49 protein-coding genes and 2 tRNA genes (2 of these 51 cut by a window edge) are annotated in these 57671 nt (G+C 52.5%); 27 read left to right on the top strand and 24 right to left on the bottom strand.

Annotated features, from left to right (window positions below):
* From KWG64_RS06460 to KWG64_RS06475, 4 genes are all read right to left on the bottom strand, one after another.
* Positions 1-160, bottom strand: the beginning of a protein-coding gene (locus KWG64_RS06460) for an ABC transporter ATP-binding protein (RefSeq protein ID WP_218521312.1). 932 nt of this gene lie to the left of the window's left edge; only the first 160 of its 1092 coding nucleotides appear in the window; the start codon lies at positions 158-160; its stop codon lies beyond the left edge, outside the window.
* Positions 153-1922 carry an iron ABC transporter permease gene (locus KWG64_RS06465; protein WP_218521313.1) on the bottom strand — a complete coding sequence of 590 codons (1770 nt, stop codon included), beginning with the start codon at positions 1920-1922 and terminating at the stop codon, positions 153-155. Before KWG64_RS06465 ends, KWG64_RS06460 begins: the two co-directional genes overlap by 8 nt.
* 77 nt (positions 1923-1999) lie before the next feature.
* Positions 2000-3088, bottom strand: a complete 1089-nt coding sequence (locus KWG64_RS06470; protein WP_218521314.1) for an ABC transporter substrate-binding protein — start codon at positions 3086-3088, stop codon at positions 2000-2002.
* Positions 3089-3277: 189 nt separating this feature from the next.
* Positions 3278-4168, bottom strand: coding sequence for an SDR family oxidoreductase (locus tag KWG64_RS06475; protein WP_218521315.1), 891 nt, complete (start codon positions 4166-4168; stop codon positions 3278-3280).
* Positions 4169-4287: 119 nt separating this feature from the next.
* On the opposite strand from KWG64_RS06475, the gene KWG64_RS06480 reads away from it, so the two are divergent.
* The 4 genes from KWG64_RS06480 (at position 4288) to KWG64_RS06495 (ending at position 9083) form a co-directional block, all read left to right on the top strand.
* The gene (locus tag KWG64_RS06480; RefSeq protein WP_218521316.1) at positions 4288-5229 is read left to right on the top strand and encodes an AraC family transcriptional regulator; all 942 of its coding nucleotides are present in this window, start codon (positions 4288-4290) and stop codon (positions 5227-5229) included.
* A 179-nt stretch (positions 5230-5408) separates the two neighbouring features.
* Complete coding sequence (locus KWG64_RS06485) at positions 5409-6419, top strand: iron ABC transporter substrate-binding protein (RefSeq protein ID WP_218521317.1); 1011 nt, start codon at positions 5409-5411, stop codon at positions 6417-6419.
* A gap of 37 nt (positions 6420-6456) precedes the next feature.
* A complete protein-coding gene (locus KWG64_RS06490) occupies positions 6457-8040 on the top strand; it encodes an iron ABC transporter permease (protein WP_218521318.1) in 1584 nt (527 codons plus the stop codon).
* Entirely contained in the window at positions 8037-9083 is a 1047-nt protein-coding gene (locus KWG64_RS06495; RefSeq protein ID WP_218521319.1) for an ABC transporter ATP-binding protein, read from the top strand. The genes KWG64_RS06490 and KWG64_RS06495 overlap by 4 nt, the downstream gene beginning before the upstream one ends.
* A 128-nt stretch (positions 9084-9211) precedes the next feature.
* Here KWG64_RS06495 and KWG64_RS06500 read toward each other — a convergent pair.
* Both KWG64_RS06500 and KWG64_RS06505 read right to left on the bottom strand, forming a co-directional pair.
* A tRNA-Ser gene (locus tag KWG64_RS06500) sits at positions 9212-9299 on the bottom strand.
* Between the two features lie 183 nt (positions 9300-9482).
* Positions 9483-9570, bottom strand: a tRNA-Ser gene (locus KWG64_RS06505).
* A 260-nt stretch (positions 9571-9830) separates the two neighbouring features.
* Here KWG64_RS06505 and yccA point away from each other — a divergent pair.
* Positions 9831-10493 (top strand): FtsH protease modulator YccA, encoded by a 663-nt coding sequence (yccA, locus tag KWG64_RS06510; protein ID WP_152324118.1) that lies wholly within the window; start codon positions 9831-9833, stop codon positions 10491-10493.
* Positions 10494-10600: 107 nt separating this feature from the next.
* Positions 10601-10930, top strand: a complete 330-nt coding sequence (gene tusE, locus KWG64_RS06515; protein ID WP_195824419.1) for a sulfurtransferase TusE — start codon at positions 10601-10603, stop codon at positions 10928-10930.
* 3 nt (positions 10931-10933) lie between these two features.
* Here tusE and yccX read toward each other — a convergent pair whose 3' ends face one another.
* A complete protein-coding gene (gene yccX / locus KWG64_RS06520) occupies positions 10934-11212 on the bottom strand; it encodes an acylphosphatase (protein WP_101075882.1) in 279 nt (92 codons plus the stop codon).
* Positions 11213-11311: 99 nt separating this feature from the next.
* Here yccX and rlmI point away from each other — a divergent pair, with 99 nt between their 5' ends.
* Together rlmI and hspQ are read left to right on the top strand one after the other, a co-directional pair.
* Positions 11312-12505, top strand: coding sequence for a 23S rRNA (cytosine(1962)-C(5))-methyltransferase RlmI (gene rlmI / locus KWG64_RS06525; protein WP_218521320.1), 1194 nt, complete (start codon positions 11312-11314; stop codon positions 12503-12505).
* Positions 12506-12630: 125 nt separating this feature from the next.
* Positions 12631-12948 carry a heat shock protein HspQ gene (gene hspQ / locus KWG64_RS06530; protein WP_104921500.1) on the top strand — a complete coding sequence of 106 codons (318 nt, stop codon included), beginning with the start codon at positions 12631-12633 and terminating at the stop codon, positions 12946-12948.
* A gap of 74 nt (positions 12949-13022) precedes the next feature.
* Here hspQ and KWG64_RS06535 read toward each other — a convergent pair whose 3' ends face one another.
* Positions 13023-13436, bottom strand: a complete 414-nt coding sequence (locus KWG64_RS06535; protein WP_152324122.1) for a CoA-binding protein — start codon at positions 13434-13436, stop codon at positions 13023-13025.
* 190 nt (positions 13437-13626) lie between these two features.
* Here KWG64_RS06535 and KWG64_RS06540 point away from each other — a divergent pair, with 190 nt between their 5' ends.
* Positions 13627-14286: a DUF2057 family protein gene (locus tag KWG64_RS06540; RefSeq protein ID WP_195812764.1), complete on the top strand. Its 660-nt coding sequence runs from the start codon at positions 13627-13629 to the stop codon at positions 14284-14286.
* A gap of 118 nt (positions 14287-14404) precedes the next feature.
* Complete coding sequence (locus tag KWG64_RS06545; protein ID WP_152324124.1) at positions 14405-14866, top strand: methylglyoxal synthase; 462 nt, start codon at positions 14405-14407, stop codon at positions 14864-14866.
* A gap of 68 nt (positions 14867-14934) precedes the next feature.
* Here the strand turns inward: KWG64_RS06545 and helD are convergent, their stop codons facing one another.
* Positions 14935-16989 (bottom strand): DNA helicase IV, encoded by a 2055-nt coding sequence (helD, locus tag KWG64_RS06550; protein ID WP_218521321.1) that lies wholly within the window; start codon positions 16987-16989, stop codon positions 14935-14937.
* Between the two features lie 194 nt (positions 16990-17183).
* Here helD and KWG64_RS06555 point away from each other — a divergent pair, with 194 nt between their 5' ends.
* Together KWG64_RS06555 and yccS are read left to right on the top strand one after the other, a co-directional pair.
* A complete protein-coding gene (locus KWG64_RS06555; RefSeq protein ID WP_165058060.1) occupies positions 17184-17645 on the top strand; it encodes a YccF domain-containing protein in 462 nt (153 codons plus the stop codon).
* A gap of 35 nt (positions 17646-17680) precedes the next feature.
* Positions 17681-19822, top strand: coding sequence for a YccS family putative transporter (gene yccS, locus KWG64_RS06560; protein WP_218521322.1), 2142 nt, complete (start codon positions 17681-17683; stop codon positions 19820-19822).
* Positions 19823-19846: 24 nt separating this feature from the next.
* Here yccS and KWG64_RS06565 read toward each other — a convergent pair whose 3' ends face one another.
* Positions 19847-20479: a TfoX/Sxy family DNA transformation protein gene (locus KWG64_RS06565; RefSeq protein WP_218521323.1), complete on the bottom strand. Its 633-nt coding sequence runs from the start codon at positions 20477-20479 to the stop codon at positions 19847-19849.
* Positions 20480-20696: 217 nt separating this feature from the next.
* On the opposite strand from KWG64_RS06565, the gene sulA reads away from it, so the two are divergent.
* Together sulA and ompA are read left to right on the top strand one after the other, a co-directional pair.
* On the top strand, positions 20697-21203 hold the full coding sequence (sulA, locus tag KWG64_RS06570; RefSeq protein ID WP_218521324.1) for an SOS-induced cell division inhibitor SulA: 507 nt from the start codon (positions 20697-20699) through the stop codon (positions 21201-21203).
* Positions 21204-21558: 355 nt separating this feature from the next.
* On the top strand, positions 21559-22632 hold the full coding sequence (gene ompA, locus KWG64_RS06575) for a porin OmpA (protein WP_152324706.1): 1074 nt from the start codon (positions 21559-21561) through the stop codon (positions 22630-22632).
* Between the two features lie 121 nt (positions 22633-22753).
* Here ompA and matP read toward each other — a convergent pair whose 3' ends face one another.
* Positions 22754-23212, bottom strand: coding sequence for a macrodomain Ter protein MatP (gene matP / locus KWG64_RS06580; RefSeq protein ID WP_195812770.1), 459 nt, complete (start codon positions 23210-23212; stop codon positions 22754-22756).
* 210 nt (positions 23213-23422) lie between these two features.
* On the opposite strand from matP, the gene KWG64_RS06585 reads away from it, so the two are divergent.
* Both KWG64_RS06585 and fabA read left to right on the top strand, forming a co-directional pair.
* The gene (locus tag KWG64_RS06585) at positions 23423-25189 is read left to right on the top strand and encodes a Lon protease family protein (RefSeq protein ID WP_218521325.1); all 1767 of its coding nucleotides are present in this window, start codon (positions 23423-23425) and stop codon (positions 25187-25189) included.
* Between the two features lie 68 nt (positions 25190-25257).
* Positions 25258-25776 (top strand): bifunctional 3-hydroxydecanoyl-ACP dehydratase/trans-2-decenoyl-ACP isomerase, encoded by a 519-nt coding sequence (fabA, locus tag KWG64_RS06590; protein WP_013574872.1) that lies wholly within the window; start codon positions 25258-25260, stop codon positions 25774-25776.
* Between the two features lie 144 nt (positions 25777-25920).
* Here the strand turns inward: fabA and rmf are convergent, their stop codons facing one another.
* The 6 genes from rmf to rlmKL form a co-directional block, all read right to left on the bottom strand.
* Positions 25921-26088, bottom strand: a complete 168-nt coding sequence (rmf, locus tag KWG64_RS06595) for a ribosome modulation factor (protein WP_013574871.1) — start codon at positions 26086-26088, stop codon at positions 25921-25923.
* A 274-nt stretch (positions 26089-26362) separates the two neighbouring features.
* The gene (pqiC, locus tag KWG64_RS06600; protein ID WP_195812772.1) at positions 26363-26932 is read right to left on the bottom strand and encodes a membrane integrity-associated transporter subunit PqiC; all 570 of its coding nucleotides are present in this window, start codon (positions 26930-26932) and stop codon (positions 26363-26365) included.
* On the bottom strand, positions 26932-28584 hold the full coding sequence (pqiB, locus tag KWG64_RS06605) for an intermembrane transport protein PqiB (RefSeq protein ID WP_370530231.1): 1653 nt from the start codon (positions 28582-28584) through the stop codon (positions 26932-26934). Before pqiB ends, pqiC begins: the two co-directional genes overlap by 1 nt.
* Complete coding sequence (gene pqiA / locus KWG64_RS06610) at positions 28571-29845, bottom strand: membrane integrity-associated transporter subunit PqiA (protein ID WP_370628610.1); 1275 nt, start codon at positions 29843-29845, stop codon at positions 28571-28573. The genes pqiB and pqiA overlap by 14 nt, the downstream gene beginning before the upstream one ends.
* A 78-nt stretch (positions 29846-29923) precedes the next feature.
* The gene (locus KWG64_RS06615) at positions 29924-31828 is read right to left on the bottom strand and encodes an ABC transporter ATP-binding protein (RefSeq protein WP_218521327.1); all 1905 of its coding nucleotides are present in this window, start codon (positions 31826-31828) and stop codon (positions 29924-29926) included.
* A 5-nt stretch (positions 31829-31833) separates the two neighbouring features.
* A complete protein-coding gene (gene rlmKL / locus KWG64_RS06620) occupies positions 31834-33954 on the bottom strand; it encodes a bifunctional 23S rRNA (guanine(2069)-N(7))-methyltransferase RlmK/23S rRNA (guanine(2445)-N(2))-methyltransferase RlmL (RefSeq protein WP_195824407.1) in 2121 nt (706 codons plus the stop codon).
* A 110-nt stretch (positions 33955-34064) separates the two neighbouring features.
* Here rlmKL and KWG64_RS06625 point away from each other — a divergent pair, with 110 nt between their 5' ends.
* Positions 34065-35168 (top strand): YcbX family protein, encoded by a 1104-nt coding sequence (locus KWG64_RS06625; RefSeq protein ID WP_195812775.1) that lies wholly within the window; start codon positions 34065-34067, stop codon positions 35166-35168.
* A gap of 48 nt (positions 35169-35216) precedes the next feature.
* Here KWG64_RS06625 and KWG64_RS06630 read toward each other — a convergent pair whose 3' ends face one another.
* A complete protein-coding gene (locus KWG64_RS06630) occupies positions 35217-35762 on the bottom strand; it encodes a cell division protein ZapC (protein ID WP_152324138.1) in 546 nt (181 codons plus the stop codon).
* A 196-nt stretch (positions 35763-35958) separates the two neighbouring features.
* On the bottom strand, positions 35959-36969 hold the full coding sequence (gene pyrD, locus KWG64_RS06635) for a quinone-dependent dihydroorotate dehydrogenase (RefSeq protein ID WP_195812776.1): 1011 nt from the start codon (positions 36967-36969) through the stop codon (positions 35959-35961).
* Between the two features lie 297 nt (positions 36970-37266).
* On the opposite strand from pyrD, the gene ssuE reads away from it, so the two are divergent.
* Genes ssuE through ssuB form a run of 5 tightly spaced genes read left to right on the top strand, consistent with a single transcriptional unit; the run spans position 37267 to position 41635 of the window.
* A complete protein-coding gene (ssuE, locus tag KWG64_RS06640) occupies positions 37267-37848 on the top strand; it encodes an NADPH-dependent FMN reductase (protein ID WP_218521328.1) in 582 nt (193 codons plus the stop codon).
* Positions 37849-37866: 18 nt separating this feature from the next.
* Entirely contained in the window at positions 37867-38841 is a 975-nt protein-coding gene (locus tag KWG64_RS06645) for a sulfonate ABC transporter substrate-binding protein (RefSeq protein ID WP_218521329.1), read from the top strand.
* 57 nt (positions 38842-38898) lie between these two features.
* The gene (gene ssuD, locus KWG64_RS06650) at positions 38899-40053 is read left to right on the top strand and encodes an FMNH2-dependent alkanesulfonate monooxygenase (RefSeq protein WP_101075904.1); all 1155 of its coding nucleotides are present in this window, start codon (positions 38899-38901) and stop codon (positions 40051-40053) included.
* 11 nt (positions 40054-40064) lie between these two features.
* Complete coding sequence (ssuC, locus tag KWG64_RS06655; RefSeq protein WP_195824404.1) at positions 40065-40856, top strand: aliphatic sulfonate ABC transporter permease SsuC; 792 nt, start codon at positions 40065-40067, stop codon at positions 40854-40856.
* Complete coding sequence (gene ssuB / locus KWG64_RS06660) at positions 40853-41635, top strand: aliphatic sulfonates ABC transporter ATP-binding protein (protein WP_218521330.1); 783 nt, start codon at positions 40853-40855, stop codon at positions 41633-41635. Before ssuC ends, ssuB begins: the two co-directional genes overlap by 4 nt.
* 79 nt (positions 41636-41714) lie before the next feature.
* Here ssuB and pepN read toward each other — a convergent pair whose 3' ends face one another.
* Positions 41715-44330, bottom strand: a complete 2616-nt coding sequence (gene pepN / locus KWG64_RS06665; RefSeq protein WP_218521331.1) for an aminopeptidase N — start codon at positions 44328-44330, stop codon at positions 41715-41717.
* Between the two features lie 439 nt (positions 44331-44769).
* On the opposite strand from pepN, the gene KWG64_RS06670 reads away from it, so the two are divergent.
* From KWG64_RS06670 to KWG64_RS06690, 5 genes are all read left to right on the top strand, one after another.
* Complete coding sequence (locus KWG64_RS06670) at positions 44770-46152, top strand: MFS transporter (RefSeq protein WP_195824401.1); 1383 nt, start codon at positions 44770-44772, stop codon at positions 46150-46152.
* 336 nt (positions 46153-46488) lie between these two features.
* Positions 46489-47694 (top strand): nicotinate phosphoribosyltransferase, encoded by a 1206-nt coding sequence (gene pncB / locus KWG64_RS06675; RefSeq protein ID WP_218521332.1) that lies wholly within the window; start codon positions 46489-46491, stop codon positions 47692-47694.
* A 287-nt stretch (positions 47695-47981) separates the two neighbouring features.
* Positions 47982-49382 (top strand): asparagine--tRNA ligase, encoded by a 1401-nt coding sequence (asnS, locus tag KWG64_RS06680; protein WP_195812783.1) that lies wholly within the window; start codon positions 47982-47984, stop codon positions 49380-49382.
* Between the two features lie 300 nt (positions 49383-49682).
* Complete coding sequence (gene ompC / locus KWG64_RS06685; RefSeq protein ID WP_305079890.1) at positions 49683-50834, top strand: porin OmpC; 1152 nt, start codon at positions 49683-49685, stop codon at positions 50832-50834.
* Between the two features lie 243 nt (positions 50835-51077).
* The gene (locus KWG64_RS06690) at positions 51078-52268 is read left to right on the top strand and encodes an amino acid aminotransferase (protein WP_218521333.1); all 1191 of its coding nucleotides are present in this window, start codon (positions 51078-51080) and stop codon (positions 52266-52268) included.
* 79 nt (positions 52269-52347) lie between these two features.
* Here the strand turns inward: KWG64_RS06690 and KWG64_RS06695 are convergent, their stop codons facing one another.
* The 4 genes from KWG64_RS06695 to mukB form a co-directional block, all read right to left on the bottom strand.
* A complete protein-coding gene (locus KWG64_RS06695) occupies positions 52348-52995 on the bottom strand; it encodes an MBL fold metallo-hydrolase (RefSeq protein WP_218521334.1) in 648 nt (215 codons plus the stop codon).
* A gap of 51 nt (positions 52996-53046) precedes the next feature.
* Positions 53047-53598, bottom strand: coding sequence for a YcbK family protein (locus tag KWG64_RS06700; protein WP_195824981.1), 552 nt, complete (start codon positions 53596-53598; stop codon positions 53047-53049).
* 178 nt (positions 53599-53776) lie between these two features.
* Complete coding sequence (gene ldtD / locus KWG64_RS06705; protein ID WP_218521335.1) at positions 53777-55627, bottom strand: L,D-transpeptidase; 1851 nt, start codon at positions 55625-55627, stop codon at positions 53777-53779.
* 407 nt (positions 55628-56034) lie between these two features.
* Positions 56035-57671, bottom strand: partial view of a chromosome partition protein MukB gene (gene mukB, locus KWG64_RS06710; protein WP_218521336.1) — the end only. 2812 nt of this gene lie beyond the right edge of the window; 1637 of the gene's 4449 nt are visible here — the last part of the coding sequence; the start codon falls outside the window, past its right edge; its stop codon occupies positions 56035-56037.

Raw genomic sequence — 57671 nt, forward strand, 5'->3', positions numbered from 1 at the left:
TTTCCAGCCCGGCGACGGCGCGCAATAACGTGGTTTTGCCACTGCCGGAAGGCCCGAGCAACGACACCACTTCCCCGCGCTTGAGATCCATCGACACGCCTTTAAGCACCGGGTTGTCGCCGTAGGTTAAGTGCAGATTCTCGACCGATAATTCAATCATGTAATTTGACTCCAAAACGAAGGGCAATACCCAGACCTAACACCACCAGCAGGATATTAATAAAGGAGAGCGCGGCAACGATGTCGATCGCACCCGCCGCCCACAGGGAAACCAGCATTGAGCCGATGGTTTCCGTCCCCGGCGATAACAGGTACACACCGGTGGAATATTCGCGCTCGAAAATCAGGAACATCAGCAACCACGAGCCAATCAGGCCGTAGCGCGACAACGGAATGGTGACGTGGCGGGTAATCTGCCCGCGCGTTGCGCCGGTGCTGCGCGCCGCTTCTTCCAGCTCAGGGCCGACCTGCAACAGCGTGGAAGAAATCAGCCGCAGACCGTACGCCATCCACACCACGGTGTACGCCAGCCAGACGCTGAAAATGGTGCTACGCAGGGAACGCAGCCAGACCACCAGGTTGTCACGTAACCATTGCGACCACGGCATCCCGGAAAGCCAGCCGGATTTGAGTGCGTTATCCAGCCACATCGGCAGGAACAGAAATACCCACAAAAATGCCAGACCGGCCAGCAAGCCCGGCACCGCACGCGGCACCAGTACGCTGTAATCGAGGAAACGCGTGACGCCGTCCGGTTTGCGGTGCATCGCAATGCCGATAAACAGATAACAGGCCACCGCCAGCGCGCCACCGATGACACCAATTGCCATCGAGTTGACGATCGCGCGCAGCAGGTTCGGCTGTTCCCAGATCGTGCGGAAGGTGTTGAACGACAGCCCATCCCACAGGGAAACACCGACGCCCCAGTTAGAAATAAACGCACGCAGCATTACGCCAAGCAGCGGCACGCCAATCGTGACGGTCAGCCAGAACGCCACCACCGCACCGGCCACCCAGCGCCATTTCCCGAGCGGCAACGCCCGTGCCTGCGAGGCTTTGCCTTTGACGGTCACGAAGCGGTTCGCCGTGCGCATCAGGCGGCGCTGCAACATCACCAGCGGAATGGTGATGCAAATCAGCACCACCGCAACGGCGGCCATCAGATGATAAGACGGCGTCCCGAGTTTGTTGGTCAGCTGATACAGGTAAGTTGCCAGCACCATGTTGCCTTCCGGGTCGCCGAGAACCAGCATCAGCCCGAAGACTTCCAGCCCGAGGAAAAACAGCAACACGGTGGCGTATAAAATGGAAGGACGCACCATCGGCAAACTGACGGCGGTCATGACCTGAAGCGGCGAGGCACCGGCGGTTCGCGCGGCTTCTTCCACATCCGAACCCACGCTGCGCAGCGCCGAGGAGATGTACAGATAAGCGTGCGGAACGTGCGTCAACCCGGCAATCACCACGATGCTCGACATGTCGTAGATGTTCCACGGCACAAACCCGATCAGCGACTGCGCCCACAGCGAGAAGAACCCGACCGGCCCGGCGGCGACGACGTAACCGAAACCTAACACCATCGGCGAGACGAAAATCGGCACCAGGATCAGCGGTTCAATCACGCGGCGGCCCGGCAAATCGGTGCGCACCATCAGGAACGCCAGAATACCGCCCAGCGGAATGGCGATCACCACCAGCCCAAAGGCCAGAATAAAGCCGCTTCTCAACGCCTTATAAAAATCCGGATCGGTGAAAATAAATCCGAAAGACTCGAGGCTCCACTCTTTTGACGGGGAGAAGAACGGAGCGGAGAGAAAACTTTGTATCACGATGAACGACAACGGAATGTAGATAACCAGCGCGGTTATCAGCACCACAATGCCACGCGGCAAGCTTTGCCACTTTCTGCGCAATGCATTCATGTTACTTCCCTTCGGTTAGGAACCCTGAACAACGAAATCAGGCAAGAGAACAGGAGGCGCGGACGCCTCCGTGAGTCTTATTTTTGTGCTGCGGCGCGCCACTCTTTGATGTAATCCAGACGCTTTTTCTGTTGCAGATATTCGAGCAGGGTTTCATCGACCGGGATTGGCTTGAGCGCATTACCTAGCAGTTTGGTCAGACCGTCGATGTCGTTTTTACCTTCGATATCGTTGCGGATTGACGGAATGTCGGCCTGATTTGCCAGAATGGTTTGCCCTTTTTCAGACAGCACGTAGTCCAGCCACAGTTTGGCGGCGTTCCCGTGTTGGGCTTGCTGGCTGATGAAGGAAACGCGCGAAAGCACCAGGGTGTAATCCTTCGGATAGGAAATGCCGAGCGACGGATCAGTTTTGGCGCGGGCTTCGGCGTAGGAACCGAGAATGTTAAAACCAATCAGGTTTTCACCGGAGGACACCCTTTCCATCATGGTGCCGGTGGAAGACTGCACGGCTAAACCGCCTTTGGCGACGTCAGCCAGCGTTTTGAAATAGTTCGGATCGGCTTTGAAATCCTGCACGGAAAGCATGAAGCCGAGGCCGGATTTCTCGATATCGTATGTGGTGACTTTTTTGTTGAATTTCTCAGTCTGGCTGGCGATGAGTTTTGCCAGTGCGGCGTGGGAATCCGGTACATCACCGGCCGGGATCAGACGTTTGTTATAAATAAACACCACCGGTTCGTAGGTCGTGCCGTAGGCTTTGTCTTTCCACACCGCCCATTTCGGCAACTGGCCCTGTTCAGGCGATTTGTATTCCTGCGCGTAATCGGTCGCCAGCTTCAGCGCGGTATCCATGGAAGAGCTCCAGACCACGTCGCCGCTGGTGCCGCCTGCCGCCTGTTCGCTGATATAACGGTTGTACAGCTCGGTGCTGTTCATGTCGTTATATTCCACTTTAATGCCCGGATAAGTGGCCTCAAATCCCTGAATCAGCGGGCCGGCGGCTTTGGTGTCGGTGGTGGAATACACGACCACTTTGCCTTCTTTGGTCGCGGCATCGACGACTTTTTGGTAATCCGCAGGATAGCCCTGCGGCAGGGCAGACATTGCGGAGGAAGATATCAGTACAGAAGCAGCAATCAGAGACAGACGTAATTTTTTAGACATTATTGTTAACCTCTAGTTACATTTGGGAAACTAAAAATCAACATAACGCATAACGTCAGACAGGCAATGAGGGATTGTTTTTATCTTCCCGATTTGTGAGTCGGGGCGTTTTTTAGGCAATTAACACCATTAAAACCACGGCGAGACGTTAAAATCAGGCCACAAACGCAGCCTGATTTGCGTGAGGAATTAATCAAAGTATCCGGCGGTATCGATATCCTTCAGTAAGCCCTGATGCTCAGGTTTCCAGCCCAAAACCTTGCGGGTCAGCTCGCTGGACGTCGGATTATTCAGCCCCGCGAAGTGGGTAAACCAGCCAAAATGCGCCGCGGCGGCTTCTGCCGTTTTGCTTTCAACCGGGATCTTCAGGTGTCTGCCGATCATCTGCGCGATCTCGCGGAACGGCACGCCTTCCTCGGCATTCGCGTGATAAACCGCGTTATGCGCGCCCTTTTCCAGCGCCAGCCGGAACACTTTCGCCGCATCCAGCCGGTGAACCGCAGGCCAGAGATTTTCGCCTTCGCCAATGTACGCCGACACGCCTTTCTCCCGCGCCATCGCAATGATCATCGGCACGAAACCGTGGTCACCCGCGCCATGCACGGACGGCGGCAGGCGCACCAGCGAAACCCGCACGCCCTGCTCTGCCAGCGCGGCGACGGCCAGATCGGACGCCACGCGCGGATTTCCGCCCTGCGGATCCGGCAAATCCTTTTCCGTCACCCGCTGGCCGTTATTCACCAGCGCCGTGCCGGACGTCACGATCAGCGGTTTTTCCGTTCCCGCCAGCGCCTCGCCCAGCGCGCCTATCGCCAGCCGGTCTTTTTCGCAGTTCTCCTTAAATTTAGAAAAATCATGAATGAACGCGGTGTGGATCACGCCATCGGCCTGCGCCGCGCCTGCTTTCAGGCTGTGCAGATCTTCAATACTGCCGCGAAGCACACCGGCTCCGGCTGCTTTCAGCGCCTGCGCTGACGCATCGGAACGGGCCAGCCCGAGCACCTGATGGCCCGCGCGCAGCAATTCCTCCACGACCACAGAACCGACAAAACCTGTTGCTCCTGTTACAAATATACGCATGGCAATTTCCTCTGTGTTCTCTGAAAAAAGAAAGACTACGCCATGAAATATAGGAGCTGGAGAAAAGACGATCTATGCGCTAATGTCCGTAATATCTTTGCAATCGTCCGGAGCCGCTGATGGATCCTCTTTCTGATGTGTTGTCGCTGCTCAAACCACGCAGCTATATGTCCAAAGGCTTTGAAGCTGGCGGAGACTGGTCCGTGCAATTTCCCTCTCATTATCAGTCGATTAAATGCAATGCGATTATTACCGGCGAATGCTGGCTGGCCGTCGAATCGGTGCCTGAACCGGTTCATCTCAAAGCCGGAGACTGTTTCGTGTTGCCCAGCGGCCGCCCTTTCCGGCTCGCCAGCGATCTGAGTATTTCACCGGTCGATGCCGGGCCGATTTTTGAACAGGCGCGCGGCGGTGGCACGGTGTCGTGTAATGGCGGCAAAGATTTCTTCCTGACCGGCAGCCGTTTTGCCGTCAGCGGAACCAACGCCCCGACCCTGCTGGCGATGCTGCCGCCGGTTGTGCATATCTCAAAAGAATCCGACAAAGACAGTTTGCGCTGGGCGGTAGAACAGATGATGCAGGAACTGCGCGACGAACGCCCCGGCGGTTTGCTTATCGCGCAGCATATGGCGCACATGATGCTGGTGCAGGCGCTGCGGATGCACGTCGATAACGCGCCGGATCGCGGGGCCAGCGGATGGTTTGCCGCACTGGCGGATAAGCAATTAGCGAAAGCGCTGAACGCGATGCATGAAAATCCCGCACACCGGTGGACGGTTCAGACGCTGGCGGAACGCGCAGGCATGTCGCGCTCGGTCTTCTCACTGAAATTTAAGCAGGCCGTCGGCAGCGCGCCGCTGGAATATCTGACCCGCTGGCGTATGTTGCTGGCCGGAGACCGGCTGGCAAACGGTAACGAACCGGTTTCCAGCGTGGCATTGTCACTGGGTTATGAGTCAGAAAGTGCATTCAGCACGGCGTTTAAACGCACGCTCGGCTGTTCGCCACGGCAATACGGGCAGAAAGAAGAAACGGTTTTTGAAGAGGAATCACGTCCCTAAGGTTTTCTTAATCTTGGATGTGTCATAAAGCGGGGCTGAAAGATGATGAGATGTTTTTACATAATTAAATACGAATCAATTTCAGAATGGTTTGCAGTGTAACTTTTTGCATATTCACGCTTTGCACATGTAGTGACGTCGTTATCTTCTTCTTTTTTTTCTTTCTAAAGGATTTTCTTATGAAGTTACGTTTTTCTTCACTCGGGCCAGTCGCTTTACTCGCTTCCTCGCTGATGCTGGCTTTCACTGCCCACGCCGCCGACGAAGGCATCGTCATTTACAACGCTCAGCACGAAAATCTGGTGCAATCCTGGGTCGACGGATTCACCAAAGACACCGGTATCAAAGTCACGCTGCGTAACGGCGGCGACAGCGAACTCGGCAACCAGCTGGTGCAGGAAGGCAGCGCCTCTCCGGCCGACGTGTTTCTGACCGAGAACTCACCGGCAATGGTACTGGTGGATAAAGCCAAATTGTTCGCCCCGCTCGATTCCGCCACTCAGCAACAGGTGGACTCCGCTTACCGCCCGGCGCACGGCCGCTGGATTGGTATCGCCGCCCGCACTACCGTTTTTGTCTATAACCCGGAAAAAATCAGCGAAGCACAGTTACCAAAATCACTGATGGATCTGGCAAAACCGGAATGGAAAGGCCGCTGGGCGGCTTCACCTTCCGGCGCGGATTTCCAGGCCATCGTGAGCGCATTGCTGGAGCTGAAAGGCGAAAAAGCCACGCTGGAATGGCTGAAAGCGATGAAAACCAATTTCACCGCCTATAAAGGCAACAGCACCGTAATGAAAGCCGTGAACGCCGGGCAGATCGACGGCGGGATCATCTATCACTACTACCGCTTTGTGGATCAGGCCAAAACCGGTGAAAACAGCAAAAATACGCAGCTGTATTACTTCAAACATAAAGATCCGGGCGCGTTTGTGAGCATCTCCGGCGGCGGCGTTCTGGCTTCCAGCAAGCATCAGAAAGAAGCGCAGGAATTTGTTAAGTGGATCACCGGCAAGCAAGGGCAGGAAATTCTGCGCACTAACGATGCATTTGAATATGCCGTTGGCGTAAACGCCGCGTCTAACCCGAAACTGGTTCCGCTCAAAGATCTGGATGCGCCGAAAGTCGATGCGTCTAAGCTGAACAGCAAGAAAGTGGTCGATTTAATGACTCAAGCCGGTCTGCTGTAACAGCAGTAATTTTCACGAGCAGCGTGCCTTAATCATCATGTCGAATATGAGTCTCGAAGGTGTCCGCGCCAGATGGCGTATCCGCCGCAACGGTTCCTCCCGCCGGGCAGGAACCGGAATTGTGCTGGCGGCGGTGCTGCTGTCCCTGCTGTCTTTGCTGCCGCTGGAATTTGTGGTTGGTATTACCCTCGATACCGGCTGGCAAACGGTTAAGGCACTGGTTTTTCGCCCGCGGGTGGTCGAATTACTGACCAATACCGTGCTGCTCGTGGTCATCACGCTGCCGCTTTGCGCCGTCACCGGCATTGGGCTGGCGTGGCTGACTGAAAGAACCCGTATGCCCGGCCGCCGGATCTGGTCTTTACTGGCTACCGCGCCGCTGGCCGTTCCGGCTTTTGTACAAAGCTACGCCTGGATTAGCCTGGTTCCGTCAATGCACGGGCTGGGCGCAGGCGTATTTATCTCCCTGATTGCTTATTTCCCCTTTATCTATTTGCCCGCGGCGGCGGTTTTACGACGGCTCGATCCCGGGCTGGAAGATGCCGCAGCGTCATCCGGTTCACCACCCGTCGCGGTTTTTTTTCGTGTGATCCTCCCGCAGCTGAAACTGGCCGTCTGGGGCGGTTCGCTGCTGATTGCCCTGCACCTGCTGGCGGAATACGGCCTTTACGCGATGATCCGCTTTGATACGTTTACAACCGCGATCTTCGATCAGTTTCAGTCCACCTTTAACGGCCCCGCCGCCAATATGCTGGCCGGTGTGCTGGCGCTGTGCTGCCTTGCCGTTTTGCTGGTGGAAACCGCCAGCCGCGGGAAAACGCGCTACGCCCGCGTCGGCTCCGGCAGCGCCAGACGCCAGACTTTGCGCCCGATGAGCGCCGGTATGACTGCACTGAGTTTATGCCTGCCTGTCCTGCTGACCGCCCTTTCGCTCGGCGTTCCCCTTGTTACGCTGGCGCGCTGGCTTTATCTTGGCGGCACCGATGTCTGGCTTAACCCGCAACTGTGGCCCGCGTTAAAACAAACGCTGCTGTACGCGCTGGCCGGTGCGGCAATCACCACGGTCTGCGCGGTGCCGATGGCCTGGATTTCGGTGCGTTATCCGGGGCGGTTATACCGCTTTCTGGAAAGCTGCAATTACATCACCAGTTCCCTGCCCGGTATTGTCGTTGCGCTGGCGCTGGTCACTATTACCATCCGCATTGCACGCCCGCTTTATCAGACGGAAATCACGATTTTGTTCGCCTATCTGCTGATGTTTATGCCGCGAGCATTAATCAATCTTCGGGCGGGGATCGCCCAGGCACCGGTTGAACTGGAAAACGCCGCCCGAAGTCTAGGGCGCTCTCCTTTTCAGGCATTGTGGAGCACGACGATGCGCCTTGCCGCGCCGGGTGCCGCCGCCGGTGCGGCGCTGGTTTTCCTTGCAGTCACCAATGAGCTGACCGCGACATTATTGCTGGCACCCAACGGCACTCGCACGCTGGCGACGGCGTTCTGGGCGCTGACCAGTGAAATTGATTATGTTGCGGCCTCGCCTTATGCGCTGCTAATCGTTTTGCTGTCGCTGCCGCTGACCTGGATCCTTTATTCACAATCTCAACGTAAGGCCGGACTATGAGTACGCTCGAACTGCGTGGAATCAGCAAATCTTACACGGGCGTCAAAGTCCTGGAGAATATCGACCTGCGCGTCACCCCGGGCAGCCGGACGGCGATTGTCGGCCCTTCCGGCTCAGGAAAAACCACGTTACTGCGCATTATCGCCGGGTTTGAAAATCCCGATCACGGCAAAGTTTTTTTGCAGGGAAATCTGCTGCACGGCACCGGATTACACGTGCCCGCGCATAAAAGAGGTATCGGATTTGTTCCGCAGGATGGCGCGCTGTTTCCGCATTTCACGGTTGCCGGGAACATTGCGTACGGACTGACGGGGGGAAAACGTGAGAAACAAACCCGCATCGACGAGCTGATGGACATGGTGGCGCTGGACCGGCGTCTGGCTGCACTCTGGCCGCACGAACTTTCCGGGGGTCAGCAACAACGCGTGGCGCTGGCACGGGCGCTGGCGCAAAAGCCGGTACTGATGTTACTCGATGAACCGTTCTCGGCACTCGACACCGCCCTGCGCGCATCAACGCGAAAAGCAGTGGCGGAATTGCTGGCGGAAACGCGCATCGCATCCGTTTTGGTGACGCACGATCAGACTGAAGCGCTGTCATTTGCCGATCAGGTTGCGGTCATGCGAAATGGCAAACTGGCGCATGTCGGCGCGCCGCAGGAATTATATCTGCGTCCGGCAGACGAGCTGACTGCCACATTTTTAGGGGAAACGTTACTGCTGGACGCACGCCTTGAACGCGGCCGGGCGCACTGCGCGCTGGGAAATATCGCGGTGGATAATGCTTTCCGGACAGGCAACGCCCGCATCATGCTGCGCCCTGAGCAAATCCGCATTACGCCCGCAGAAAAACTGACCGGCGCGGCGCACTGTCTGGCAAAAGTGGTCAGCATTGATTTTGCCGGATTCATCTCGACGCTCAGCCTTGAGCTTACTGACAGCAAGCAGATACTCGATATCAGGATGGTCAGCCAGAGGAATATTTCAGTGGGATCCGCAGTAGATATCTGCGTGGAAGGCCATGCGCACGTTTTCCTACCGTAGTTTTTAGCCCTTTTATTCAGCCACTGCGGGCGTTTCGTGCCCGCACAACAGCACGTCTTCGCGCAAACTCCCGAATTTCAGACACAAAAAAAGCCGCTAATTGCTTAGCAGCTTTAATGTGTTGTTTATGGCGGAGGAGGAGAGATTCGAACTCTCGAATGGTTTCCCATCGCCGGTTTTCAAGACCGGTGCCTTCAGCCGCTCGGCCACCCCTCCGTAAACAACAAGTACTTTGCGACATCAGTCGTTCAGTACGGGGCGTAGTATACAAGACCGGAAAAAAGATGCAAACATTATTTTCAGTCTATTTTGTTGATTTAATGAGCATTTAAATCAGCTTCACAAATTTCAGACACAAAAAAAGCCGCTAATTTCTTAGCAGCTTTCTTGTGTTGTATATGGCGGAGGAGAAGAGATTCGAACTCTTGAATGGTTTCCCATCGCCGGTTTTCAAGACCGGTGCCTTCAGCCGCTCGGCCACCCCTCCGCAACGAAGCGAACTATAAACATAGCCGATCGGGTTGTAAAGCCTGATTGCATTCAATTGCCTGAAAAACAGGCATTCGGTTCTCAAGCGGCGATTTAAGCATCATTACGGCGATTTTGGCATCAGGAAACCCCGTCTAGCGGCGCTTAGGGAGGTAAAGAAGGGTAAAACGTCTTTAATGACGTCACGCAACTACTTACACTCCAGTCTGACTGTATTTTCACCGACTCCAACGTTTTGTTAAAAGTGAGAATTTTATTATGGATCGTTACGCTGCCTCTACGTCATCACGCGCAGGCTCGTTGTTAAGCACACACCGGGTGTTGCGTAATACTTATTTCCTGTTAGCACTGACGCTCGGCGTTTCGGCGATCACTGCGACGGCGAGTACAGTTCTCCGCTTACCTGCACCAGGCTTCCTGCTGACTATCGTCGGTTTCTATGGCCTGATGTTCCTGACTTACCGCACGGCGAACAGCCCGGCGGGTATTTTGTCAGCCTTCGCGCTGACCGGTTTCATGGGCTACACGCTCGGACCGTTGCTGAGTTCCCTGCTTTCCGTGGGTGCCGGTGACATTATTATGCTGGCGCTTGGCGGTACGGCTCTGGTCTTCTTCTGTTGTTCGGCTTACGTGCTGACCACGCGAAAAGACATGTCGTTCCTGTCGGGCATGATGATGGCGGGCTTTGTCGTGCTGCTGGTCGCGGTTATCGCGAACCTGTTCCTGCAAATTCCGGCGCTGTCACTAGCGATCAGTTGCCTGTTTATTCTGTTCTCAGCGGGCGCGATCCTGTGGGAGACCAGTAATATTATTCACGGCGGCGAAACCAACTATATTCGCGCCACGGTCAGCCTGTATGTGTCGCTCTACAACGTGTTTGTCAGCCTGCTGAGCATTCTCGGGATGTCATCACGTAACTGATTACACACGTAATCCGTTCCAGCCCCGCCACCGTGCGGGGCTTTTTATTTTGTCAGACGGGGCTTTTTGCTAAACTGTCGGCTGCATTTTTACAGGTCAGAGGTTGTATGCTGGAGTTTGACGGTCAGGTAATAGAAACCGACGCTCAGGGTTACCTGAAAAACAGTAATGACTGGCAGGAAGGCATGGCGCCGCTGCTGGCAGAAGAAGAAGGCATTCTGCTTACCGATGCGCACTGGGAAGTGGTGCGTTTCGTGCGCGAGTTTTATCTCGAATTCAATACATCACCGGCCGTGCGCATGCTGGTGAAAGCGATGGCCCGGAAATACGGTGAAGAGAAAGGCAACAGCCGCTATCTATTCAGGCTGTTCCCGAAAGGCCCGGCCAAACAGGCGACCAAAATCGCAGGCCTGCCAAAACCGGTAAAATGCCTGTAATGCTCAGTATTTGATTTTGAAATCGGTGTAATGACCGGGAGCGGCGGGCTCACTCAGCACACGATCAACCCGCGCATGTTTCGGGCCGCCCTGTTTCAGCCAGGCTAGCAGCTGATCCACTTTCTCCTGTTCGCCGCACGCCACCACTTCGACGCTGCCGTCATCAAGATTTTTTGCATAACCGGTCAGCCCTAATCCGGTAGCCTGATGTTGTGTCGCAAAACGAAAACCGACACCCTGCACCATGCCGTAGACATAGGCGGCTATACTGACTTTTGCCATAATATTTCTCTCCGTTAGCGGTATGGTTCGTTGCAATTTCACCTGCATGACCGGACAATGTCGCTCTTTTTTGTCTCCGAACCGACAGAACCTAATTTTATGACTGCACGTTTAATTCTGGCCAAAGGCCGCGAAAAATCACTTTTACGCCGCCACCCGTGGGTGTTTTCCGGCGCTGTTCAGCGCGTCGAGGGTAAAGCCAATTCCGGCGACACTATTGATATTGTAGACAGTCAGGGGAAATGGCTGGCGCGCGGTGCTTATTCACCGTCATCCCAGATCCGTGCCCGTGTCTGGACTTTCAAGCAAGATGAAGATATCGATATTGATTTCTTCATCCGCCGTTTACAGCAGGCGCAAAGCTGGCGTGATTATATCGCCAAACGCGACGGGCTGGACGGTTACCGCCTGATTGCCGGTGAATCCGACTGTCTGCCGGGCATCACCATTGACCGCTTCCAGAATTTCCTGGTGCTGCAATTGCTGTCTGCCGGTGCTGAATACCAGCGTGCGCCGTTGATTGCCGCCTTACAACACTGCTATCCGGAATGCGCAATCTGGGATCGTTCCGACGTTGCGGTGCGTAAAAAAGAAGGTCTGGAACTGGTTCAGGGCCATGTTGTCGGTGAAGAACCGCCTGCCCTGCTGCCGATTCAGGAACACGGCATGAGCCTGCTGGTTGATATCAAAGAAGGCCATAAAACCGGTTTCTATCTTGATCAGCGTGACAGCCGCTTTGCTGCACGCAGCTACGCCGCAGGCCGCAATGTACTGAACTGTTTCTCCTACACCGGCGCGTTCGCCGTGTCTGCGCTGATGGGCGGCTGCACCAAAGTCACCAACGTGGACACCTCTCAGGCCGCGCTGGACGTTGCGCGTCAGAACGTTGAGCTGAACAAACTGGATCTGTCGAAAGCCGAATTCGTCCGCGAAGACGTTTTCCAGCTGCTGCGTAAATACCGCGCGGAAGGCCAGCAGTTCGACATGATTGTGATGGATCCGCCGAAATTTGTTGAGAACAAAAACCAGCTGGCGAGCGCCTGTCGTGGCTACAAAGATATCAATATGCTGGCGATTCAGCTGCTGCGTCCGGGCGGAATTCTGCTGAGCTTCTCCTGTTCCGGCCTGCTGCCAACCGATTTGTTCCAGAAAATCCTCGCTGACGCCGCACTGGATGCCGGTCGCGAAATTCAGTTCGTGGAGCAATTCCGTCAGGCTGCCGATCACCCGGTGACCGGCGCATATCCGGAAGGTTTATACCTGAAAGGCTTTGCCTGTCTGGTGATGAATTAATCCGATGATCACGACGTGCTGTTCCGGCAGCGCGTCGCAGAATTTTTAGCAGATTAAGCGGTCAAAACTTGAAATAGCACATTTTATCTCCATATAGAGATTAATGATGATTTTGGGAGATGACTATGATTGCCAGCAAGTACGGTATCGGCCAGCAAGTTCGCCACAGACTGTTAGGCTATTTAGGCGTGGTAATTGACGTCGACGCGGAATATTCACTCGAAAAACCCGGCGTCGATGACGTTGCCGCTGACGATTCAATGCGTGCCGCGCCCTGGTATCACGTGGTAATGGAAGATGAAGAAGGCCAGCCGGTTCACACGTATCTGGCAGAAATTCAGATTGACCATGAAGCTGCCCGTTCGCACCCGGAACAAACGTCTCTGGATGACCTGGCTGCTTCTATCCGCAGTCAGTTACAGGCACCGCGTCTGCGCAACTGATCGTGCCGCGCACGCATAATGAAAAACCGGCTATTTGGGCCGGTTTTTTTTCGTCTTATCACTACTTGAGACGGTTACTTTTCCATGCCCAGACGTGGGATTTCAATTTTCGGACAGCGATCCATCACCACTTTAAGCCCGCCATCTTTTGCCAGCACAGCGGCCTGTTCGTTGATTACGCCCAGTTGCAGCCACAGCACTTTTGCTTTAATTGCGATGGCTTCCTGCGCTACACCGTAAGCGGCTTCCGCGTTACGGAAAACATCGACCATATCCACCGGTTCTGCGATTTCAGCCAGCGATCCCACCGCTTTTTGCCCCAGCAGTTCCTGCCCTGCCAGTTTCGGACTGACCGGAATGACCTTATATCCCTGAGAAAGCAGATAGGCCATGACGCCATAACTCGGGCGGCCAGGATTGTCGCTGGCCCCCACCAGAGCGATCGTTTTTACGTCCTCAAGAATTTTGCGAATATCATTGTCTTGCACGGGGTTATCTCCTTTTGACCAGTCTCCGCTAAGTGTAACGCAGCCTGACCGTTTCGACAGGGCCTGGCGCAAAAAGGATCGGTGTGCGGAATTGCCTTATGTGAAATTAAAACATTTTGTAAAACTTTGACACACAATCGCCGTTACTGAATAATGGAGGATGAGCAATGGTGTGTATGAGGAGAGAAGAATGAAAGTCTGTCGTGCGCTGGTCGCATTAGCGAGCTTCAGCCTGATGGCGTCAGCTTCTGCGACCTCACTCAAACTGTCTGCGGATGTGGATGTGCTGGTTATCGACGGCAAACAGATGTCTGGCGCGATCCTGAAAGGCGCAGACAGCCTTGAGCTGGATGGCGGGCAGCATCAGATTTTGTTTCAGGTCAGCAAAAATCTGCACCCTGCTGCCGCGCAAAACGCGCTGATTTATCACTCTCCGGCGCTGATTGTCACATTCAATGCCAAAGGAAGCCGCTCAGTTTCCTTCGTCCTGCCTTCACTGAGCAATGAAAAAGACACCGCCCAGTTCAGTCAGCAAATGAATTATCAGCTGGTGGATGATCAGGGAAAAACTCTGGTTACCCAACGCGATGTCCTGAGCCTCTTTAATCCGGGCAATACGGCTGCCGCTGAAAAGCTCATGATGACGTATAACTTATCCGGCGCACGCGCTGCCGTACCTTCTTTTGCCAGAGGGAATACCGACAGAAAATCGGCGCTGGCGAGTGATGTTCCTTCGCAAATTTCCATCGCTTATCTTCATCCGCTCTGGACGCGTCTGGCCGCCAATGCGGGTATCGAACAATTGTTGCTCTGGTTTAAATTGCCGGAAAAACAAGAACGCGCCTCGTAACTTAATCTGCATCACGCATTCTCTTTCTTAATGCCGAATTGTTCCCCCCGCGCTATGCAGTAAAACGGAGTTTCAGTATTCTGTGTTCCACTCTTACTTTCGCGTTGAAGGGAATTAGATGGAATACACGACCCGTACGATCGCCAAACAAAAACACATTGCCCTGGTCGCGCATGACCACTGCAAAAATACCCTGATGAAATGGGTGGATAAAAACGTTGCTGAACTGTCGCAACACGTTCTCTATGCCACTGGCACCACCGGGAATATGGTTCAGCGCAGCACCGGAATTACGGTAAAAAGTATGCTGAGTGGCCCGATGGGCGGTGACCAGCAGGTTGGCGCCCTGATTGCGGAAGGAAAAATTGATCTGCTGATTTTCCTGTGGGATCCGCTCAATGCCGTTCCTCACGACCCGGACGTGAAGGCCCTGCTGCGTCTGGCAACCGTGTGGAATATTCCGGTCGCCACCAATGTGGCAACGGCGGATTTCCTGATTGCCTCTCCGCTCTTCCAGTCAGAAGTGGATATTACTATCCCAGATTATCAGCGTTATTTATGGGCACGCCTGAAAGAGTGATACGCGCAACTGCGTATTTGTCATGCTTTCATTAACAAAACGCCCGGCATTGACCGGGCGTTTTGTTATCAGGGTTTTCTTTGCACCGGAACGCCGATATCTTCCAGCTGCTCCACAAAAATGGAAGGACGTGCTTTATCCTGCATTAACCAGACCTGATGCTTCGCGCGGGTCATCGCCACATACAGCAACCGCCGTTCCTCGGCATCCATGAAGTTTTCAGGTTCCGGTAATAAGACCTGCTCCAGCACCGATTCACGCGCCGGTGCCGGGAAGCCGTCGTTGCCTTCATGCAGCCCGACAATAATGACGTATTCCGCCTGCTGACCTTTACTGGCGTGGATCGTCATAAATTCAAGATTCAGCTTAGGCCAGCGGGTAACGGCCTTTTCCAGAATCTGTGGCCGTAAATGATGATAACGCGCCAGCACCAGAATTTTTTCATCGGCAGTGACATAGCCACTGAGCTTATCCAGCAGCTTTTCCAGCTGTTCGTCCGGCAAGATCACCACGTTTTTCTTATTGCCCTTCGTCAGGCTGTTCAGCGGTTTTTTTAGCTGATAAGGATTCTGCTGAACAAATTTATTGGCGATTTCACCGATGCGGTCGTTGAACCGGTAAGTGGTATCGAGCGCGCACTGGGCCCCTTCGCCAAAGTGTGTTGCAAAAGCGGTGGTCAGGGAAAGCTCTGCACCGCTGAAACGGTAAATCGCCTGCCAGTCATCGCCCACCGCAAACAGGCTGGTGCGTTTATTCAGCTTGCGCAATGCCGACAACAACAGCGCGCGCTGCGGGGAGATGTCCTGAAATTCATCGACGAGAATGTGTTTCCACGGGCTGACAAAGCGGCCTTTCTCCAGAATGTTCACAGCCTGATGAATTAGCCCGGAAAAATCCACCGCGCCCTCTTCTTTCAGCGCCGTTTTCCAGGCTTTCAGTAACGGAGCCATAAGGCGGATGCGCTTAGAAAACAGGTCTTTCACGTCTTCGTGTGCGCTCTCAATCATTTCGGCCTGGCTTCCGCCGTGCGTGCGCATCAGACTCAGCCAGCGTTCAAGACGGCTGCCCAGACGTTCGGCCAGCGATTTATTTTTCCAGTAATCCCCTTCCGGCACATCCCATTCAAGCTCATCGGTCATCCACTGCCGCCAGCCGCTGGCCTGCACTTTTTTGCCAGCGCATTGTTCCTGCCAGGTTTTGATAAGCAAGCTGCGGTGCGCTTTTGCATCAGTTTCCAGTTTGCTGATTTTTGGCGCTTTCTTGCTGCCTTCCTGAATAATCTGCAAAGCCAGCGCGTGGAACGTTTTGGCTTTGATCCCGTCGGTATGCAGACGTTCTTTTATACGCGTGTTCATTTCATCCGCAGCCTGACGTCCAAACGCCAGCAACAGAATTTGCTCCGGTACCGCTTCCTGACGGCGCAGCAACCAGCCTGCGCGCGCCACCAGCACCGAGGTTTTACCGCTGCCAGCACCGGCCAGCACCAGAACCGCATCTTCGCCATTCACCACCGCGCGACACTGACTTTCGTTTAGCGGAGAAACTTCGACGGTATCAAAGAAGTCCTGATTTTCCGCAATCACCCGGTCAGTCCAGGCCAGATTGCGTTTATCGACGCTGCGTTTTCCCTGCTCAAGCCAGCGTAAGCAGGTGTGATAATCTTCGCGGCAATTATCGAAATCATTGAGACGCCCGACGGGGACAGGAATGGCGGAAAATGCCCCGGTGATGTCTTTCTGGACGTCAGCCAGATCGGCGCTTTTAAACCACTTATCCTGTTCTTCAATGTGCGTAATTTTTTCAATTTGCCCGTGCAGAACGCCCGCGCTGACGCCACTCATCTCCTCACTCCAGGCCTGCCAGATTTTGAGAAGGTGCTGATAAAAACGCTGCGTTTCCTGCCACTCAGTGCCGTGCAGGCGGACAACTTTTGCCTCGGGCAATTCAAATTCAAGCTCGCCCCAGACAATGCCGCGTTTACAGCGGATCTGGATAAGCTGATTAAAAGGGATCAGGTAGTGATGTTTGTCGCCGCTGACTTCTACGCCTGCATTAAGCAGACGCACCCGGTTATAGGGATGCTGCGCCAGATGTTTCCCGAAAGAGGTCGATTTCAATTCCATATCATCACACCGTTTTTTCTCTTTAATTCCTGACGGAAAAGTAATATTTCTTATTTTACATGCAAGTCGTTTTAAGAGTTTACCTTTGATTTGCAGAGGCGATCCACATTCCAAAACAGGGTAGAATAAGACGGTGTTTCTTTTTAGTTAACCTGAAATTTTTCAACTTATTAATATCTTCGGGAAGAGTCGATATGCGCACTGTACTCAATATTCTTAACTTCGTTTTAGGCGGTTTCTTCACCACCCTCGCCTGGTTATTCGCTACGCTGGTGAGCATTGTGCTGATATTCACATTGCCGCTGACCCGCTCTTGCTGGGAAATCACCCGTCTTTCACTGATGCCTTTTGGCAACGAAGCGGTGCATGTTGACGAATTGTACCCGGAAAAACGCAGCGCGCTGATGTCCGGTGGCGGAACCCTGTTGAATATCTTCTGGTTTATTTTTTTCGGCTGGTGGTTATGCTTGTCACACATTTTGGCTGGCATCGCTCAATGTATCAGCATTATCGGTATTCCGGTGGGCATCGCGAACTTTAAAATCGCCGCCATCGCACTCTGGCCGGTAGGACGAAGAGTGGTCTCCGTCGAACTGGCAAAACAGGTTCGTGAAGCCAATGCCAGCCGTCAGCTAAAAAACGGACGCATTCGCTGATTTTTCATTTTTGAAGTTAACCGTGGGGTTTTTCCGTGCTTTCTATTGCACCGGGTTTGAGGCGTTATGCCTATAACAGCAATGTGCTTTACCACATCAGGATTTTCATTGCGCTGGCGGGTGCCGCCGCAATGCCCTGGTGGCTGGGTCAGATAACGCTGACCATTCCTCTGACGCTCGGTGTGGTGGCGGCTGCGCTGGCCGATCTGGACGATCGTCTGGCAGGCCGCTTACGCAATTTGCTCATCACTCTGGTCTGCTTTTTTATCGCTTCGGCGTCTATCGAACTGCTGTTTCCCTACCCCTGGTTATTCGCGCCCGGGCTGATGATTTCAACCTGCGGTTTTATCCTGCTGGGCGCGCTTGGACAACGTTACGCCACTATTGCGTTCGGTGCGTTGCTCATAGCAATCTATACGATGCTCGGCACCAGTATGTATCACATCTGGTATCAGCAGCCTCTGATCCTGCTCGCCGGCGCCATCTGGTATAACCTGCTGACGCTGGCCGGGCATATTATTTTCCCTATCCGGCCGCTTCAGGATCAGATTTCCCGCTGTTTCACACAGCTCGCGGCTTATCTGGAAGCTAAAGCGACGCTTTTTGACCCTGATCAGGAAGACAATAATCAGCAGCTGGTGGAACTGGCCATGGCTAACGGCCAGCTGGTTTCTACGCTGAATCAGACCAAAAATACATTGCAAACCCGCCTGAAAGGCGACCGCGGACAGAAAGGTACGCGCCGGACCCTGCACTATTATTTTGTGGTGCAGGATATTCATGAGCGCGCCAGTTCGTCACATGTGAAATACCTCAAACTCAGCGAGCAGTTTCATCACAGCGATATCCTTTTCCGTTTCCAGCGTCTGATGAGTATGCAGGCCCGCGCCTGTTTGCAGCTTTCCCAGTGCATCCTGTATCGCCAGCAATATACGCATAACAGCCAGTTCGAGCGGGCGTTTTCCCGCCTTGAAGAAGCGCTGAAACGACTGGAGTCTCAGGGCGAACACAAGGAAATGCTCCAGGCACTGCGCCATCTTCTGAGAAATTTGCACGCGATTGACGCGCAACTGGCGAATATCGAATCAGAGCAATCATTACCGGAAAATCAGACAGGAAAAAGTCCGTTCGTCGACGATAAGCTCACCGGGCTGGATGATATCTGGCTGCGCATTTCCAGGCATTTCACGCCACAGTCCGTCCTGTTTCGTCATGCGGTGCGCATGTCGGTGGTGCTGTTTATCGGCTACGTATTCATACAGGTCAGCGGCCTGAACCACGGTTACTGGATTTTGCTGACCAGCCTGTTTGTCTGTCAGCCGAACTACAGCGCGACCCGCCGCAGGCTGGCGTTAAGGATCATCGGGACACTGGCCGGGATTGCGATCGGCATTCCGATTTTGTACTTCGTACCGTCGGTTGAAGGGCAAATGATCCTGATTGTGATCAGCGGATTATTGTTCTTTGCCTTCCGCACCGTGCAATACGCGCAGGCAACGATGTTCATCACCCTGCTGGTGTTGCTGTGCTTCAACTTGCTGGGCGAAGGTTTTGAGATTGCGATACCCCGAATCATCGATACGCTGATTGGCTGTGCAATTGCGTGGGCCGCCGTGACGTTCATCTGGCCGGACTGGAAATTCAGGCAGATTGATAGAGTCATCAGCAAAACGTTCGACGCAAACTGCCGGTATCTGGATGCGATATTAGTGCAATACCATCAGGGCAAAGATAACAGTCTGGATTACCGTCTGGCTCGCCGTGACGCACATAACTGCGATGCTGAACTGGCGTCGGTGGTTTCGAATATGAGTTCGGAGAAAAATAACGATCCTGCCACACTGGAAGCGGCGTTTCGCTTGTTGTGCCTGAATCACACCATGCTGAGCTATATTTCAGCGCTGGGGGCGCATCGTGAAAAACTCAGTGATACCGAAACCCTGAGACTGCTTGATGACGCGGTCTGCTGTGTTGACGGCGCATTGCACCATTTGCCTTCTGAAGCCGGGCGGATACAAAAAGCCCTCGAGCAACTGACGGCAAGGATCCAGATGCGGACGACAGATTCAGACAGTAAGGAACAACTTGTCTTGCAGCAAATCGGATTGCTGGTGGCCCATCTTCCAGAGCTCACCAGTCTTAACAGTAAAATTCTGCCCGTTCAGAGCCATGACTGACAGCCCGTACGGATCCGGTAAAACTTAATGCATTGTGTCGGATGGTTGTTCTTGCTGGTGGTTAAACCATTGAGTCAGTATTTCTCTGGAAGCCACCGGCAAAGCGGCCTCATGATATCCCAAAATGGCGCCCTCCAGCGCCATTAACAAGTTAATACCCAGACTCTTCTTTTTCATCGCGCAGAGTTTCAGGTAGGTCTTACACGCGCCTTGCGTACGCAGATCGCCCGAATTTGCTATCCCCACCTGCCAGAGCAACCGCTCCAGAGCCAGAGAAAGATTCGGTAAATCCTTAAGCCGCCCGGCTTCATTATTTTTGCGCAATTCGATTTCACGCAGCATTCCTTTAAGTGAATATTTGCCCAGCTTTCGCACAACGTCTGAATCTTCCCACTGCGAAGGATTCACCTTAAAATAACGTAACTTCACATCCATCCCGCGCTTACGATAAATCAATCTTTCCATTTTCTTCCGACAAAAATGTGCTTCCGTTTCAGCACTGGCTCGCAGATATAAATCGCCGTCTGAAACCAGTGCAAACATGGCTCCATTGGCAGATAAACTGAAGCCGCCAAACTGGGTTCGGGCACGCACATCCCCCAGAGAAGCAAAAATTTCCAGACACTCCAGCACTCTTTTTTTTGATTGATTTATCATTGCGTTATCCTTTTCATGTTCATTCCATATATCCCATGTAACTTACCTGTACAGCTAAAAGCAAAATACGCAATGTGGAGATAGGCAACAAACATAAAATGCAGCTGGAGTATTTTCCCTTCAAAATTTGCGAGATGTCTTGGAAAAAATTGGGTTGATCTTTGCTCATCGCCAGAGTACTGTACATTCATACAGTAACCTACTGGGGTATATCACTATGCGCACTCAACATCTTACAAATCATCATTTTAGTCAGTCTGCTTTGCCCGTCGCTCACACACAGGTAAATTCGTCTGCGTCCTTGAATAATGGTCTGATCACGGAGTTCGTTTATAGTGCGAGTCAGCCAGCATTAGCGCAGTTACTTCTGCCATTGCTTCAGCATTTGGGTATGCAATCCCGCTGGCTGTTGTGGCTCACGCCTCAGCAGAAACTGAGCCGCCACTGGTTATCCCAATCGGGTTTGCCGGTCGATAAAATGGTGCAGGTAAATCAGATCACCGCTATGTCGACAGTTGATGCAATGGAAAAAGCGTTGCTCACGGGGAATTACAGTGTTGTGCTTGGGTGGTTACCCGATTTGAATGATTCAGAAAGAGAAAGACTGCAAATTGCAGCACGTCAGGGAGGGTCCTACGGGTTCATTATGAAGCCAACAAATGAACAGAATTCAGCTAGTGGACATCACTCCACCGTAAAAATTCACTCTTCTGTGTACCATTAGTTCAAAATAGGAATGTTCCTACGAAAATAGTACGGAACTTAGTGATTTGTGCTGAAACCGGCCTCAAACCCAGTAAAAATGGGTATTCCGGCCTCAGATTATCTCCAGTTTTTGTCAACAATTAGTCAAAGCCGTTAAGAAATGTGTACGTTTTTCCCTTTTTTTCCACGGTGTTAACACTTCAAGCTTGTAAGTTTCGCGCCACGTTGTAGACTTTACAACGCCAAGGTTGCTCTATAATGCCAACGTAAAGTGGCAAGTTCTTAATTGAAGCAAGAATCTTGGCGTAAGGATTTTAACCAAGGGCTTAAAGCTTAAAGCTCAATTGCCTATTTGGATGATAACGAGGCGCAAAATGAAAAAGACAGCTATCGCATTAGCAGTGGCACTGGCAGGTTTCGCTACCGTAGCGCAAGCCGCCCCTAAAGATAACACCTGGTATACCGGTGGTAAATTGGGCTGGTCCCAATACCATGACACTGGTTTCGCAAATGCTTACGAAGGTATCGGCAACGGCCCTACCCACGATAGCCAACTGGGTGCAGGTGCGTTCTTGGGTTACCAAGCGAACCAATACCTGGGCTTTGAAATGGGATATGACTGGCTTGGCCGTATGCCTTACAAAGGCAGCGTAAACAACGGCGCGTTCAAAGCACAAGGCGTTCAGCTGGCTGCTAAACTGAGCTACCCACTGACTGACGATCTGGACTTGTACACCCGTCTGGGTGGTATGGTTTGGCGTGCAGACTCCAAAGGTAACTTCGGTGGTACTGGTGAGCGCGTAAGCGATCACGACACCGGTGTTTCTCCACTGGCAGCTGTTGGTGTTGAATACGCAGTGACCAAAAACTGGGCTACCCGTCTGGATTACCAGTGGGTTAATAACATCGGCGACGCGCAGACTGTTGGCGCACGTCCAGACAACGGCATGCTGTCTGTAGGTGTTTCTTACCGTTTCGGTCAGGATGATGTTGCAGCACCAGTTGTTGCACCAGCTCCAGCTCCAGCTCCAGTTGTGGAAACTAAGAAATTCACTCTGAAGTCTGACGTTCTGTTCAACTTCAACAAAGCAACTCTGAAACCAGAAGGCCAACAGGCTCTGGATCAGCTGTACAGCCAGTTGAGTTCAATCGATCCTAAAGACGGTTCAGTTATCGTTCTGGGTTACACCGACCGTATCGGTTCAGAACAATACAACCAGAAACTGTCTGAGCAACGTGCACAGAGCGTAGTGGATTACCTGGTATCTAAAGGTATCCCTGCGAACAAAATCTCTGCACAAGGTCAAGGTAAATCTAACCCAGTTACTGGTTCTACCTGTGACTCCGTTAAAGGCCGTGCTGCTCTGATCGACTGCCTGGCACCAGACCGTCGTGTAGAAATCGAAGTTAAAGGCTACAAAGATACTGTTACTCAGCCACAGGCTTAATAACACGCTTTAGCTTTAACGACAGATATTAAAAACCCCGCTTCGGCGGGGTTTTTTTATGCTTTGAATTCAGCGTTCGAATACAACAGGAGAAGGCTTTCAACCCGATATACAAAAAGGCTCAGAGATCTTGTTTACCGAGGATTTGCTGTAAGTCTTCTTTGAGCGAAGACATCTGGTTGGCGTATTTCTCTTTTCGTTCTGCGTCTTCAAGCAGTTGAATGATGGTGTCAGATAACGTTGCACCACGACGCTGTGCAAGGCCTGCCAGCCGCTGCCAGACGAGGAATTCTAAATCGATGGATTTCTTACGGGTATGTTGATGCTCAGCATTAAAATGACGTTTTCTGCGTGCACGGATAGTTTGTTTAAGCCGGTTTTCCAGCGCCGGATTCATGTTATTCACAATCCAGTCCGTGACCTTCACTGGCTCATTTTCCAGACTGAGAAGTTGGTTCACGGATTCCTGTGCGGCACTGTTTTCCAGATGACGGGTGATCCGCTCACCTTCCCGGTGTTTCTTCACCAGGTACTTCCATTTCCAACCGCTTTCAAGATTTTCCAGTTGCTGATATTTCATCGTGAACTCTTCGGTGACCCCGTAACTTTACTAAGCATAACAGCTTTATTTCAATTTTCACCCCAAATAAACCTGCATATATTGCCCATTTTTTGCGCACCTGGTCAGCAATGTGCACTAAGCCATGTTCAGTCGCGACTCTCATTGTATGCAGCCGGATTTATTCTTGTATAATCGCTCTTTCCCTTTTTATAGAAAACAGCTAACACATTGACCAATAACCGACTTGACTGGCAGCTTTTACTGCCTGACTCCGCGCCTTATGAGGCAATATTTGCAACGGCAGCCCAGTTAGCCCCTGTCGATTTCGCTGGAACACAGCCCCGGCTGGAAAATGGTTTAACGCTGTTTTGTCATCCCCGCTCCCGCCCTCGCTTTATGACGCTTAAGGCGCAGGAAAACCGTGAGTATCTGTCACGCATTGCTCAGGCGGTTAACGATCTGCTGCCTGAACCCAGTGAAGTGACTGGCAACCGCTATCATATCGAAGGCAGTAAGGTCACCCTGCTCGCGGCAAAATCAGCGGAAGATGCCTTTGCCGCGAAGTTCACCTGCCAGTATCGCGAGTGGCTTGAGCCGGAGCAGCTGTTTGGCTGTGTTCGTGTGCATAAAGATCTCATCCAGCTCGAACCTGGTCTGGTTCATCAGGTTAATGGCGGTGTTCTGGTGCTGTCTATCCGCACACTCATCGCTCAACCGCTGATGTGGCTTCGCCTGAAACAGATGATCACCGAAGGCATGTATCACTGGGTTTCCCCGGATGAAACCAAACCTTTACCGGTTACCATTCCCCCCATGCCACTGGATCTCCGTCTGATTCTGGTTGGCGACCGCCTATCTTTGGGCGATCTGAGTGACATGGAACCGGAGCTGATGGATTCTGCCATTTATGGCGAATTCGAAGCTGACCTGCCGCTGACAGAAGAAAGCGATATGGAAACCTGGTGCGGATATGTCAACACGCTGGCCGATGAGCTGGAAATTCCCCGCCTTGCTGCCGATGCATGGCCTGAATTCTTTAAGCTGGCAATCCGCCAGAGCACCGATCAGGGCAGTCTGACGCTCGATCCGGTCTGGCTGAACACGCAACTCAGTGAAGCTGCCCTCTATAATGAAGATGAGCTGCTGAGCGCCAAAGCACTGGAAGCCGCGTCCAGCGCACGTGCGTGGCGCGAGAGTTATCTTCAGGAGCGCATGCAGGATGAAATTGAGCTGGGCCAGATCCGCATCGAAACCGAAGGTGAAGTGGTCGGGCAAATTAACGGGCTGTCAGTACTGGAATACCCGGGACATCCGCGCGCGTTAGGTGAACCTTCGCGCATTAGTTGTGTCGTACACACCGGCGACGGCGAATTTACCGACGTTGAGCGCAAAGCAGAATTAGGCGGCAATCTTCATGCGAAAGGCATGATGATTATGCAGGCCTTCCTGATATCCGAGTTAGAACTCGACCAGCCTCTGCCCTTCTCCGCTTCGATTGTGTTTGAGCAGTCTTACGGTGAAGTGGACGGCGACAGCGCTTCCCTTGCTGAACTCTGTGCGCTGATCAGTGCGCTGTCGATGCAGCCGATTAACCAGCAAATTGCAGTGACCGGTTCTGTCGATCAGTTTGGGAATGTGCAACCTATTGGTGGCGTGAACGAAAAAATCGAAGGTTTCTTCGAGGTTTGTCAGCGTCGCGGTTTGACCGGTAAACAAGGGGTCATTCTGCCAACCAGCAACGTGCGTAATTTGTGCCTGCATCCGCAGGTGATTGACGCCGTTCGCGAAGGCCAGTTTCACTTATGGGCAGTTGATAGCGCAGACGAAGCGCTGCCTATCCTGACCGGACTGATTTACTCCAACGAAGGAGAAGCTGAAGAAGAGCGTGCGAGTTTGCTGGGATTAATTCAGCAGCGTATTGCGCTGGTCACGTCTCAGGGCGGCCCGCGCTATCCGTGGCCTCTTCGCTGGTTGAACTGGTTCAACCACAGCTGATCGGAGTTGTTCAGCTTACAGCTGTAAGCTAAGCTCCGCCCTTCAATAAAATAAGGCTTACATAGAACATGGTAGATAAACGCGATTCCTATACGAAAGAAGACCTCGTAGCTTCTGGCCGCAGTGAACTGTTCGGCGCAGGCGGCCCTCCATTACCATCAGGCAACATGCTGATGATGGACCGCATCGTGAAGATGCAGGAAGATGGCGGCACCCATGGCAAAGGCTATGTTGAAGCTGAATTAGATATCAATCCTGATCTGTGGTTCTTTGGTTGCCACTTCATCGGCGATCCGGTCATGCCGGGTTGTCTGGGTCTGGATGCAATGTGGCAGCTGGTAGGTTTCTATCTGGGCTGGCTCGGTGGCGAAGGCAAAGGCCGCGCACTGGGTGTAGGTGAAGTGAAATTCACCGGTCAGGTATTGCCGACGGCCAAACTTGTCACTTACCGCCTGAACTTCAAACGCGTGATCAACCGTAAACTGATCATGGGCGTTGCAGATGGCGAAGTTCTGGTTGATGGCGTAGTTATCTACACGGCAACGGATCTGAAAGTCGGCCTGTTCAAAGACGCTGCCGCGTTCTAAGAGCCTTTTCAGTTCGTACCAGACAAACGGTGAGCCCGGTGCTCGCCGTTTTTTTTTATGGTTTTTTGAGCAATATTGAGAGAACCCTAAACAAAAACCTCCGCGCGCAGCGGAGGTCGTTCCTTATTCTGACAGGGGAGCCGCTTAAGCGGTAACGGCCCTGTCCTCCATGGCTTGTCGCCAACCCCCGAGCCAGTGTGATCGGGCATCTAATGATTGGTACGGACAAATCTCCTTAGAGCGTCCGCCAATACCTGCTTGATATCCACGTGATTGTGCCCGTTCCAGGCGATCGCGTTTTTGTCTCTTCATGCCTTGTATCCCTCATTATTCAGGTCAGGTGGAAAGAAAACAGTGGTACGCTTCTGCGTCCACACCTAACAAATAGCTGCAATAGAGGGAGAGGTCAATGCGCAAAATTCACGCCAATGTCATATTAGTGAGCTATTTTATTCGATTGCCCGCGAACTAATCGCGCTATCAAAAACTCATCTGGCTGATCGCCCTAAAAAAATCCCGGTGTCTGAAAAATCAGAAACCGGGATTTTTTGTCTTTAACTTAAAAAATATTAAGCTTAAAAAATTGTCATCTTATCTGTGATGCAATCTGGCCTGCTTCTTGCTGCCAGCCCGTGGCTAACGTTCTGACCAGCGCATCGTAACCGTCTTCGTTTTGTTTCAGGTTCAGCGCGAAATCACGCTGAACCGTCTGTCCGCCATGCGTCAGCGTCCAGCTTCCGCTGACCACGACGATACCGTCGTAGCGACCATGGAAACCGGTGACATTGACGTTCAGCACATCCTGATCGTCTGAGCCTCCCGCCTGCGAAGAAACCAGGAATCCCGGCAAATCACGGCGCAGATAGGTCACCAGTGATTGCTGGAGCTGCTGATCCAGCGGGCTGGCCCAGAGGTTATTCTGAGTCAGTGTATATTGCACATCATTAGTCTGATAAACCAAACCAGTGCCCGCCAGATAATCAGCCACGCTGACCCGCTCAACCCACAAGTGACGCTGCGCGGTTGAACCGGATGTCATCGTACTGCCTGCCACTGGCGTGCTGCTAAGTACCGGCAACTGGTAATACGTTTTCTCGTTACTGCTGCTGCATGCAGACAGGAATAATGCTAAGACGACAGGTATCCATTTCATCATTATTTGGCCTTCTTCGGCTGAGGATCATCTTGCCCTGGGGCGGCGAAAATCAGTGCATTGCTTTTCTGATTCAGCGTTTTCAATACCGGCTGAAGCTCACGCAGCGTTTTATCCAGACTCTGCATATCGCCAACCAGATTGCCGTAAGCCGGTGAGCCAGGCTGGAAGCCTTTCAGGCTACGGTTAAGCTGAATGAGCGTCTGCTGCATATCCGCAGGCAGATTTTTCATCTCTTTACTCGAGACAATCGCGTTCAGAGACTCAATGGTTTTCTGCGTAGATTTCATCGTTCTCTGGCTTTCAGCCAGCGTGCTGGTCGCTTCACGCATCATCGGCTCAATCGGCAGATTGTTGATTTTATCAAGCGTCGTCATCAGTTTCTGCTGGATTTGCGCAAACCCGCCGCTCACGGTCGGCAGCAGTTTATGTCCGGCAATTTCAAGCGGTCCTTTCCACGGTTTCTCATTCGGATAGAAATCCAGATCGATATACATCGCCCCGGTCAGCAGGTTTGCTGATTTCATGGAGGCGCGCAGACCATGTGCGATACCATCACGGATATGATCGTCAATATTGAAATTGCTGCCCAACAACTGAGCGAAGCGGTCTGGCTCGATACGGATCAGGATCGGAATGCGGTAATCATCTGACATTTGCTGATTAAGCACATTCATCGGGAACGGCACTTCGGCCACGGTACCGAGACGAATACCGCGGAATTCCACTGGTGCGCCTTTTTGCAGCCCGCGGATGGAATCCGAGAAGAACATCACGTAGTCCATATGACGCGTATACAGTGATTCCTGAATACTTTTCTGATCGTCAAACAGCTGATAATTATCGCCATTTTTCGCTTCAGCGCCCTGCGCCCAGCCGTTCGGAATATCGAAGCTTACGCCTCCGCTGAACAGTGTTGTCAGTGACCCCATCTCCACACGCATACCGGCGGCGGACATGTCGAAATTCACTCCGCTGTCTTTCCAGAAGCGCACATTGTCGGTCACCAGTGTGTCGTATGGCGCACGGACAAAGAGCTGATATTTGATGTTGCGGGCTTTAGGATCAAAGTGACTGGTTTCAACCGTCCCGACCTGATAACCACGGAACAGCACCGGATCGCCCGGATTCAGTTGCCCTGAACGCTCGCTTTCCAGAATAACACGGACGCCTTTCGCATCCGGTGACGCCAGCGGTGGTGAATCATCCAGCTTATATTCTTCTTTCTCGCCACCTTTACTACCGGGCTGTAGCTGAATATATGCGCCGGACAACAGCGTACCCAGGCCGGAGACACCCTCGCGTCCGATCTGCGGTTTGACCACCCAAAATACGGAATCGCCACGCAGCATTTTTTCCATGCCGGTATTCAGACGGGCTTTGATGATGACCTGCTGGAGATCGTCGCTGAGCGTGACAGTCTCTACTTTGCCCACGTCCACATTGCGGCTTTTGATCGTGGTCTTTCCGCCTTCAATGCCTTCCGCGGTCGTGGTGATGAGCGTGACTTCCGGGCCCTGATGGCTGTAGTGATAAAACAGGATCCAGGCCCCGATCAGTGCAGTGACAATCGGCACAATCCACACCGGAGACCAGCGTTTAATTTTTTCGACTTTGGCAGTTCCGTCGTGTTCTGCCATGTTATTTCCTGCCATCTTGTGGCTCCTTTGCAGACTTCATTCCAGCGCGATCCCAAATGAGCCTTGGGTCAAACGTCATGGCGGCAAACATCGTAAGAATGACAACGCCTGCAAACAGCAGCGCGCCGATATCCGGATATATACTCATCAGTTGCCCCATTCTGACCAGGGCTGACAGCACCGCAATAACAAATACGTCAATCATTGACCAGCGGCCAACAAACTCAACAACTTCATAAATGACATGCAACCTTTCCCTGTCGATTTGCTTATTGCTGTTGGCATCCCAGCAGAGCCAGGCAATGGCGATCATTTTTAATGTCGGCACCATAATACTGGCGATGAAAATCACCATTGCCACAGGGTACGAGCCGTCACTCCACAACAGCACAACACCGGCCATGATCGTTGAAGGCATCGGATTCCCGAGAACCTGCGTGATCATAATCGGCAGCATATTGGCCGGGAGGTATAACAAAATGGACGTCACCAGCAGGGCCATCGTCCATTGCAGACTGTTTTTACGTCGCGCGTGACCTTTGCTTTTACAGCGCCCGCACACTTCCTGCTCCGCAGGCAAAATCGCCATGCAGCAATGGCAGGAACGCAGCCCCTGGCGCAAACCGCTCTCGCCGACCTGTAACGGCTGAACCAGTTCAGGTGCAGGTTCGATGTGTTCCCACATCCAGAAGCGATCGGTGCATTGAAAAGCACGCAGTTGCAGCAGGCAAAACAGAACGTAAGGGATAAAGCTGGTGCCAATCCCCACATCACCATACGCCATCAGTTTGACGAAACTCACCAGTACACCGGCGAGAAAAATCTCCACCATGCACCAGCTTTTCAGCCGAAACAGCGTACGCGCGATGCTCACTTTCCAGTGAACAGGAATTTTGTTGCCGTAGCAAAGAAGGATAATCGAGAGCATGCAAACTGCCGGGAGCAGCTGCACCACGATCATAAACAGAGACGCCATACTGGCGTAATCTTCAGAAACTAAAACCTGCGGGATCTGGACCAGTGTCACTTCACTGCTCAGCCCGGCAACGTTCATATTGACGAAAGGAAAAAGGTTGGCCAGCAACAGCATGAATAACGCGCTGATTGCATAACCGACAGGGCGTCTGCGTGGCTCATTCCAGCGGGTTGTCAGCGTCGTATGGCAACGGGGACAAACGGCTTTTTGCCCTATTTTCAGACCAGGTATGGCCACCAGAATGTCGCATTGGGGGCACAGGATGTGCGGGTCATTGTCATGGGCGTCAGAACACACTATCGACTCCTCAACAGCGCAAAGACAAAGGATATTGGCAACCGGATTTCCATTGCGCCGGTTGCCAATCGTAATGCAGTGTTAGCCGTTTTTCTGCGCTTCCAGCGCTTCCCAACGTTCAAACGCCTGCTCTAACTCCAGCTCTGCAGCAGCAAAAGCGGTGAGCACTTTCTGAGTTTCTTCATGAGGAAGTGTGAAGAAATCAGCATCACTCATCTTCTGTTGCAGGGCTTCAATTTTTTCTTCCAGTGCGCTGATTTGCAGAGGCAATTGTTCCAGTTCACGCTGTTGATTATAGCTGAGCTTATTCGCCGTGCGTTTGGCCGGTTCTGCTTTCGGTTGCGCCACCGGTTTATTTTCTGTAACAACAGCCTGACGAATTGGCTTCTGGTTACGACGCTGATGCTGTGCGTCAAAGTAACCGCCCACATAGCTGTTAATCACGCCGTTACCTTCATAAATCCAACATTCGGTGGCCGAATTATCAACAAATTCACGGTCATGGCTCACCAGCATTACGGTGCCCTGATAGCTGTCGATCATCTCTTCCAGCAGTTCCAGCGTTTCCACATCCAGGTCGTTGGTCGGTTCATCGAGAATCAACAGGTTACTTGGACGCAGGAACAGTTTTGCCAGCAGCAGTCGGTTACGTTCGCCGCCAGACAACGCTTTCACCGGCGTCATCGCACGTTTCGGATGGAACAGGAAGTCTTGCAGATAGCCCAGCACGTGGCGTGCGCGGCCGTTCACCATCACTTCCTGCTTACCTTCGGCAAGGTTGTCCATCACAGTACGTTCCGGATCAAGCTCGGCGCGGTGCTGGTCGAAGTACGCCACTTCCAGCTTGGTGCCGCAGTGAACGCGACCGCTGTCGGCCTTAATCTGACTTAACATCAGTTTAAGCAATGTGGTTTTACCACAGCCGTTCGGGCCAACCAGCGCAATTTTATCACCACGCATCACCTGCGCGGAGAAGTGGCTCACCAGTTGCTTACCGGCAATCGCGTAGCTGACATCTTCCATTTCGAAGACAATCTTGCCGGAAGTCGAAGCTTCAACGACCTGCATTTTGGCGGTGCCCATGACTTCACGACGTTCAGAACGCTCCTGACGTAAGGCTTTCAATGCGCGAACGCGGCCTTCGTTACGGGTACGGCGTGCCTTGATGCCCTGGCGGATCCACACTTCTTCCTGCGCCAGTTTTTTGTCGAATTCTGCGTTCTGCAATTCTTCAACGCGCAACGCTTCTTCTTTCGCCAGCAGATATTCTTCGTAGTTACCCGGATAAGAAACCAGTTTGCCGCGATCGAGATCGACAATACGGGTCGCCATGTTACGGATGAAAGAACGGTCATGGGAAATGAAGATAATGCTGCCCTGGAACTCTTTCAGGAAATCTTCCAGCCAGGCAATACTTTCGATATCCAGGTGGTTGGTCGGTTCGTCGAGCAGCAAAATGTGCGGCGCGCTGACCAGCGCACGGCCCAGCGCAGCTTTACGCAACCAGCCGCCGGACAGCGATTTAAGCTCGGTATCCGCATCCAGACCCAGTTTCAGCAGCACTTCATTGATGCGGCTGTCGAGCTGCCACAGGCCCTGATGATCGAGGATCTCCATCACCTGCGCCAGTTTGTTCATGTTCTTTTCGCTCGGGTCGGTTTCAACCAGATGCGAAATCGCGTGATACGCTTTCAGGTGTTCCGCCTGCTCAAAAACGCCTTCAGAGACGAAATCAAAAACTGTGCCTTCGACATTGCGCGGGGGGTCTTGTTGCAGACGCGCCACAATCAGATCCTGCTCATAGACAATGCGTCCGTCATCCAGCGGCACTTCGCGGTTCAGGATTTTCATCAGCGTCGATTTACCGGCGCCGTTACGGCCAACCAGACAGACGCGTTCGTTCGGCTCGATGTGTAATTCGGTGTTATCCAACAGCGGCGAGTCACTGAATGACAGCCAGGCACCTGACATACTAATTAACGACATAAACTTTATTTTTCCTCGCCGGCGTGGGACAGCAGCCAGCAGTTATGAATTTGACGATTACGGGCAAAATCCTGTGACAGGGTTTGGCTGGTGATTTCTTTGGCGGTCAGCCCCAGTTTGCTCAGTCCGTCGAGATCCATCTGGAAGCCGCGCTTGTTATTGGAGAACATAATGGTGCCGTTGCGACGTAAAATGCGTTTCAGATCTTTCATTAATGCCAGATGATCGCGCTGAACGTCAAAACTGTCGGCCATACGTTTCGAGTTGGAGAACGTCGGTGGATCGATAAAGATCACATCGAATTGTTCATCACACATGCCCAGATAAGACAGACAATCTGCCTGAATCAGGCGGTGCTGACGGCCGGTCAGGCCATTGGCACGCAGGTTTTTCTCTGCCCATTCCAGATAGGTACGGGACATATCTACCGTGGTTGTGCTCCGCGCACCGCCCAGACCGGCGTGAACGCTGGCCGTGCCGGTGTACGCGAACAGGTTCAGGAAGTCTTTTCCTTTACTCATTTCGCCGAGCATTTTGCGGGCAATACGGTGATCCAGGAACAAACCGGTGTCGAGATAATCCGTCAGGTTAACCCACAGTTTAGCGTCGAATTCCTCAACCAGCAGGAACTCGCCCTTCTGTGCCAGTTTCTCATACTGGCTGGTGCCTTTCTGACGTTCACGGGTTTTCAGGATCAGCTGGCTGGATGAAATATCCAGTACCGACATTGTGGCGTTAATCACGTCGAACAAACGCTGACGGGCTTTCTGCGCATCAACCGTTTTCGGCGGCGCATATTCCTGAACCACAACTTTGCTGCCGTAGCGGTCAACCGCCACGTTGTAGTCTGGTAAATCGGCGTCATACAGGCGATAGCATTCGATGCCCTGCTGTTTGGCCCATTTCTCCAGTTTCTTAACATTTTTGCGCAAGCGGTTGGCGTAATCTTCTGCCATTTGCGCGCCTGCCGCGCCGGTCGGGTTTTCCGCCAGCTGGTAGTTTTTCTGCACACATTCCAGCGGGCCGTTTTTCGCTTTGAACTGACGCTCAGCGCGCAGCTGGAGGCAACTTAACAGCTCAGGTGACGCACTGAACAAGGAGAGCTGCCAGCCGCCAAACTGTGTTTTCATAATGCGGCCAAGCATGTTGTGCAACGCAATCAGAGCCGGTTCGCTTTCCAGACGCTCGCCGTATGGCGGGTTACTGATCACCGTCCCGGTCGGGCCTTCCGGCAGCGGATTCACCAGTTTGCCGACTTCGGCAGCTTCAAAGCTGATCAGTTCTGCCACACCCGCGCGACGGGCGTTGGCACGTGCCATCTCGATAACACGACGGTCAATATCAGAGCCGAAGAAGCGCGATGTTGTTTCCTGAACGCCACGGCGGGTACGAACCTGCGCTTCGGCGGTCAGTTCACGCCACAGTTCAGCGTCAAATTTGCTCCAGCCGGTAAAGCCCCAGTGCTGGCGATGCAAGCCCGGCGCACGATCGGCGGCAATCATGGCCGCTTCAATCAGCAACGTACCAGAACCACACATCGGATCGACCATCGGCGTACCCGCCTGCCAGCCGGAACGCATCACGATAGCCGCGGCCAGGTTTTCTTTCAGCGGAGCCTGACCGGTCAGGTCACGGTAGCCGCGCTGATGCAGGCCTTCACCGCTGAGATCCAGCGCGACGCTGGCGGTATCACGTTGCAGAAAGACGTTAACGCGGATGTCCGGCTGCTGTTTCGCCACATTCGGGCGCTCGTCCATTTTGCGGGTGAAGCTGTCAACGATGGCGTCTTTCACTTTCAGCGCGCCGTACTGGCTGTTACGGATTTCGTCGTTCAGGCCGCTGAAATGCACGGCAAACGTTTTTTCCACACCAAACACGGACGGCCAGTCAATCGCCATCACGCCGAGGTAAAGATCCAGATCGCTGTGAACTTTGAATTCGTTCAGCGGTAACAGGATGCGCGAAGCCAGACGGCTCCACAGTAAGCTCCGATACATCAGGCGATCGTCACCTTCAAAATGCACCCCTCCCTGCACAACTTTGCAGGCTTGCGCACCCAGCGTTTCCAGTTCGCTTTTTAACAGTTCTTCCAGTCCACGCGCCGTGCTGGCAAACAAAGAGTTCATATCGACATATCACCAAAAATAAAATTGTTGCGCATTATAGCTAATCCCCACCGCTTGTCATAAAGTCTCTGGTTATCTTTAAGACTTTATATACACAGAGGCGACGTTCAGTGCCCATTCTTTCACGTTTATTCGTTCACCCGGTCAAATCCATGCGTGGTCTGCAAGTCTCACACGCACTGGTCACAGCAACAGGACTGACGTTCGACCGCCAGTTCATGATTACCGATACGCAAGGCACTTTTATTACGGCCCGCCAGTATCCCAACCTTGTTCTGTTCACCCCGGTGATCCTGCCCGATGGCCTGATGATCTCTGCGCCTGAAGGCGACAGCATCAGCGTTAAATTCCGTGAATTCGCCGGTGAAAACTCACCGACTGAAGTCTGGGGCAATCAGTTTACCTCACTCATCGCGCCGGAACCGGTAAATCGCTGGTTAAGTGCTTATTTAAAGCGTGACGTCCAGCTTCGCTGGGTAGGCGAAGAACCGACACGCCGTGTGAAAAAACATCCGGAAGTTCCGCTGTCGTTTGCCGACGGCTTTCCTTATCTGCTGATCAATGAAGCGTCGATGCAGGATTTACAGCGCCGCTGCCCGGGCGGTGTGCGCGTTGAGCAATTCCGGCCCAACATTGTGGTCAGTGGTGCGCAAGCGTATGCCGAAGATACCTGGCAGACGATCCGTATCGGCGAAGTCATTTTCGATCTGGTCAAACCCTGCAGCCGCTGTATTTTCACCACCGTCAGCATTGAGCGCGGACGTAAACATCCTCGAGGAGAACCGCTGAAAACTTTGCAGGGCTACCGAACTGCGAGCGATGGCGACGTGGATTTCGGCCAGAATATGATTGCGCGTAATACCGGCGTGATCCGTGCGGGCGACAGCGTTGAGGTGCTGGCCACTAAACCAGCGCGGCCTTACGGCGCAGGTGAAGTGGTTGAAAACGTCGACGCGCCGAAAAGCACTGCGCAGGACGTGACCATCAATTATCAGGGCACGCAGTTCACCGGGAATAATCAGCAGATTTTGCTCGAACAACTGGAATTGCAGGGATTACGGATCCCGTATTCGTGTCGTGCGGGAATATGTGGTGCCTGCAAAATGACATTACAAGAGGGAAAAGTTTCGCCGCTGAAAGAAAGCGCCGTGGGTAAAGACGGAATGATATTGTCGTGCAGCTGTATTCCGGCCTCAGATATTATTATCGGCTAGGAAGCGCATTTAACGCAGGGTCAGGCAGTTTTAACCGGAATAATGAACTTAAACTGCCTGATCGTAGACATCGCTGTCTACCCGGAATGCCGCTGGCATCAGCCGGTCATGCATCACTTTAATCGCATCGCCTAACACCATCCCGCGCCCTGCCACTGTCAGACGTTCCTGCGCCAGCAGGCACAGACTGGCGTTATCACCGGACTCAACCACCAGTAATGTCGCCTGCTCACCGCTTTCCATTACCTGCACCTGCGCAAGCTGACCGTTTGCTGGCTGGAAAGGACGATGTTGCTGACTGAAATGCCAGCTCTTTGGCATCAGCGGTTTTAAAAAGCGAAAAGCGACTAATGCATTTAATACTAATTCGGCGCGCTGTTCGGCGGCCAGTCGAATATGTTTGCACTGTTCTTCGAAATCAAAATACAGCGCCGCATCATCGACACAAAATGACATATCGCCGAAAGCATCCGGCGTTAACATTTTAGCGGGGAATCGGGAACGGAAAATCATGCCATTAGCGAGATCCAACATAAGCCGGTCATGTTCAGTATCAAAATACCAACGCCAATTATCATCTGGTTTGATTTTCATTTCGTCATCCTGTTTGCGCGATGCCCTCTGCCTGTTTGTTCGTGATGTTCTATTGTTACCCGATCCGATAAGAATAGAATTTTTTATTACGAACGGATATCAGACAAATCCTGAGCCTGAATAATGGTCAGTGGACAAAATATAGACGAGCCGGGTTAATAAATAAACCCCTGACTCGCCTTAAGGATGAAAAATATCAGAGGTGGGTAACAATATCTTTGATCAAACCTGGCCCGCGGAAGATAAATCCGGAATAGATTTGAATTAATGATGCACCGGCTGCCATTTTTTCACGCGCTGCCGTCAGTGAATCAATGCCACCGACGCCAATAATAGGCAGACGACCTTGTAATTCATTTGACAGCATGCGGATAATTTCTGTGCTGCGCAGTTGCAGCGGGCGACCGCTCAGTCCGCCAACCTGATCACAATGATTAAGGCCCTGGATCAGTTTACGATCGAGCGTCGTGTTAGTCGCAATCACGCCATCCATATTATGACGCACCAGACTGTCGGCTATTTGGATCAATTCTTCCTCAGAAAGATCCGGCGCGATCTTCACAGCAACCGGCACATATTTCTGATGACGTTGCTGAAGTTCAAGCTGCTTATTTTTAATCGCCGCCAGTAAATCATCCAGCGCTTCACCGTATTGCAGTGAACGTAATCCCGGCGTATTTGGTGAAGAAATATTCACCGCGATATAACCCGCGTACGGATATACCTTTTCCATACAGGTCAGATAATCATCTTTACCCTGCTCGACCGGCGTATCTTTATTCTTGCCGATATTAATCCCCAGGATGCCGCCAAAATGGGATTTTTTGACGTTATTCACCAGATTATCCACGCCGTGGTTATTGAAACCCATGCGGTTAATCAGGCCTTCTGCTTCAACGATGCGGAATAAACGTGGCTTATCATTACCCGCCTGCGCACGCGGCGTCACGGTTCCCACTTCCACAAAACCAAATCCCATTGCGCCGAGTGCATCAATACATTCGCCGTCTTTATCCAGGCCAGCAGCCAGCCCCAGCGGGTTCTTAAAGGTTAATCCCATGCAGGTCACCGGTTTGGCCGGAACGGACTGACGAATTAAAAACTCAAGGGGGGTGCCGGAGATGCGGCTTAACTGACGGAAGGTTAACTCGTGGGCGCGTTCTGGATCGAGCTGAAACAGTGCTTTCCTGACAAAAGGATAATACATGGAGACTCCTGGATTCCCGGTGGCTAGACGGGGCGGTATTATCGACTAAGCGTCGGGCAATTGGAAACGATAACCGGCGGATTGGCACAATAATTGTTTCCGTACGCAAACGATTACTTTTTATTTACCTTAATTTTACTTTTATCCCTCCGCGCCCGCTTCATCCCTGCTTTATCCGTTTTCAAACTATTCATAGCCAAAATTGAGATTTCCGGTGCGCGGCGTCCCCCTGTTACGTTTACTCCACTTTGTTAAAGAAAATAATGGTTCTATTACTTTTTGTTATAAGGAAGAGAGATGCGCGTTATAACAATCGCAGGCAGCCCGCGACAACCTTCACGTTCTTCCTCCCTGCTGGCGCTCAGCCATCAGTGGCTGGCAAGCCGCGGCATCGAGGTTTTCACCTATACGATTCAGGATTTTTCCGCTGACGATCTGCTGTTCGCAAATTTCGCCAGCCCGCAGCTCAAACAGCTGAATGCTGAACTGGCAAGCGCCGATGGATTGATCGTGGCAACGCCGGTCTATAAAGCCTCGTTTTCCGGTGCGCTCAAGACATTGCTGGATTTACTGCCGGAGCGCGCGCTCGACCATAAAGTCGTCCTGCCGCTGGCTACCGCAGGTTCGATCGGCCACATGCTCGCGGTAGATTACGCGCTCAAACCGGTGCTGGCGTCGCTCAAAGCGCAGGAAGTTTTGCAGGGCGTTTTCGCTGATGACAGCCTGATCACCGATTACCAGAATTACCCGGCGAAGCTTGATCCCGCACTGGAAGAGCGTCTGACCGAATCACTGGAAAACTTCTATCTGGCACTCAGCCGCCGCCGCCCGCTGGCGCCGTCTGTTGCGTCCCTTTCTGCCCAGGCATTGCGCGTTTAACTTTAAAAGGAATTAACCATGCCAGCATCCTTCTCTTTATTACGTCGCCTGCCGGTTATTGCCGGGCTGCTGACCAGCCTGACTTTGAGCGGTACGGCGCTTGCGCAGGAAAAAGATCCCGCGCAGTTACGCATCGCCTACCAGAAAGGATCCGTCGGTCTTGTGCTGGCGAAATCCCATCAGTTACTGGAAAAACGTTTCCCGGACACCAAAATCAGCTGGGTGGAATTTCCTGCCGGGCCGCAGATCCTTGAAGCACTGAACGTTGGCAGTATTGATCTGGGCGGAACCGGTGATTTGCCACCGCTGTTCGCGCAGGCCGCAGGCGCGGATTTGCTGTATATCGGTTCTGAACCGCCTAAGCCGAAAGCTGAAGTTATTCTGGTCGACAGCAACAGCCCGATTAAAACTGTCGCGGACCTGAAAGGCCATAAAGTTGCTTTCCAGAAAGGCTCCAGTTCGCACAATTTACTGCTTCGTGCGCTGCAACAGGCCGGGCTGAAATTCACCGATATCCAGCCGGTTTATCTGACACCCGCCGACGCCCGCGCGGCTTTCCAGCAACATGACGTCGATGCCTGGGCTATCTGGGATCCCTACTATTCTGCCGCACAGGTTCAGGGCGATGTTCGCGTGCTGACCGACGGTTCCACGCTGCACCAGACCGGTTCTTTCTATCTGGCACCGAAAAAATATACCGAAGCGAATCCGCAATTTATCAGCGCCGTTCTGGACGTGTTAACGCAGGCGAATGCGCTGACGAAAACCGACCGTGCGCAAAGCATCACGCTGCTTTCCCAGTCGATGGGGTTGCCGGATAAAGTCGTGGCGTCTTATCTCGATCACCTGCCGGACATGCCTATCACACCGGTCAGCGCGGAAACGGAAAAACGCCAGCAGCAAACCGCCGATTTGTTCTATGAAAACCACATTTTGCCAAAACCTGTTGAGATTAAAGATCGCATCTGGAAGCCCGCTGTACAGGCTAACTGATCACTCATTGAGCCGCCCGCTGAGCGGCACCCGTGACGAATTGAGAGGAGTAACAACATGAGTCTGAACGTATTCTGGTTCTTACCAACCCACGGCGATGGCCGTTATTTAGGCACTGAAGAAGGCGCGCGCGTGGTCGATCACGGCTATCTTCAGCAGATCGCACAGGCCGCTGACCGCCTGGGTTTTGGCGGTGTATTGCTGCCAACGGGCCGTTCATGTGAAGACTCATGGCTGGTGGCCGCCTCACTGATTTCGGTAACTCAGCGTCTGAAATTTCTGGTGGCGCTGCGTCCGGGGATTATTTCTCCGACGCTGGCTGCCCGCCAGGCCGCCACGCTGGACCGGCTTTCCGGCGGTCGCGCGCTGTTTAATCTGGTGACGGGCGGTGATCCGACCGAACTGGCTGCCGAAGGTTTGCACCTCAATCACAAGGAACGCTACGAAGCGTCCGCAGAATTTACCCGCATCTGGCGCCGCGTGCTGGAAGGGGAAACCGTGGATTACGAAGGCAAGCATATTCAGGTGAAAGGCGCGAGCCTGATGCACCCGCCGGTTCAGTACCCTCGCCCGCCGCTGTATTTTGGCGGTTCTTCTGACGAAGCGCAGGATCTGGCCGCTGAGCAGGTTGAACTGTATCTCACCTGGGGTGAACCGCCCGCGCTGGTGAAAGAAAAAATCGAGCAGGTCCGCGCGAAGGCTGCGGCGAAAGGCCGTACGGTGCGTTTCGGTATTCGTCTGCACGTGATTGTCCGCGAAACCAATGAAGAAGCCTGGCGCGCCGCCGACAAGCTGATCGCCAACGTGGATGACGAAACTATTCAGCGCGCGCAGGCCGCATTTGCGAAAACTGATTCCGTCGGTCAGCACCGCATGGCCGCCCTGCACGGCGGCGATCGCAACAAACTGGAAATCTACCCGAATCTGTGGGCAGGCATTGGTCTGGTGCGCACCGGCGCTGGCACGGCGCTGGTCGGAGACGGCCCGACCGTTGCGGCCCGCATGCAGGAATATGCCGATCTGGGCATTGATACCTTTATTTTCTCCGGTTATCCGCATCTGGAAGAAGCGTACCGCGTCAGCGAGCTGTTGTTCCCGCATCTGGATCTGGCAAAACCCGAAGACGATCAAACCGTGAAGAAAGCCATTTTGCCGCGCGGTGAACTGGTGGCGCACGATTTTGCGAATAAACGCGTCGCCAGCCAGCATTAAGGAGAACAAAGATGACGAGATCACAACGCTGGCTGAATCGCGCCGCGCCCTGGGTCGTTCCGGTTGCCCTGATCGGCGGCTGGCAACTGGCCGTTGAAGCGGGCTGGTTGTCTAACCGCATACTTCCGGCGCCGAGCGCGGTGATTGAAGCCTTCTGGACACTGGCGAAAAGCGGCGACCTCTGGCAGAACCTGAAGATCAGTACTTTCCGCGCGCTGACCGGTTTTGCCATCGGCGGCAGTCTGGGTTTACTGCTCGGCTTTATCACCGGGCTTTCACGCTGGGGCGAACGTCTGCTCGACAGTTCGCTCCAGATGCTGCGTAACATTCCGCATCTGGCGCTGATCCCGCTGGTGATTTTGTGGTTCGGCATCGATGAATCCGCCAAGATTTTCCTCGTGGCGCTGGGCACGCTGTTCCCGATTTATCTCAACACTTATCACGGTATTCGCAACATTGATCGCGGCCTGCTGGAGATGTCGCGCAGCTACGGTTTATCCGGTTTCCCGCTGTTTATTCAGGTGGTTTTACCGGGCGCGCTGCCTTCGATTATGGTCGGCGTTCGTTTTGCGCTGGGCTTTATGTGGCTGACGCTGATCGTCGCGGAAACCATTTCGGCTAATTCAGGCATCGGATATCTGGCGATGAACGCCCGCGAATTTTTACAGACTGACGTCGTGGTTGTGGCCATCGTGTTGTACGCCATCCTCGGCAAACTGGCCGATGTGCTGGCCCGCCAGCTGGAAAGTGTCTGGTTACGCTGGCACCCGGCCTATCAGAAAAAACAAGGAGACGCCGCATGAGCGCACCTGCACGTATCGGGCAAGGCACGCCGGTCACCTTATCCGGCATCACAAAAAAATACGGCAACCGCGCCGTCCTCAACGACATTAATCTGCGTATTCCACCCGGCCAGTTTGTGGCCGTTATTGGCCGCAGCGGTTGCGGGAAAAGTACCTTGCTGCGCCTGCTCGCCGGGCTGGAAAAAACCACGCAAGGCGAGCTGCTCAGCGCCAGTGCGCCGCTGAGTCAGGTTCGGGAAGATACGCGGCTGATGTTTCAGGATGACCGCCTGCTGCCCTGGAAAAAAGTGATCGATAACGTCGGCCTGGGCCTGAAAGGTCAGTGGCGTGAAGCCGCGCGGGCAGCGCTGGAAGAAGTCGGGCTGGCCGACCGCGCCGACGAATGGCCTTCGGCGTTATCCGGCGGACAAAAACAACGCGTGGCGCTGGCACGGGCGCTGATCCACCGTCCCCGTTTGCTGTTGCTGGACGAGCCGCTGGGTGCGCTCGATGCACTGACGCGTATTGAAATGCAAAGCCTGATAGAACGTTTATGGCAGCAGCATGATTTCACCGTTTTGCTGGTGACACATGATGTCAGCGAAGCGGTCACGGTCGCGGATCGCGTGATCCTTATCGACCAGGGGCAAATTGGCATGGATTTAACCATTGATTTGCCACGCCCGCGCCGTAAAGGATCTGCGCGCCTGGCTGAGCTGGAAGCGGAAGTGCTGGAGCGCGTGCTGACGCCACAGCCTGCGCAGAACGTTCCGCAGGAAGCGAAACGCGCGCAGAGTTAACGGAAAGTCCCGTCATATCAACATGTAAAAAGGGCGATGTTTCCATCGCCCTTTTGTCTTACTGCATTTCTGCGATTAGTTACGCATCTAACGCTTTGGTGATTTTCTCGAACAAATCACCGGACAGATTTTCCAGCCCTTTAAGCTGTTCCAGTGCCTTACGCATCAATGCCTGACGGCCAGCATCATAACGTTTCAGACGGATCAGCGGCTCAATCATACGCGCGGCAACCTGCGGGTTACGCGTGTTCAGATCGGTCAGCATTTCGGTCAGGAACTGATAACCGCTGCCATCCGCGGCGTGGAATGCAGAAGGGTTAGCCGACGCGAACGCACCAATCAGTGAACGGACGCGGTTCGGGTTGCCCATGCTGAATGAACGATGGTTGAGCAGTGAACGGACTTTCTGCAACACATCGGCCGCCGGGCTGGTCGCCTGCTGGATAAACCATTTATCCATGACCAGGCCATCGTGATGCCAGCGCTCGTCGTAAGCGGCCAGCAGCGTTTCACGGCAAGGCAATTGCGCAGACACGGCGGCGGCCATTGCGGCCAGCGAGTCGGTCATGTTATCGGCCTGTTCAAACTGGGTTTTTACCAGCTGATCTGCCAGAGCGACATCCGCGAAAGCCAGATAATGCAGGCAGGTATTGCGCAGTGAACGTTTACCGATATCTTCGTGAACCACACGGTATGACGGCAGACGGTTAGCGTTGTAAACCGCCAGGAACTCATCCGACATTTCGGTTGCCAGACAACGGGTAATCGCGTCATGCACGGCGCTGATCGCTTCCGGATCGATGATATCGAACAGTTCAGCAATTTCGTTTTCTGACGGTAACGTCAGGATTTGCGCCGCCAGCGCCGGATCAATGTGCTCATCCAGCAGCACCGCACGGAAGGCATCGGCCACATGCAACGGCAGAGAAAGTGGCTGTTTGTGCTGATGACGCGCAACGTTCAGTTTGATGTAGATAGCCAGCAGGCTCTGCGCGGCGTCCCAGCGGGCAAAATCGTTACGTGCGAATTTCATCAGGAAAGTCAGCTGATGATCGCCCCACTTGTAATCGAGTTTCACCGGCGCGGAGAATTCACGTAATAAAGAAGGCACCGGCGGGTATTCCACATCGTCAAAGATGAAGGTCTGCGCGGCTTCGGTGACATTCAGCACATGGCTGACGGTCTGGCCATTTTGTTTCAGTGCAATTACGTTGCCCTGCGGATCGTAGAGTTCGATATCCAGCGGAATATGCAATGGCAGCTTTTCAGTCTGATCAGGCGTCGGCGGGGTTTTCTGGCTGACGGTCAGGGTGTATTGCTGTTTTTCCACGTCGTAGTCGTCGCGCACGGTCAGCACCGGCGTGCCGGACTGGCTGTACCAGCGGCGGAACAGCGACAGGTCAACATTCGAGGCATCTTCCATCGCCTGCACAAAATCGTCGCAGGTCGCAGCGCTGCCGTCGTGGCGCTCGAAATACAGCTGCATACCGGCCTGGAATTTCTCTTCGCCCAGCAAAGTGTGCAGCATGCGGATAACTTCAGAACCCTTCTCATACACAGTCAGCGTATAGAAGTTATTCATTTCGATAACTTTTTCAGGACGAATCGGATGCGCCATCGGGCTGGCATCTTCAGAGAACTGCGCGCCACGCATAACGCGGACGTTATCGATACGGTTGACGGAACGGGAGCCCAGATCAGAGCTGAATTCCTGATCGCGGAAAACGGTCAGGCCTTCTTTCAGGCTCAGCTGGAACCAGTCGCGGCAGGTCACGCGGTTACCGGTCCAGTTGTGGAAGTATTCGTGGCCGATAACCGCTTCGATACCGAGGTAATCTTTGTCGGTCGCGGTTTCGGCTTTTGCCAGCACGTATTTGGAATTAAAGACGTTCAGGCCTTTGTTTTCCATCGCGCCCATGTTGAAGAAATCAACGGCAACGATCATGAAAATGTCGAGATCGTATTCGAGATTGAAGCGGGTTTCGTCCCATTTCATCGACTGTTTCAGGGATTCCATTGCCCAACCCGCGCGATCCAGATTGCCGCGGTCAACGAACAGCTCCAGCGCCACATCGCGGCCTGAACGGGTTTTGAAAGAATCACGCAGAACGTCGAAATCACCGGCAACCAGCGCAAACAGGTAGCAAGGTTTCGGGAACGGATCCTGCCATTTGATCCAGTGCTTGCCGCCTTCCAGCTCGCCAGAATCGATACGGTTGCCGTTCGACAACAGGTACGGGTAACGGGCTTTGTCCGCCACAATGCGGGTGGTAAAACGCGCCAGCACATCAGGGCGATCCAGATAATAGGTGATATGACGGAAACCTTCCGCTTCACACTGCGTACACAGCGCTTCGCCGGACAGGTAGAGCCCTTCCAGCGCGGTGTTTTTCGCCGGATGAATTTCGTTAACAATCGCCAGTTCAAACGCTTCTGGCAGGCCAGTGATTTCCAGCGCGCCTTCTTTTAACTGATATTGTGGCCAATCCTGACCATTAATCTTCAGGCTGATAAGCGTCAGATCTTCCCCGCTGAGCACCAGCGGAGCGCCTTCTGCACCCTGCCGTTTAATCTGGCTGACGGCGGTCACAAGGGTCTTCTGTGCATCAAGCTCGAAATTCAGGTCGATATCCGTGATGGTGTAGTCCGGCGCACGATAGTCGTGGCGAAACTTGGCTTGTGGCAGTTGAGTCATAAAAAACCTTTTGGCGTTTTCATTGTTTAGGGTGATGACAATTTATGGAAGATGAAGCGGGCGCATGTCCCAGCGATTCGCTGTACAGCCCTGAGAGCCTTCAATCTTTTTATCTCTAAACTCTAACACAGGCATCAGGAAATCCCAGATTGTTGCCAGTTTGTGAGTGCGTATGCGCACCTTTCAACCAAAACACAGAAATATCGCCAAAGGTCTCTGTTTTTCGCGGCACTCACAAATCAGACCGGGATCACATCCTGACGCGATAATACTGTACTTTCCGGAACGGTCTGTTTCGCAGTTTTTTATGCTCTATTTTCTTCTTCGTTACATAAATTCAATATTTAAATCCAATCAGGAGTCATTAGCATGATCATGAATACGATGAATCACTGAGGCTAATAATAAGATGAGTCACACCTGCGCCCCGGAACTGGGGATGGAAAAACAAAAACCATTACATAACAATACATTATCAGCCAGAATTGACGCACTCCCCGCTTCCGCCGGGCTATGGCGTTTTATTATTTTGCTCTCGCTAGGTGGATTCTTCGAACTCTACGACCTTTTCCAGACGGGATACATTAGTTCTGGTTTGATCGCGGAAAACATATTTCATATTGGCAGCGCCGGTGTTTTCGGTATTTCCGATCAGGCCGCCTTCGCATCTTCGACATTTTTGGGCCTTTTTTTCGGCGCAAGCCTGCTGGCACCCAACGCTGACCGGTTTGGCCGCCGCATGACATTTATGTTTGCACTGGCGTGGTACGGCTGTTTTTCATTGTTGATGGCATTCCAGAACAGCGCGGAAGGGATCATTCTTTGCCGCTTTCTGGTCGGAATTGGCCTCGGTCTGGAACTGGTTACTATTGATACCTATCTGACCGAATGGGTTCCCAGTCATCTGCGAAGCCGCGCCTTTGCGTTCGCCTTCTTTATACAGTTCCTCTCGGTTCCGGCCGTCGCACTGATGTCCTGGTGGCTCGTTCCGCAGACTTTCTTCGGCCTCACGGGCTGGCGTTACGTGGTAATCGCCGGGGCGTTGTGTTCACTGATTATCTGGTTTGTGCGTAAAAACCTGCCTGAATCTGCCCGATGGCTGGCGCAACAGGGAAGGAATGAAGAGGCGCACAATGTTGTATCGGCGATGGAAAAGCGCTGCGGCGTGGCCGAAAGCCCGGCATATGTCGCGCCTGAACAGGCCAGCGCATTACCGCGAAAAGGCACATTCAGGGAAATTTGGTCATCTCAATACCGCAAACGTACGCTGATGCTGACGGTAATGAACTTTTTCCAGGCCATCGGTTTCTTTGGTTTTGGCAACTGGTTGCCCGCCCTGCTTTCCGGCAAAGGTACAACGGTCACCCACAGTTTGCTGTACGCCTTCTTTATTACACTGGCGTATCCGCTGGGTTCTCTGATTTGCAGCCGTTATGCCGATAAGATCGAAAACAAATGGCAAATCGTCCTTTCTTCCCTGATGACGGTAATTTTCGGCACCCTCTTCGCGTTTCAGACCCAACCGGTCATGCTGGTCATTTGTGGCTTCCTGATCACCTATTCCAACGCGTGGCTGACATTCAGCTATCACGCGTATCAGACCGAGGTATTTCCGACACACATCCGCGCCCGTGCGGTAGGTTTCTGTTATTCCTTCAGCCGTTTATCTACCGTTTTCAGCAGCATCCTGATTGGTATGATCCTTCAGTACGCTGGCACGCAGGGCGTAATTGCCTTCATCGTGGTCAGTATGCTGATTGTCATGCTGGTGATCGGAATTTTTGGCCCTAAGACGCGCGGGATCAATCTGGAAAACATCTGATCGTTTATTATCATGAACAGTTTCTGTGAAAGAAACTGACCTGAACCGGGGCTAAATGCCCCGGTTTTGTCCTTAACGGGTGTCAGGTTAATTAAATTTGTGTAATCATTTTGTGCTGTATTTTTTTTGGAAACCCCCATATTCCCGCATGCGGCCTGCCTTTGAGCACATTTAAGCCTCGACCACCGGCAGACAATTATGGTGTGATGAGGGTTCTTTGACAGGATATTACGGTATACTTCACAGACTTTGCTGTTTTATCCAAAACGTTTTTTTTACGGAACGGTTGTTTGTGTTCAAACACTCAGTTTCTGACGAGGATGCTGTAAGCGCGCTATGACTCCATACGCCTCCCCGATTTTGACTTCGCTGTTAGATACCGATGCCTACAAGCTTCATATGCAGCAAGCGGTTTACCATCGCTATCGCACTATTAACGTCGTGGCCGAGTTCCGTTGCCGTGGTGATGAACTGCTGGGCGAATACGCCAGCGAAATTCGTCAGCAGATCCAGATGATGAGTCAGCTGGCGCTGACCGACGACGAATTCACCTACCTTTCCGGGTTGCCCTTCTTCACGAAGGATTATCTGAACTGGCTGAAAACGTTCCGCTACAATCCTGAACATGTCACCGTCTCCGATCGCAACGGGCATTTGCACGTCCGCATCGAAGGGCCGTGGCGTGAAGTGATTATGTGGGAAGTGCCGCTGCTGGCTGTCATCAGTGAAGTTGTCCACCGTCAGCGCTCGCCGGATATTACCGCGCAAATGGCGGTCGATCAGCTGCGTAAGAATCTCGCCAGTTTCAAAGAACAGGCTGCCGACATTGACCTTTCCGCTTTCCGTCTGATGGATTTCGGCACGCGTCGCCGTTTCTCCGGTGAAGTTCAGGAAGCGATCGTCACCACGCTGAAAAAAGAATTCCCTTATCTGGTCGGCACCAGCAACTACGATTTAGCCCATAAATTGCAGCTGACGCCGGTTGGAACACAGGCGCACGAGTGGTTCCAGGCGCATCAGCAAATCAGCCCGGTTCTGGCGAACAGCCAGCGCGCGGCCTTACAAGCCTGGCTTGACGAATACCCCGATCAGCTGGGTGTTGCCCTCACGGACTGCATCACCATGGATGCTTTCCTGCGTGATTTCGGAACAAAATTCGCCAACGCGTATCAGGGCCTGCGTCATGATTCCGGAGATCCGGTTGAATGGGGTGAAAAAGCGATTGCACATTATCAGTCGCTCGGAATTGACCCCATGACCAAAACGTTGGTGTTTTCCGACAATCTTGACCTGGATAAAGCGCTGCATTTATACCGGCACTTCCATCAGCGGGTGAATCTGGTATTTGGTATCGGCACGCGTCTGACCTGTAATATCCCGCACGTCAAACCGCTGAACATCGTGATCAAACTGGTTCAGTGCAATGGCAAACCGGTAGCAAAACTTTCTGATAGCCCGGGAAAAACGATCTGCCAGGATAAAGCGTTTGTAAAAGCCTTGCGTAAGGCATTCGATCTGCCGCTGGTTAAGAAAGCATCTTAAGACATAAACACTGTGCCGGAAAATGAACGCCGGCACAGTGATGTATTTTCCCTCGTAATAATGCCTCGCATTCTCTTCCTTTATATAGATACGATTTAATTCGCTCGGCTTTCATTCGTTCGGTTAATAATTTCAGCCAATCCATCCTTCTGCCTGAGAATTCTTGGCAGACGATGACGATTTCTGCTTGTGTCCTGAGAAAGGCTAAGTAACATAGCAAAATCCCTTTTTACAGGGTGTCCATTATTTCTTAGCCAACATCTGTATATAAAGAAAGAGAGAAATCTATGAGCGTTGTGCCTGTAGTCGACGTACTGCAAGGCCGTGCTGCGGTTGACAGTGAAGTCACCGTACGCGGTTGGGTACGTACCCGGAGAGATTCTAAAGCTGGTATCTCATTCGTCGCCGTTTATGACGGCTCCTGCTTTAATCCATTACAGGCCGTCGTCAATAATTCTCTGCCCAATTATCAGGAAGACGTTCTGCGCCTGACGACCGGTTGCTCAGTTGAAGTGACGGGTACCGTTGTGGCTTCACCTGGCGAAGGCCAGAGTTTCGAGCTGCAGGCAACGGCCGTTAAAGTCGTGGGCTGGGTGGATGATCCTGATACTTATCCGATGGCGGCAAAACGCCACAGCATCGAATATTTACGTGAAGTAGCTCACCTGCGTCCGCGCACAAACCTGATTGGTGCGGTTGCCCGCGTGCGTAACACCCTGTCTCAGGCGATTCACCGTTTCTATCACGAAAACGGCTACTTCTGGGTATCAACTCCGCTGATCACTGCTTCTGATACTGAAGGCGCAGGCGAGATGTTCCGCGTTTCCACGCTGGATCTGCAAAACCTGCCGCGTACCGACAAAGGCGAAGTGGATTTCAGCGAAGACTTCTTCGGTAAAGAATCTTTCCTGACCGTTTCCGGCCAGCTTAACGGCGAAGCCTATGCTTGCGCGCTCTCCAAGGTTTACACCTTCGGCCCGACATTCCGTGCAGAAAACTCCAACACCAGCCGCCACCTCGCTGAGTTCTGGATGGTTGAACCTGAAATCGCTTTTGCAACGCTTGACGATATCGCGTCACTGGCTGAAAACATGCTGAAGTATGTTTTTCAGGCCGTTCTTAACGAACGTTCAGACGATATGGCCTTTTTTGCAGAACGCGTAGACAAAGATGCTGTTGCGCGCCTGGAGCGTTTTGTAACCTCCGATTTCGCGCAGGTGGATTACACCGATGCAGTAGAAATCCTAATGAATTGCGGCCAGAAATTCGAAAACCCGGTTTCATGGGGTGTGGATCTTTCATCAGAACACGAACGCTATCTTGCTGAGCAGCATTTTAAAGCGCCGGTCGTTGTGAAAAATTATCCTAAAGATATCAAATCTTTCTATATGCGCCTGAACGACGACGGCAAGACGGTTGCCGCGATGGATGTTCTGGCACCGGGCATTGGTGAGATTATCGGGGGTTCTCAGCGTGAGGAACGTCTGGATGTATTGGACGCGCGTATGGCTGAGATGGGACTTAAACAAGAAGATTATTGGTGGTATCGCGATCTTCGTCGTTACGGCACCGTGCCACACTCTGGCTTCGGGTTAGGTTTTGAGCGTTTAGTTGCTTATGTGACCGGCGTCCAAAACGTGCGTGATGTGATCCCGTTCCCGCGCACACCACGTAATGCAACCTTCTAATTAAGTAACGTATTTTTATTTTACAAAATTGCCACAATTCAAAGGCCAGCTTAGCTGGCCTTTGTCATTTTTAAAGATAGATCCCCGTCACAAAGTTCCGTAAAATTCACATTTTGAAATACAATTTTTCCCACTGAAACATATTTAGTAATTTAGTAGCATTTTCGCTATGGATTAAGCGAACCTCGGATGGAATAGTGCGTTCAGACACAGGAGACACCAAACTTTCATGAATAGTTCCGTAAAGAATTATTCACGGCAGTGGCAGGTGTCCGAATAAAACCAATGAGGGTAATAATAATGATGAAGCGCAACATTCTTGCAGTGGTAATCCCAGCTCTGTTAGTTGCTGGTGCAGCTAATGCAGCAGAAATCTATAACAAAGACGGCAACAAACTGGACCTGTACGGTAAAGTTGATGCACGCCACCAGTTCTCTGATGACACCGGCAGTGACGGTGACCAAACTTATGTTCGTTTCGGCTTCAAAGGCGAAACTCAAATTACTGACCAACTGACCGGGTACGGCCAGTGGGAATACAACGTTCAGGCTAACCATGCTGAAAGCGATGGCGACAAAGGTAACAAAACTCGTCTGGGCTTTGCAGGTCTGAAATTCGGTGATGCAGGTTCTTTCGACTATGGTCGTAACTACGGCGTAATTTACGACGTAATGTCCTACACTGACCAACTGCCAGTGTTCGGCGATGATACCATGTACCAGAATAACGACAACTTCATGGTTGGTCGTGCAAATGGTCTGGCTACTTACCGTAACAGCAACTTCTTCGGCCTGGTTGATGGCCTGAGCTTTGCTGTTCAGTATCAGGGTAAAAACGAGAACGATCGTAACGCTGAAACAACCGTTAATGGCATTACCTCTGTTCCACGTAGTTCTGCAATCAATCAGAACGGTGACGGCTGGGGTACTTCTGCCGCTTACGCAATCGGCAACTCCGGCGTGAGCATTACTGGCGCGTACTTCTCTTCAAACCGTACTAATACTCAGAAACTTGATGGTAATGGTGATAAAGCCTCTGCATACGCATTCGGTACTAAATACGATGCGAACAACCTTTACCTGGCAGCGTTCTACGGTGAATCTCTGAACACCACAGCTTATGCTGGTGATTCTTCACTCATCGCGAACAAAACTCAAAACTTCGAAGTTGTTGCGCAATACCAGTTCGACTTCGGCCTGCGTCCATCTATCGCATACTTGCAATCTAAAGGTAAGGACCTGACTGGTCTGTCTGGCAATGGCGCTACCTATGCTGGCGGCGATGCTGACCTGGTCAAATATATTGAAGTGGGTACCTACTACTACTTCAACAAAAACATGTCTACCTATGTTGACTATAAAATCAACCTGTTGGATGACACTGATTACACCAAAGCAGCTGGTGTGAGCACTGACAACGTTGTTGGTGTTGGTCTGCAATACCAGTTCTAATATCGCTTAACGATGCGCTTTCGGGCGCATCAAAGTGGATATCAAGGCAGGGCTTCGGCTCTGTCTTTTGCTTTTTTAGCATTTGCCTGAAAAGGGCTTTGCCACCCTATCTCATAAATTATTTTAATCTCGTACGCTTTCTCACAACTCTGCTTTCTTTTTCCCGCAAACGGTTGGCAAAAAGAGGCTCCGGCGTTACCCTGATGCCCTCTTTCGTAATATCAGGCTATGGAAATTTCCAACATGTTTGAAAAAATCACTGCAGCACCCGCCGACCCGATTCTGGGTCTTTCCGATCTTTTCCGCGCGGACGACCGCTCAAATAAAATCAATCTGGGGATTGGTGTTTATAAAGATGAAACCGGTAAAACGCCGGTTCTCGCCAGTGTGAAGAAAGCCGAACAATTCTTGTTGGAAAATGAAACGACAAAAACCTATCTGAGCATCGACGGGTTACCTGATTTCGCACGCTGCACGCAGGAATTGCTGTTTGGCAAAAACAGCGCTGTGATTGCCGACAAACGTGCCCGCACCGCACAAACCCCGGGCGGTACCGGCGCATTGCGTATTGCTGCCGATTTTATCGCCACTCAGACCAGCGCCAGACGCGTGTGGGTCAGCAACCCAAGCTGGCCAAACCATAAAGGCGTTTTCTCAGCTTCCGGTCTGGAAGTGGCAGAATACAATTATTACGACGCCGCCAATCACAGCCTCGACTTTGACGGCATGTTGAAAAGCCTGAGCGAAGCACAAGCTGGCGACGTGGTGTTATTCCATGGCTGCTGCCACAACCCGACGGGCATTGATCCGACGGCAGAACAGTGGGCTCAGCTGGCGGAATTGTCTGTCGCCAAAGGCTGGTTGCCGCTGTTTGATTTCGCTTATCAGGGTTTTGCTAAAGGTCTGGAAGAAGACGCCGCCGGGCTGCGTCTGTTTGTGGCGAATCACAAAGAATTGCTGGTCGCGAGTTCTTACTCGAAAAACTTCGGGTTATACAATGAGCGCGTGGGTGCCTGTACTCTGGTGACGGCTGATGCTGAAACCGCAGACCGCGCATTCAGCCAGGTGAAATCCGTTATCCGTGCAAACTACTCCAACCCGCCCGCACACGGCGCAGCCGTTGTTGCCACTATTCTGGGTAACGAAGCACTCCGCACGCTGTGGGAGCAGGAGCTGAGCGATATGCGTCAGCGTATTCACCGCATGCGTCAGCTGTTTGTGAGCACGTTGCAGGAAAAAGGCGCGCAGCAGGATTTCAGCTTCATCATCAATCAGAACGGGATGTTCTCATTCAGCGGCCTGACCAAAGATCAGGTGCTGCGTCTGCGTGAAGAATTCGGCGTTTACGCGGTGAACTCTGGCCGTATCAACGTGGCCGGTATTACGCTCGAAAATATGGCGCCGTTGTGTGAAGCCATTGTCGCCGTGCTGTAAGAATTCGACGTTCTGAATTCCATTAAAAAGCCCGTCAGGAAACTGACGGGCTTTTTGTATTCTGTTAGCCAAAAAACGTTTACCAGACCGGCATTTCATCCTGCAGGAAGGGGTTGGTTTTACGTTCATAGCCAAAATCGGACATAGGTCCGTGACCCGGAATAAAGACGATATCATCACCCAACGGCAATAATTTTGTTTTGATAGAGTGAATCAGCGCCTGATGATCCCCGCGCGGGAAATCACTGCGCCCTACTCCGCCTTTAAAAATCACATCACCGGAAATCGCCAGACGCGCTTTATCATTGATAAAAACAATGTGTCCCGGCGTATGTCCCGGGCAATGCAGCACAGAGAGTATTTCTTCGCCCACGCTCACGGTATCCCCTTCTTCCAGCCAGGTGTCTGGCGTCAGCGGGTCACAATGATCAAGGCCGAACATCTGGCTTTGCGTTGGCAACGCATCGAGCAGGAACTGATCTTCCTTTTGTGGCCCGATGATCGGCACCTGATAATGGGCAGCCAGTTCAGCTGCGGCGCCGACGTGATCAAGATGGCCGTGTGTCAGCAAAACTTGCGTAACCAGCACACCTTTGTCGGAAACTTCGCGGATAATTTTTGCTGCTTCTCCGCCCGGATCGACAAGCGCGGCCTGATTCGTTTTCGTACACCAAATCAGTGAGCAATTCTGGCTGAACGCCGTGACAGTAATAAGATGGAATTTCATAGGGCTCCACAAAATGGCCTGTCCGTTTGGGCAGGCCATTAATTACGCACTCTACCAGGTTCGTGCTGGCCCGGTATCAATGTGCACAAAGTTACTTCGTGGATAATATCCTACACCACCCATCCGCATTTTTAATGCTGCTTTGCGGATATTGCTCAGTTCGATGCCCTGAATATGGAAATCCATGGCCTGCCCGAGCGTGTGGTAGCTATGTTTTGCTACGCCGCTCCCCGGTTCACGCATGCTGTTATTGGTCGCCAGAGAACGGTAGCCGGAAATTAACTGAACCGGTTTATTCGTTCCGCCGAGCATAACCTGCAAACGATAGAGGTGATCGAAAAGCGCGGGATCGATGCTTTTTACTTTTTCCGCACGATAGTCCCTGAACAGATGATTCAACCGGGCCAACTCATCCTTGTTATAACGCTTTCCATCAAAAAACTCAGTTTTGAGGGTTTCGCCGGTATTCAGATTGTTAACCACTAAAATACGCGGACGAGGTGTGGAAAGAGTGGCGAATGCACGACCCGGAAGCAATGCAATCCCCATAGCGGCACTGCCTAATGCCAGCCATTTACGGCGATGTTTGTCGATTTCATTCATGAACAGTTTACTATCCGGTAAGAGAGTCAAAAATAAGCCCCATTCGGAACCGTTTTGAACCTTAACCGCCAAATTTCCGCGAGTCAAGGGACCCTGCAAAGCAAAACGAGCGTGCCAGTGGCTCACGCTCGTTGTCGGGCCAAGTATTCAGACCCTTATCAGATTAGTTTTACTGCATTTATTGGAGCAATATTTCAGCCTGAGGCAAAATTTGTGCACCTGATCGCACAGTCGCATCGTAATTGTAAATATCTGTACGGAATTGCGGCTTACCGTCGTCAGCCACCCAGGCCGTCAGATAGAACAGTTTTACCGGTATGTGATGACGGATCGCTACATACGTCGTATTACCGCCCTGAAGCGCTGAAGAAATTCGGGTATCGTTCCAGCCCGCATCCTGTAACAACATATTGGCCAGTTCCGACGCTTTGTTTACGCGAACGCACCCTGAACTCAGCGCACGAATGTCTTTGCTGAACAGGTTGTGGTTAGGCGTATCATGCAGATAAATAGCATCTGAGCTCGGCATATTGAATTTATACCGGCCAAGGGAATTGCTCGCGCCCGGTGCCTGACGAATGCGATACGGGAAATGACCTGGCGAAACCATAGCCCAGTCAATCATCGCCGGATCAATCACTTCCGCATCATTACTCCAGCCGGACAACACCTGGTAACCGTGCTGCTGGAAGTACGATGGGTTATTCATGGCCTTAGGCACAATGTCTTCACGCACTAAAGTTGTTGGCACGTTCCACGGCGGATTGACCACAACGTTATTCAGCGCGCTGCTCATTAACGGCGTTTTGCGGCTCGGACGCCCGACAATGACCCGCGAGGATAAAACCTCGCTACCGTTGAGATAATACGTAAGCTGATAGTTGGGAATATTCACCATAATGCCCGTATTAACATTGCCCGGAAGAATACGTAAACGTTGAATGTTTAGCGCCAGCAATGTGGCACGCAATTGCGGAGATGCATTCAGCCACTGGCGCGTACGTCCGCCAATAATGCCGTCAGCTTCCAGCCCCTGCCATTTCTGAAAGCGCTTAACGGCTTCGACCAGATCCGGCGTGTACTGATTATTCGACACAGCAACCGGCGCGGCCGGAGCAGGTGTATCACCAGCCTGAACCGTCGGCAACACATCCTGAACCGAAGTCGCAGAAGGACTGACCGCCGGTGTCGCTGGTTGCGCTTTGTCGGCGGCCTCATCGACAGACAAATCGTCATTCGCGGCACTTCCCGGTACGTTAGGCGCAATAGTTTCATCGGTCGGTTTCGGCGATTTAGCCTCTGCCGGGGACGCCACCATCATGCCCGTTCGGGTCAGGATTTCACGCAGCGCAGGCACGTCATCGCTGATTTGGTCGGGACGCAAACTCGCCGCGCCGTTCATCACGGGCCACGGACGATTGTCTGCCAGCATCAGCTTCAGGGCATCGTGCATTTTGGCGTAATAAGGATGCTGTGGCGTCAGCGTTGACAGATACCGCGCCGTGTCACCCTGACGTACAGCCAGTTGCCACTGGTTAATGACCGTCAGCGGCGGCGTAGTCATTTTGTATGGCACGTTGCTGTAAAGCCATTTGTCACCATTGGCTTCGACGCTGCTGGTAAATTGCAAATACCCCAGCATTGCATCGGACAACACAACATCGCGCGCCATTCCCTTGACCTCAGGATCCGTCAGCCATTTAACCCATTGCGTAAACTGCGGCTGAATGCCTGAAATCGCCAGCTCAGCTAATTGCTGCTGGAAAATCTGGATGGATCCCCTGTCATTCCACATCGGCTCCATATGGTTGGCAGCGTAAAGTGAGGACAAAGATGATAGATACAGCGGACGAATGCCGCGCGGCGCCAGTTCGGCCTGCAACTGACTCATGCTCTGAACGCTGGATAGCGTAGTTTTTCCTACCGGCATAGTGGGTACTGCGGCCCAGGCAGAAAACCATGGCGACAGACCGCTTGCCAGCAGACAGCTGGCGACTAAAAACCTGAGAGACCTTTGATTCATTAACATTTTCCCTTGCCTCCCGATAAATTGCCCAATTTGATCCCCAAAATTAAGCCAGCAGCTCTTGGATTAAGTATATAAAGAGAATTCTTTTTTTGCGTAGGAACTCAATGCAATAGAGTCCGTATCTCACGTAAAGACTCTAAGCCAGCCGTCAGCCGAAATAAAGACTTCATTGTGTACTTTCCATTCTGCGGCAAAGCATTAGCTCACTATTCAGCCAGGTATTTGAAAATGTCTTAATTGTTATTTATGACTAAGACATATTCTTAAGAAAGTATCAGAGAAATGAATAAGTAATATTCTGAGAGTAAATCAATATTTAAGGAAAGAAGTATGAAGAAAATAAGGAGCCGAAAACAATAAAAAAACGCCCCGGTCAAATACCAGGGCGTCAGGACTTCAGAAACGGATCAGGAAACGTCGGCTTCTGTCGTTGCCAGTGCCGGAAGCTCCGGAGCAAAACCACGTAAACCCACTACATGCACGTGTTCGTTATTGCCGAACACTTTACGCACCAGTTTGTAAGTCGTGCCTTTTTCCGGGCTGATATTTTCTGGCGCCGCGATAATAAGCTGCATTTCCAACCGGTCGCAAAGCTCAAACAGCGTAGCGATAGATTTGGCATCCAGACGGGCCGCTTCGTCGAGGAACAGAAGACGACAAGGCGAAATATCTTTACCACGCATGCGGCTCGATTCATCTTCCCAACTCTGAACCACCATCACCAGAATCGACATACCTGTACCGATCGCTTCACCGGTAGACAGTGCGCCACTTTCTGCACGCAGCCAGCCATCAGAACCACGGTTAACTTCCACCTCCATTTCGAGGTAGTTACGGTAATCCAGCAGTTCTTCACCGATCGTTTGCGGCGTACGTTGCCCCATATCGATCTGCGGATTCAGGCGCTGATACAGTTTTGCCAGCGCTTCGGAGAAGGTCAGACGGTTGCTGCTGAACAAGTCCTGATGCTGTTCCTGTTGTTCAGAAAGTACATCCAGCAAACCGGCATGGGCTTCACGCACATTGACGTTCAGACGCACACTTTTGACCTGACCAAACGCCACGGCCTGCAGACCCTGGTTGAGCTGACGGATACGGTTTTGCTCACGCTGAATCGTCTTGCGAATAATATTCGCCACACTCTTCGAACTGATGGCCAGTTGTTGTTCACGCGCTGTCAGCTCTTCAGTCAGGCGTCCCAGCTCGATTTCCATCTGTTCGATGGCTTCCACCGGATCGTCTGTGCGGATAATATCCTGACGGATACGCTCGCGCAGATGCTGATAGACCGCAATGTAAAACTGAATTTTGCGCTCAGGACGTTTTGGATCTTCGGAAAGACGCAGCACATCGCGCAGATGTTCGTTGTCAGACACCGCCAGACGCAGCGCCCCGAGCGATTTATCCGACATAGAACGCAGTTCGTCGCCATCCATATAGGCCAGCTCGCGGCGGTGAAGACGGCGCTCAACGCCATTATCTTTCACCAGACGCATCACGGCGCACCATCCGGCTTTCGACGTCACCACCTGCTCACGGCTCTGATGGTAATCGCGTTCGAGCTTACGCAATTTCTTCTGCAAATTGTCCATCTCGGCTTCACAGAAAGTAATCTGTTTTTCGAGCTGGTTGCAGCGCGCACGGTTCGTACTGAGGGCAGTATGCAATTCATCGCGGCGCGTTTTGGCGCGCGCTTCGGCGTTCGGATCGGCCTGAACGCCAATATCCTGCAATTCCTGGCTCAGCTCTTTGAGCATGTCGCGTTTGGCATCAAACGAACTTTTCAGGGATGCCAGAACCTGACTGTATTGCGTCAGCTGGGTCTGATGCTGCCGCATCTGCTCACGGGCGCGGGTACGTTCAGCTTCCGCATGCTCGAGGCGTTGACGCAGTTTGTCATTCAGGTCACTGTTTTCATTGAGCATACCGGCAGAATCGGTGTAGCCGAAGTGAGCGCGACGCTGAACGACTTCGGTCAGGGCAAACGCCTGCTGTTTCGCCAGACGCTGTGCATGCTGAGCCTGCGCATAATCTTCTTTCAGCT

It is taken from the genome of Rahnella sp. PD12R (assembly GCF_019200965.1).
GTDB classification, from domain to species: Bacteria; Pseudomonadota; Gammaproteobacteria; order Enterobacterales; family Enterobacteriaceae; genus Rahnella; species Rahnella laticis.

What these genes read in the sequence shown, in the direction of transcription:
- KWG64_RS06490 (WP_218521318.1), top strand. Translation starts at nt 6,457, where the DNA reads ATGTCGAATATGAGTCTCGAAGGTGTCCGCGCCAGATGGCGTATCCGC.
- KWG64_RS06475 (WP_218521315.1), bottom strand. Translation starts at nt 4,168, where the DNA reads ATGCGTATATTTGTAACAGGAGCAACAGGTTTTGTCGGTTCTGTGGTC.
- rmf (WP_013574871.1), bottom strand. Translation starts at nt 26,088, where the DNA reads ATGAAGAGACAAAAACGCGATCGCCTGGAACGGGCACAATCACGTGGA.
- KWG64_RS06480 (WP_218521316.1), top strand. Translation starts at nt 4,288, where the DNA reads ATGGATCCTCTTTCTGATGTGTTGTCGCTGCTCAAACCACGCAGCTAT.
- KWG64_RS06540 (WP_195812764.1), top strand. Translation starts at nt 13,627, where the DNA reads ATGAAAGTCTGTCGTGCGCTGGTCGCATTAGCGAGCTTCAGCCTGATG.
- yccX (WP_101075882.1), bottom strand. Translation starts at nt 11,212, where the DNA reads ATGGCAAAAGTCAGTATAGCCGCCTATGTCTACGGCATGGTGCAGGGT.
- ssuC (WP_195824404.1), top strand. Translation starts at nt 40,065, where the DNA reads ATGACGAGATCACAACGCTGGCTGAATCGCGCCGCGCCCTGGGTCGTT.
- rlmI (WP_218521320.1), top strand. Translation starts at nt 11,312, where the DNA reads ATGACTGCACGTTTAATTCTGGCCAAAGGCCGCGAAAAATCACTTTTA.
- KWG64_RS06545 (WP_152324124.1), top strand. Translation starts at nt 14,405, where the DNA reads ATGGAATACACGACCCGTACGATCGCCAAACAAAAACACATTGCCCTG.
- ssuE (WP_218521328.1), top strand. Translation starts at nt 37,267, where the DNA reads ATGCGCGTTATAACAATCGCAGGCAGCCCGCGACAACCTTCACGTTCT.
- ssuB (WP_218521330.1), top strand. Translation starts at nt 40,853, where the DNA reads ATGAGCGCACCTGCACGTATCGGGCAAGGCACGCCGGTCACCTTATCC.
- pqiB (WP_370530231.1), bottom strand. Translation starts at nt 28,584, where the DNA reads ATGGCAGGAAATAACATGGCAGAACACGACGGAACTGCCAAAGTCGAA.
- hspQ (WP_104921500.1), top strand. Translation starts at nt 12,631, where the DNA reads ATGATTGCCAGCAAGTACGGTATCGGCCAGCAAGTTCGCCACAGACTG.
- KWG64_RS06670 (WP_195824401.1), top strand. Translation starts at nt 44,770, where the DNA reads ATGGAAAAACAAAAACCATTACATAACAATACATTATCAGCCAGAATT.
- helD (WP_218521321.1), bottom strand. Translation starts at nt 16,989, where the DNA reads ATGGAATTGAAATCGACCTCTTTCGGGAAACATCTGGCGCAGCATCCC.
- KWG64_RS06485 (WP_218521317.1), top strand. Translation starts at nt 5,409, where the DNA reads ATGAAGTTACGTTTTTCTTCACTCGGGCCAGTCGCTTTACTCGCTTCC.
- pepN (WP_218521331.1), bottom strand. Translation starts at nt 44,330, where the DNA reads ATGACTCAACTGCCACAAGCCAAGTTTCGCCACGACTATCGTGCGCCG.
- KWG64_RS06700 (WP_195824981.1), bottom strand. Translation starts at nt 53,598, where the DNA reads ATGAATGAAATCGACAAACATCGCCGTAAATGGCTGGCATTAGGCAGT.
- KWG64_RS06465 (WP_218521313.1), bottom strand. Translation starts at nt 1,922, where the DNA reads ATGAATGCATTGCGCAGAAAGTGGCAAAGCTTGCCGCGTGGCATTGTG.
- KWG64_RS06565 (WP_218521323.1), bottom strand. Translation starts at nt 20,479, where the DNA reads ATGATAAATCAATCAAAAAAAAGAGTGCTGGAGTGTCTGGAAATTTTT.
- ompA (WP_152324706.1), top strand. Translation starts at nt 21,559, where the DNA reads ATGAAAAAGACAGCTATCGCATTAGCAGTGGCACTGGCAGGTTTCGCT.
- KWG64_RS06695 (WP_218521334.1), bottom strand. Translation starts at nt 52,995, where the DNA reads ATGAAATTCCATCTTATTACTGTCACGGCGTTCAGCCAGAATTGCTCA.
- yccA (WP_152324118.1), top strand. Translation starts at nt 9,831, where the DNA reads ATGGATCGTTACGCTGCCTCTACGTCATCACGCGCAGGCTCGTTGTTA.
- tusE (WP_195824419.1), top strand. Translation starts at nt 10,601, where the DNA reads ATGCTGGAGTTTGACGGTCAGGTAATAGAAACCGACGCTCAGGGTTAC.
- KWG64_RS06630 (WP_152324138.1), bottom strand. Translation starts at nt 35,762, where the DNA reads ATGAAAATCAAACCAGATGATAATTGGCGTTGGTATTTTGATACTGAA.
- KWG64_RS06495 (WP_218521319.1), top strand. Translation starts at nt 8,037, where the DNA reads ATGAGTACGCTCGAACTGCGTGGAATCAGCAAATCTTACACGGGCGTC.
- ompC (WP_305079890.1), top strand. Translation starts at nt 49,683, where the DNA reads ATGATGAAGCGCAACATTCTTGCAGTGGTAATCCCAGCTCTGTTAGTT.
- rlmKL (WP_195824407.1), bottom strand. Translation starts at nt 33,954, where the DNA reads ATGAACTCTTTGTTTGCCAGCACGGCGCGTGGACTGGAAGAACTGTTA.
- KWG64_RS06555 (WP_165058060.1), top strand. Translation starts at nt 17,184, where the DNA reads ATGCGCACTGTACTCAATATTCTTAACTTCGTTTTAGGCGGTTTCTTC.
- KWG64_RS06690 (WP_218521333.1), top strand. Translation starts at nt 51,078, where the DNA reads ATGTTTGAAAAAATCACTGCAGCACCCGCCGACCCGATTCTGGGTCTT.
- ldtD (WP_218521335.1), bottom strand. Translation starts at nt 55,627, where the DNA reads ATGTTAATGAATCAAAGGTCTCTCAGGTTTTTAGTCGCCAGCTGTCTG.
- ssuD (WP_101075904.1), top strand. Translation starts at nt 38,899, where the DNA reads ATGAGTCTGAACGTATTCTGGTTCTTACCAACCCACGGCGATGGCCGT.
- KWG64_RS06615 (WP_218521327.1), bottom strand. Translation starts at nt 31,828, where the DNA reads ATGTCGTTAATTAGTATGTCAGGTGCCTGGCTGTCATTCAGTGACTCG.
- pncB (WP_218521332.1), top strand. Translation starts at nt 46,489, where the DNA reads ATGACTCCATACGCCTCCCCGATTTTGACTTCGCTGTTAGATACCGAT.
- KWG64_RS06645 (WP_218521329.1), top strand. Translation starts at nt 37,867, where the DNA reads ATGCCAGCATCCTTCTCTTTATTACGTCGCCTGCCGGTTATTGCCGGG.
- sulA (WP_218521324.1), top strand. Translation starts at nt 20,697, where the DNA reads ATGCGCACTCAACATCTTACAAATCATCATTTTAGTCAGTCTGCTTTG.
- asnS (WP_195812783.1), top strand. Translation starts at nt 47,982, where the DNA reads ATGAGCGTTGTGCCTGTAGTCGACGTACTGCAAGGCCGTGCTGCGGTT.
- matP (WP_195812770.1), bottom strand. Translation starts at nt 23,212, where the DNA reads ATGAAATATCAGCAACTGGAAAATCTTGAAAGCGGTTGGAAATGGAAG.
- KWG64_RS06470 (WP_218521314.1), bottom strand. Translation starts at nt 3,088, where the DNA reads ATGTCTAAAAAATTACGTCTGTCTCTGATTGCTGCTTCTGTACTGATA.
- fabA (WP_013574872.1), top strand. Translation starts at nt 25,258, where the DNA reads ATGGTAGATAAACGCGATTCCTATACGAAAGAAGACCTCGTAGCTTCT.
- pqiC (WP_195812772.1), bottom strand. Translation starts at nt 26,932, where the DNA reads ATGATGAAATGGATACCTGTCGTCTTAGCATTATTCCTGTCTGCATGC.
- pyrD (WP_195812776.1), bottom strand. Translation starts at nt 36,969, where the DNA reads ATGTATTATCCTTTTGTCAGGAAAGCACTGTTTCAGCTCGATCCAGAA.